This is a genomic window from Streptomyces sp. NPDC047453 (assembly GCF_040643155.1).
Lineage (GTDB): Bacteria > Actinomycetota > Actinomycetes > Streptomycetales > Streptomycetaceae > Streptomyces.
The window spans coordinates 113,172-170,617 of record NZ_JBEYTS010000011.1; the positions used below are offsets into that span (position 1 = coordinate 113,172).

52 protein-coding genes, 3 tRNA genes and 2 pseudogenes (2 of these 57 cut by a window edge) are annotated in these 57,446 nt (G+C 69.7%); 23 read left to right on the forward strand and 34 right to left on the reverse strand.

The features are described from left to right. Positions 1 to 886: the 3' portion of a phenylacetic acid degradation protein PaaN gene (paaN, locus tag ABZ818_RS13305; protein WP_361413442.1), read on the forward strand. 806 nt of this gene lie to the left of the window's left edge; 886 of the gene's 1,692 nt are visible here — the last part of the coding sequence; its start codon lies beyond the left edge, outside the window; its stop codon occupies positions 884 to 886. Between the two features lie 5 nt (positions 887 to 891). Here paaN and ABZ818_RS13310 read toward each other — a convergent pair whose 3' ends face one another. The 5 genes from ABZ818_RS13310 to ABZ818_RS13330 form a co-directional block, all read right to left on the reverse strand. Continuing rightward, complete coding sequence (locus ABZ818_RS13310; RefSeq protein ID WP_361413445.1) at positions 892 to 1,644, reverse strand: TrmH family RNA methyltransferase; 753 nt, start codon at positions 1,642 to 1,644, stop codon at positions 892 to 894. After that, positions 1,641 to 2,852, reverse strand: coding sequence for an HTTM domain-containing protein (locus ABZ818_RS13315; RefSeq protein ID WP_361413448.1), 1,212 nt, complete (start codon positions 2,850 to 2,852; stop codon positions 1,641 to 1,643). The genes ABZ818_RS13310 and ABZ818_RS13315 overlap by 4 nt, the downstream gene beginning before the upstream one ends. After that, positions 2,849 to 3,919, reverse strand: a complete 1,071-nt coding sequence (locus tag ABZ818_RS13320) for a DUF5819 family protein (protein WP_361413451.1) — start codon at positions 3,917 to 3,919, stop codon at positions 2,849 to 2,851. Before ABZ818_RS13320 ends, ABZ818_RS13315 begins: the two co-directional genes overlap by 4 nt. 333 nt (positions 3,920 to 4,252) lie before the next feature. Continuing rightward, complete coding sequence (locus ABZ818_RS13325; protein ID WP_361413615.1) at positions 4,253 to 4,582, reverse strand: rhodanese-like domain-containing protein; 330 nt, start codon at positions 4,580 to 4,582, stop codon at positions 4,253 to 4,255. A 150-nt stretch (positions 4,583 to 4,732) separates the two neighbouring features. Next, positions 4,733 to 5,581 (reverse strand): hypothetical protein, encoded by an 849-nt coding sequence (locus ABZ818_RS13330; RefSeq protein ID WP_361413453.1) that lies wholly within the window; start codon positions 5,579 to 5,581, stop codon positions 4,733 to 4,735. A gap of 303 nt (positions 5,582 to 5,884) precedes the next feature. Between ABZ818_RS13330 and ABZ818_RS13335 the strand changes: the two genes are divergently transcribed. Then, positions 5,885 to 6,721 carry a carbohydrate-binding protein gene (locus ABZ818_RS13335; RefSeq protein WP_361413456.1) on the forward strand — a complete coding sequence of 279 codons (837 nt, stop codon included), beginning with the start codon at positions 5,885 to 5,887 and terminating at the stop codon, positions 6,719 to 6,721. Positions 6,722 to 6,892: 171 nt separating this feature from the next. Here ABZ818_RS13335 and ABZ818_RS13340 read toward each other — a convergent pair. After that, positions 6,893 to 6,979 (reverse strand) — tRNA-Leu (locus tag ABZ818_RS13340). Positions 6,980 to 7,467: 488 nt separating this feature from the next. On the opposite strand from ABZ818_RS13340, the gene ABZ818_RS13345 reads away from it, so the two are divergent. From ABZ818_RS13345 to pknB, 6 genes are all read left to right on the forward strand, one after another. Further along, the gene (locus ABZ818_RS13345; RefSeq protein WP_361413460.1) at positions 7,468 to 8,328 is read left to right on the forward strand and encodes a DUF3662 and FHA domain-containing protein; all 861 of its coding nucleotides are present in this window, start codon (positions 7,468 to 7,470) and stop codon (positions 8,326 to 8,328) included. A gap of 10 nt (positions 8,329 to 8,338) precedes the next feature. Then, entirely contained in the window at positions 8,339 to 8,851 is a 513-nt protein-coding gene (locus tag ABZ818_RS13350; protein ID WP_361413463.1) for an FHA domain-containing protein, read from the forward strand. Between the two features lie 121 nt (positions 8,852 to 8,972). Further along, entirely contained in the window at positions 8,973 to 10,526 is a 1,554-nt protein-coding gene (locus ABZ818_RS13355; protein WP_361413465.1) for a Stp1/IreP family PP2C-type Ser/Thr phosphatase, read from the forward strand. Positions 10,527 to 10,553: 27 nt separating this feature from the next. Next, a complete protein-coding gene (locus ABZ818_RS13360; protein ID WP_361413468.1) occupies positions 10,554 to 11,990 on the forward strand; it encodes an FtsW/RodA/SpoVE family cell cycle protein in 1,437 nt (478 codons plus the stop codon). Then, positions 11,987 to 13,471 carry a penicillin-binding protein 2 gene (locus ABZ818_RS13365; RefSeq protein ID WP_361413470.1) on the forward strand — a complete coding sequence of 495 codons (1,485 nt, stop codon included), beginning with the start codon at positions 11,987 to 11,989 and terminating at the stop codon, positions 13,469 to 13,471. Before ABZ818_RS13360 ends, ABZ818_RS13365 begins: the two co-directional genes overlap by 4 nt. A 170-nt stretch (positions 13,472 to 13,641) precedes the next feature. Continuing rightward, complete coding sequence (gene pknB, locus ABZ818_RS13370) at positions 13,642 to 15,630, forward strand: Stk1 family PASTA domain-containing Ser/Thr kinase (protein ID WP_361413473.1); 1,989 nt, start codon at positions 13,642 to 13,644, stop codon at positions 15,628 to 15,630. A gap of 86 nt (positions 15,631 to 15,716) precedes the next feature. Here pknB and ABZ818_RS13375 read toward each other — a convergent pair whose 3' ends face one another. From ABZ818_RS13375 to ABZ818_RS13400, 6 genes and pseudogenes are all read right to left on the reverse strand, one after another. After that, positions 15,717 to 16,493 carry a class E sortase gene (locus ABZ818_RS13375; RefSeq protein WP_361413476.1) on the reverse strand — a complete coding sequence of 259 codons (777 nt, stop codon included), beginning with the start codon at positions 16,491 to 16,493 and terminating at the stop codon, positions 15,717 to 15,719. Between the two features lie 14 nt (positions 16,494 to 16,507). Then, entirely contained in the window at positions 16,508 to 17,668 is a 1,161-nt protein-coding gene (locus ABZ818_RS13380; protein WP_361413479.1) for a class E sortase, read from the reverse strand. Continuing rightward, complete coding sequence (locus ABZ818_RS13385) at positions 17,665 to 18,303, reverse strand: aminodeoxychorismate/anthranilate synthase component II (protein WP_361413482.1); 639 nt, start codon at positions 18,301 to 18,303, stop codon at positions 17,665 to 17,667. The genes ABZ818_RS13380 and ABZ818_RS13385 overlap by 4 nt, the downstream gene beginning before the upstream one ends. Then, positions 18,300 to 18,508: pseudogene (locus tag ABZ818_RS13390) on the reverse strand (hypothetical protein). The gene ABZ818_RS13385 and the pseudogene ABZ818_RS13390 overlap by 4 nt, the downstream one beginning before the upstream one ends. A 57-nt stretch (positions 18,509 to 18,565) precedes the next feature. Next, positions 18,566 to 18,685: pseudogene (locus ABZ818_RS13395) on the reverse strand (class E sortase); the annotation flags it as partial. A 42-nt stretch (positions 18,686 to 18,727) separates the two neighbouring features. Beyond that, positions 18,728 to 19,504, reverse strand: a complete 777-nt coding sequence (locus tag ABZ818_RS13400; RefSeq protein WP_361413485.1) for a DUF881 domain-containing protein — start codon at positions 19,502 to 19,504, stop codon at positions 18,728 to 18,730. Between the two features lie 140 nt (positions 19,505 to 19,644). Here ABZ818_RS13400 and crgA point away from each other — a divergent pair, with 140 nt between their 5' ends. After that, complete coding sequence (gene crgA, locus ABZ818_RS13405) at positions 19,645 to 19,899, forward strand: cell division protein CrgA (protein ID WP_225076462.1); 255 nt, start codon at positions 19,645 to 19,647, stop codon at positions 19,897 to 19,899. 269 nt (positions 19,900 to 20,168) lie between these two features. Here the strand turns inward: crgA and ABZ818_RS13410 are convergent, their stop codons facing one another. Both ABZ818_RS13410 and ABZ818_RS13415 read right to left on the reverse strand, forming a co-directional pair. Then, on the reverse strand, positions 20,169 to 21,092 hold the full coding sequence (locus ABZ818_RS13410) for a rhomboid family intramembrane serine protease (RefSeq protein WP_361413488.1): 924 nt from the start codon (positions 21,090 to 21,092) through the stop codon (positions 20,169 to 20,171). A 131-nt stretch (positions 21,093 to 21,223) separates the two neighbouring features. Continuing rightward, entirely contained in the window at positions 21,224 to 21,757 is a 534-nt protein-coding gene (locus ABZ818_RS13415) for a peptidylprolyl isomerase (protein WP_361413491.1), read from the reverse strand. Positions 21,758 to 22,128: 371 nt separating this feature from the next. Between ABZ818_RS13415 and ABZ818_RS13420 the strand changes: the two genes are divergently transcribed. Then, complete coding sequence (locus tag ABZ818_RS13420; RefSeq protein ID WP_361413493.1) at positions 22,129 to 22,839, forward strand: DUF5324 family protein; 711 nt, start codon at positions 22,129 to 22,131, stop codon at positions 22,837 to 22,839. Between the two features lie 138 nt (positions 22,840 to 22,977). Next, positions 22,978 to 23,244, forward strand: a complete 267-nt coding sequence (locus ABZ818_RS13425; RefSeq protein ID WP_361413496.1) for a hypothetical protein — start codon at positions 22,978 to 22,980, stop codon at positions 23,242 to 23,244. A 150-nt stretch (positions 23,245 to 23,394) separates the two neighbouring features. Here the strand turns inward: ABZ818_RS13425 and ABZ818_RS13430 are convergent. Next, a tRNA-Ala gene (locus ABZ818_RS13430) sits at positions 23,395 to 23,467 on the reverse strand. Positions 23,468 to 23,648: 181 nt separating this feature from the next. On the opposite strand from ABZ818_RS13430, the gene ABZ818_RS13435 reads away from it, so the two are divergent. Both ABZ818_RS13435 and ABZ818_RS13440 read left to right on the forward strand, forming a co-directional pair. Continuing rightward, complete coding sequence (locus ABZ818_RS13435; protein WP_361413499.1) at positions 23,649 to 24,197, forward strand: DNA-binding protein; 549 nt, start codon at positions 23,649 to 23,651, stop codon at positions 24,195 to 24,197. A gap of 73 nt (positions 24,198 to 24,270) precedes the next feature. Continuing rightward, positions 24,271 to 25,923: a serine/threonine-protein kinase gene (locus ABZ818_RS13440; protein ID WP_361413502.1), complete on the forward strand. Its 1,653-nt coding sequence runs from the start codon at positions 24,271 to 24,273 to the stop codon at positions 25,921 to 25,923. A gap of 55 nt (positions 25,924 to 25,978) precedes the next feature. On the opposite strand, the gene ABZ818_RS13445 is transcribed toward ABZ818_RS13440, so the two are convergent. Beyond that, complete coding sequence (locus ABZ818_RS13445) at positions 25,979 to 27,325, reverse strand: hypothetical protein (RefSeq protein ID WP_361413505.1); 1,347 nt, start codon at positions 27,323 to 27,325, stop codon at positions 25,979 to 25,981. Positions 27,326 to 27,559: 234 nt separating this feature from the next. Continuing rightward, positions 27,560 to 27,688 (reverse strand): DLW-39 family protein, encoded by a 129-nt coding sequence (locus ABZ818_RS13450; protein WP_003999697.1) that lies wholly within the window; start codon positions 27,686 to 27,688, stop codon positions 27,560 to 27,562. Between the two features lie 337 nt (positions 27,689 to 28,025). Here ABZ818_RS13450 and ABZ818_RS13455 point away from each other — a divergent pair, with 337 nt between their 5' ends. Beyond that, on the forward strand, positions 28,026 to 28,379 hold the full coding sequence (locus ABZ818_RS13455) for a DUF6344 domain-containing protein (RefSeq protein WP_361413508.1): 354 nt from the start codon (positions 28,026 to 28,028) through the stop codon (positions 28,377 to 28,379). Positions 28,380 to 28,531: 152 nt separating this feature from the next. Here ABZ818_RS13455 and ABZ818_RS13460 read toward each other — a convergent pair whose 3' ends face one another. From ABZ818_RS13460 to dnaA, 10 genes are all read right to left on the reverse strand, one after another. Next, entirely contained in the window at positions 28,532 to 28,756 is a 225-nt protein-coding gene (locus ABZ818_RS13460) for a GNAT family N-acetyltransferase (RefSeq protein WP_361413511.1), read from the reverse strand. An 83-nt stretch (positions 28,757 to 28,839) separates the two neighbouring features. After that, positions 28,840 to 28,913 (reverse strand) — tRNA-Ile (locus ABZ818_RS13465). A gap of 133 nt (positions 28,914 to 29,046) precedes the next feature. Then, positions 29,047 to 29,790 carry a DUF3566 domain-containing protein gene (locus ABZ818_RS13470; protein WP_361413513.1) on the reverse strand — a complete coding sequence of 248 codons (744 nt, stop codon included), beginning with the start codon at positions 29,788 to 29,790 and terminating at the stop codon, positions 29,047 to 29,049. 18 nt (positions 29,791 to 29,808) lie between these two features. Next, the gene (gene gyrA / locus ABZ818_RS13475) at positions 29,809 to 32,403 is read right to left on the reverse strand and encodes a DNA gyrase subunit A (RefSeq protein WP_361413515.1); all 2,595 of its coding nucleotides are present in this window, start codon (positions 32,401 to 32,403) and stop codon (positions 29,809 to 29,811) included. Between the two features lie 42 nt (positions 32,404 to 32,445). Then, positions 32,446 to 34,527, reverse strand: coding sequence for a DNA topoisomerase (ATP-hydrolyzing) subunit B (gene gyrB / locus ABZ818_RS13480; RefSeq protein WP_361413517.1), 2,082 nt, complete (start codon positions 34,525 to 34,527; stop codon positions 32,446 to 32,448). Between the two features lie 374 nt (positions 34,528 to 34,901). Then, a complete protein-coding gene (locus tag ABZ818_RS13485) occupies positions 34,902 to 35,438 on the reverse strand; it encodes a DUF721 domain-containing protein (RefSeq protein WP_361413520.1) in 537 nt (178 codons plus the stop codon). Further along, positions 35,435 to 36,556, reverse strand: coding sequence for a DNA replication/repair protein RecF (recF, locus tag ABZ818_RS13490; protein ID WP_361413523.1), 1,122 nt, complete (start codon positions 36,554 to 36,556; stop codon positions 35,435 to 35,437). The genes ABZ818_RS13485 and recF overlap by 4 nt, the downstream gene beginning before the upstream one ends. A gap of 53 nt (positions 36,557 to 36,609) precedes the next feature. Next, a complete protein-coding gene (gene gnd / locus ABZ818_RS13495; protein WP_361413526.1) occupies positions 36,610 to 37,485 on the reverse strand; it encodes a phosphogluconate dehydrogenase (NAD(+)-dependent, decarboxylating) in 876 nt (291 codons plus the stop codon). Positions 37,486 to 37,663: 178 nt separating this feature from the next. Further along, a complete protein-coding gene (dnaN, locus tag ABZ818_RS13500; protein WP_141359853.1) occupies positions 37,664 to 38,794 on the reverse strand; it encodes a DNA polymerase III subunit beta in 1,131 nt (376 codons plus the stop codon). Positions 38,795 to 39,632: 838 nt separating this feature from the next. Continuing rightward, complete coding sequence (gene dnaA, locus ABZ818_RS13505; RefSeq protein ID WP_361413529.1) at positions 39,633 to 41,624, reverse strand: chromosomal replication initiator protein DnaA; 1,992 nt, start codon at positions 41,622 to 41,624, stop codon at positions 39,633 to 39,635. 376 nt (positions 41,625 to 42,000) lie between these two features. On the opposite strand from dnaA, the gene rpmH reads away from it, so the two are divergent. The 9 genes from rpmH to ABZ818_RS13550 all read left to right on the forward strand — a co-directional run bounded on the left by rpmH (position 42,001) and on the right by ABZ818_RS13550 (position 48,906). Further along, the gene (gene rpmH / locus ABZ818_RS13510) at positions 42,001 to 42,138 is read left to right on the forward strand and encodes a 50S ribosomal protein L34 (protein ID WP_003956500.1); all 138 of its coding nucleotides are present in this window, start codon (positions 42,001 to 42,003) and stop codon (positions 42,136 to 42,138) included. Positions 42,139 to 42,159: 21 nt separating this feature from the next. Continuing rightward, a complete protein-coding gene (rnpA, locus tag ABZ818_RS13515; protein WP_361413532.1) occupies positions 42,160 to 42,531 on the forward strand; it encodes a ribonuclease P protein component in 372 nt (123 codons plus the stop codon). Next, on the forward strand, positions 42,528 to 42,881 hold the full coding sequence (gene yidD / locus ABZ818_RS13520; RefSeq protein ID WP_361413536.1) for a membrane protein insertion efficiency factor YidD: 354 nt from the start codon (positions 42,528 to 42,530) through the stop codon (positions 42,879 to 42,881). Before rnpA ends, yidD begins: the two co-directional genes overlap by 4 nt. A gap of 3 nt (positions 42,882 to 42,884) precedes the next feature. Further along, the gene (yidC, locus tag ABZ818_RS13525; RefSeq protein ID WP_361413539.1) at positions 42,885 to 44,165 is read left to right on the forward strand and encodes a membrane protein insertase YidC; all 1,281 of its coding nucleotides are present in this window, start codon (positions 42,885 to 42,887) and stop codon (positions 44,163 to 44,165) included. A gap of 15 nt (positions 44,166 to 44,180) precedes the next feature. Continuing rightward, a complete protein-coding gene (locus ABZ818_RS13530) occupies positions 44,181 to 44,693 on the forward strand; it encodes a R3H domain-containing nucleic acid-binding protein (RefSeq protein ID WP_361413541.1) in 513 nt (170 codons plus the stop codon). Between the two features lie 116 nt (positions 44,694 to 44,809). After that, positions 44,810 to 45,526 carry a 16S rRNA (guanine(527)-N(7))-methyltransferase RsmG gene (rsmG, locus tag ABZ818_RS13535; RefSeq protein ID WP_361413544.1) on the forward strand — a complete coding sequence of 239 codons (717 nt, stop codon included), beginning with the start codon at positions 44,810 to 44,812 and terminating at the stop codon, positions 45,524 to 45,526. Positions 45,527 to 45,778: 252 nt separating this feature from the next. Further along, a complete protein-coding gene (locus tag ABZ818_RS13540) occupies positions 45,779 to 46,852 on the forward strand; it encodes a ParA family protein (protein WP_361413617.1) in 1,074 nt (357 codons plus the stop codon). Next, entirely contained in the window at positions 46,849 to 47,967 is a 1,119-nt protein-coding gene (locus ABZ818_RS13545; protein ID WP_361413547.1) for a ParB/RepB/Spo0J family partition protein, read from the forward strand. The genes ABZ818_RS13540 and ABZ818_RS13545 overlap by 4 nt, the downstream gene beginning before the upstream one ends. Positions 47,968 to 48,288: 321 nt before the next feature. After that, positions 48,289 to 48,906: a GNAT family N-acetyltransferase gene (locus ABZ818_RS13550; protein WP_361413549.1), complete on the forward strand. Its 618-nt coding sequence runs from the start codon at positions 48,289 to 48,291 to the stop codon at positions 48,904 to 48,906. 94 nt (positions 48,907 to 49,000) lie between these two features. On the opposite strand, the gene trxA is transcribed toward ABZ818_RS13550, so the two are convergent. The 7 genes from trxA to ABZ818_RS13585 form a co-directional block, all read right to left on the reverse strand. After that, a complete protein-coding gene (gene trxA / locus ABZ818_RS13555) occupies positions 49,001 to 49,333 on the reverse strand; it encodes a thioredoxin (protein ID WP_141359862.1) in 333 nt (110 codons plus the stop codon). A gap of 43 nt (positions 49,334 to 49,376) precedes the next feature. Next, positions 49,377 to 50,348 carry a thioredoxin-disulfide reductase gene (trxB, locus tag ABZ818_RS13560; protein ID WP_361413551.1) on the reverse strand — a complete coding sequence of 324 codons (972 nt, stop codon included), beginning with the start codon at positions 50,346 to 50,348 and terminating at the stop codon, positions 49,377 to 49,379. A 169-nt stretch (positions 50,349 to 50,517) separates the two neighbouring features. Then, positions 50,518 to 51,393: a hypothetical protein gene (locus tag ABZ818_RS13565; RefSeq protein WP_361413554.1), complete on the reverse strand. Its 876-nt coding sequence runs from the start codon at positions 51,391 to 51,393 to the stop codon at positions 50,518 to 50,520. Then, positions 51,390 to 52,130 (reverse strand): RNA polymerase sigma factor SigM, encoded by a 741-nt coding sequence (gene sigM / locus ABZ818_RS13570; protein ID WP_361413557.1) that lies wholly within the window; start codon positions 52,128 to 52,130, stop codon positions 51,390 to 51,392. Before sigM ends, ABZ818_RS13565 begins: the two co-directional genes overlap by 4 nt. A gap of 25 nt (positions 52,131 to 52,155) precedes the next feature. Beyond that, complete coding sequence (locus tag ABZ818_RS13575; RefSeq protein WP_361413560.1) at positions 52,156 to 53,877, reverse strand: protein kinase family protein; 1,722 nt, start codon at positions 53,875 to 53,877, stop codon at positions 52,156 to 52,158. 118 nt (positions 53,878 to 53,995) lie between these two features. Continuing rightward, the gene (gene murJ, locus ABZ818_RS13580; protein WP_361413562.1) at positions 53,996 to 56,326 is read right to left on the reverse strand and encodes a murein biosynthesis integral membrane protein MurJ; all 2,331 of its coding nucleotides are present in this window, start codon (positions 56,324 to 56,326) and stop codon (positions 53,996 to 53,998) included. Positions 56,327 to 56,372: 46 nt separating this feature from the next. Beyond that, positions 56,373 to 57,446 carry the 3' portion of a DUF6049 family protein gene (locus ABZ818_RS13585; protein ID WP_361413565.1) on the reverse strand. It continues 1,377 nt past the right edge of the window, so only the last 1,074 of its 2,451 coding nucleotides appear in the window; the start codon falls outside the window, past its right edge; it ends in the stop codon at positions 56,373 to 56,375.

Sequence of the window (57,446 nt, forward strand, 5' to 3'; positions counted from 1 at the left end):
CGCCGAGCGTCCCGGCGAGGGCATCGCCAAGGCGCTCGCCACCCGCCCCGAGATCAGGATCATCGACTACACGGGCTCGACGTCCTTCGGCGACTGGCTGGAGGCCAACGCCCGCCAGGCGCAGGTCTACACGGAGAAGGCCGGCGTCAACACGGTGCTCGTGGAGTCCACCGGCGACTACAAGGGGATGCTCGCCAACCTGGCCTTCTCGCTGTCCCTCTACAGCGGCCAGATGTGCACCACCCCGCAGAACCTGCTGATCCCCCGCGACGGCATCCGCACCGACGAGGGCCCCAAGTCCTTCGACGAGGTGACCGCCGACCTCGCCAAGGCGGTGGACGGGCTCCTCGGCGACGACGCGCGCGCCAACGCGCTGCTCGGCGCGATCGTCAACCCGGACGTCAAGGCCCGTCTGGAGGCCGCCGCGGGCCTCGGCGAGGTCGCCCTCGCCTCCCGCGAGATCGCCAACCCGGACTTCCCCGGCGCGGTCGTCCGCTCGCCGGTGATCGTGAAGCTGGACGGCGCCAAGCCTGACGCCGAGGCCGCCTACATGAACGAGTGCTTCGGCCCCGTCTCCTTCGCCGTCGCCGTCGACTCGGCCGCCGACGCGGTGGAGCTGCTGCGCCGCACGATCCGCGACAAGGGCGCGATGACGGTGGGCGCGTACACGACCGACGAGGAGGTCGAGGAGGCGGTGCAGGAGGTGTGCCTGGAGGAGCCCGCCCAGCTGTCGCTGAACCTCACCGGCGGGGTGTACGTCAACCAGACCGCCGCCTTCTCCGACTTCCACGGCTCCGGCGGCAACCCGGCGGCCAACGCGGCCCTCACCGACGGCGCGTTCGTCGCCAACCGCTTCCGCGTGGTGGAGGTCCGCCGGGAGGCGTAGGCCTCTCAGGACGCGGGTGCGCCCCCGGTGGCGCTCCAGTGGTACAGCGTCATCGCCACACTGGTGGCGAGGTTGTAACTGGAGACCTGGGGGCGCATCGGCAGCGCCAGCAGATGATCGGTGCGCGCGCGCAGCTCGGCCGACAGGCCGCTGCGCTCGGAGCCGAAGGCGAGCACGGCGTCGTCGGGCAGCTTCACCCCGCGGATGTCCTCGCCTTCCGGGTCGAGCGCGAACAGCGGCCCACCGGGCAGCTCGTCGACGTCCAGCCGCTCCACGGCGGTCGCGAAGTGCAGCCCCGCCCCGCCGCGCACCACCGTCGGGTGCCAGGGGTCCAGGGTGCCCGTGGTGACCACTCCGGTCGCCCCGAAACCGGCGGCCAGGCGGATCACCGCCCCCGCGTTGCCCAGGTTGCGCGGCTGGTCCAGGACGACGACCGGCGCGCTGCGGGGCGAGTGCGCCAGCGCCCTCAGATTGGCCTGGCGGGAGGGCCGCACGGCGAGGGCCGCCACGGCGGTGGGATGCGGGCGCGGCACGAGGGAGGCGTACGTCTCCCGCGGCACCTCGCTCAGCAGGGCGTCCAGCGCGTCCCGTACATCGGGGGCCAGCTCGTCGGCGAGGGCGAGCGCGGCGTGCCGGTCGGCAGTGACGGCCACCGGCACCTCGGCCCCGAAGCGCAGAGCGTGCTTGAGGGCGTGGAAGCCGTCGAGCAGCACGGAGCCGTCGGCCAGCCGGTGCCAGGCGCGTACGGGGTCGCTCATGCCGGGAAGCCTACGCGGGCGGGCCCGGCGTCCTCCGGGGAGCGCGGGTCCTTCGCCGGGGATCGGTCCCCGCCCCGCCGCAGTCGCGCACGCGCGCGTGCCGCGAAGCCGCCCAGGCGGCGCAGGAAGGGCGTCGGCAGGAACACCGAGTCCGCCGCGATCATCGCCAGCGAGAAGAACGGCAGCCCCAGCACGACCGCGATCACGGCGTGCTCGGCCATCATGACCGCCAGCAGGACGTTCTTCACCCGCCGGTTGAGCAGCGTGAACGGGAAGGCGACCTGCGCCATCACCGTCCCGTAGGTCACCAGCATCACCAGCGTGCCGCTGGCGGACAGCAGACCGGCCAGGGCCGGCCAGGGCGAGAAGTAGTCCAGGTGGAGCGGGTAGTAGACGGCGGTGCCGTCCTGCCAGCGCGAGCCCTGGACCTTGTACCAGCCGGCCGTGGCGTAGATCAGGCAGGCCTCGGCCATGATCACGAGCAGGGCGCCGTTGTGGACGATGTCGGCGACGACGTTCAGCAGCATCCGCGGCTGCGCCGAGCACGCCCATCGCCCGACCGCCCACCACAGGGCCTGGCCCAGCCAGACCGTCCACAGGAGGACGGGCACGAACACCTCACCCTGCATCCGGCCCGCCGCGGTGACCACGGCCAGGAACAGCCCCAGCACGCTCCACAGGACGGGACCTGCCTGGTCGGGTACCCACTCCCCGCGCGCGTGTGCCGCCCGTACCCGCGCGGCCCGGCGCGCGTCGAGCGACCAGACCTGGCCGCAGCGGGTGAACACCAGGTAGAGCGACATCAGGTGCAGCACGTTGTCGCCGCCGTCGCCCACGAAGACGCTGCGGTTCTGCAGGGAGAGCACGCCGACCATGAAGAGCACGGACGTGGTGCGGGTGCGCCACCCCAGCGCGAGCAGCAGGCTCGCCAGCACGGCCAGCGCGTAGCACGTCTCGAACCAGAGGTCGCCGCGGAACCACAGCAGGGCCGTGAAGGCTCCGTTGTCCGAGGCCAGCTGCTGGGCCAGGTTCCAGCTCCACGGGCCGTCGGGGCCGTAGAGCTCATGGCGGTGGGGGAACTCGCGCAGCAGGAACAGCAGCCAGGTCAGCGAGAGGCCGATGCGTATGACGGCGGTCTGGTAGGGGCCGAGGGCCGCCTCGGTGACCCGGGCGATCCCGCGCGAGACCGCGAGCGCGAGGCGGTTCACCGGACGCCTCCCCGGGTCTCACCGGCAGGCACCGTCCACCAGGGCAGGAAGCGGTAGGCCGGCTTGCCTGTCGCCTTCTCGTTGCTCCACGGGGGCGGGGGCACGTTGCTGGTGCGGCTGCGGATCTGGACGCGTTCGAGAACGCCGCCCGCGCCGGCCGCGTCCCCGCGTTCCAGACGCAGCACCGCGATGCGGCGCAGGTACTGCTCGGCCAGGGTGCCGCGCAGGCCCACCGACCGGTTGTCGGCGTCGTGGGCGGCCCCGTAGAAGTCCCAGGCGCGGCGCAGTTCGTTCTGCTGGGTGTGGCTCGGCAGCAGATTGCCGTCGATGGCCCGGCCGTCCTCGGCGGACAGGTCGTACCAGCCGGTGGTACGGGTGCCGCCGTCCGCCGTGCCGACCTCCGCGCGCACCTGGACGGAGACGTTCTGCTGGAGCGGGTTCGGCGCGAACAGCTTCCAGTTCTGCTCGAACTCCGGGTAGATCCAGCCGTCGATGGCCTCGGAGTGCTCCCTGTTCACCGTGTTCGACGGCGTGACGTGCAGGAACACCATCCCGAGATGCACACACACCACGACGGCGACCACCGCGAGCACCAGCACCGCACCCACCTGATACGGCAGGGACAACGCAGCGACACCACCACGAGACGCCGGCTCACCCGGGGCGGGGGCACGGGCGGGCGCAGATATGGGGGCGGGAGCCGCGAGCGCGGCGGGGCCAGGGCCCGTGCCAGGAGCGGAACCGGGGCCAGGACCGGGGTCCGGGTCGGGACCGGGGTCGGGAACGGGATCGGGGCCGGGAGCAGGAGCAGGACCGGGGCCGGAAGCGGGACCGGTGCCAGCACCCGGAGCGGTGCCAGGCGCTGAGCGAGGAGCAGGAACGGAGACGGGCGTGGGGGTCGGGGCCTCCTCGTCCGGCCCGGCTGCGGCCCCGGCGTTCTCGTCCGGGCCGTCAGCGGCCGGCGGCCCGTCAGCGGACCCGACAGCGGTCCGGGAGTCCTCGTCCGGCCGGGCGCCCGGGCGGCTGCGGGCGCGTGAGGCGGTCGAGTCGTCGTCGTGCGCGTTCATCCCGCCCCGTTTCCGATCCCGGTCCGTCCTCCGGCCGCCACCCGGCCGCGGGGCGCCGTACCGCCCGCGCGCACCGCTTCCCGGTGCCGCACCGGAACGGTACTCAGGGCCGCCCTCCGGGCACACCCCGGGGCGTACCGGGCACCGCGCCGGACCGAACCGGCAGTCGTCCGCGGCGGGGGCCACCCTACGGCGGCCCACCGCACCATGGAATCGGACGGGCACACGGGATCGGTTGGTCGTCCGACCGTGCCCACCATCCCAAGCCCGCAACACTTCTGACGCACCGTCAGATACATGACGGTGCGGGGAAGTACAGGGCCCGCCCCGGTGTCACACCACCTGGCCGGGCCGCCCCTCGTCGGTCACGACGGGACGGCCCGAGGCGGCCCACACCTGCATGCCGCCGTCGACGTTCACCGCGTCGACGCCCTGCTGGACCAGGTACATCGCGACCTGCGCCGACCGCCCGCCGGAGCGGCAGATCACATGGACCCGCCCGTCCTCGGGCGCCGTCCCGGTCAGTTCGCCGTACCGGGCCACGAACTCGCTGAGGGGGATGTGCAGCGCCCCCTCGGCGTGGCCCGCCCGCCACTCGTCGTCCTCGCGGACGTCCAGCAGGAAGTCGCCGTCCTCGAGGTTCTGGACCCCGACCGTGGGCACACCAGCTCCGAAATGCATGAGTCGACGCTACCCGAAGCGCACCGGAGGGTTCCGGCTCGGACCGGCACGGATCCGGCACCCGGTCGGTCACGGGTGACGCAGGTCACGCGGGTGCAGGCAGGTCACGCAGGGGCCCGCGAGTCACGCTCGTCACTCCTGGCTCAGCAGCTCGGCCAGTTCCGCCTCGCGCTCCGCGACCTCCTTGCGCAGCTGCTCGGCGATCTCGTCGAGGAGGCCGTCGGGATCGTCGGGGGCCAGCCGGAGCATCCCGGCGATCGCGCCGTCCTCCAGCCCCTTGGCGACCACCGTGAGCAGCTCCTTGCGCCGGGCGAGCCATTCGAGGCGGGCGTAGAGCTCCTCGCTGCGGCTCGGCCGCTGCTCCTTGGGCTTGGGGCCGGCCGTCCACTCCGCGCCCAGCTCCCGCAGCTCGTCCTCGTCGCCGCGCGCGTAGGCGGCGTTGACCCGGGTGAGGAACTCCTCGCGCCGCTGGCGCTCGTCGTCCTCCTGCGCCAGGTCGGGGTGGGCCTTGCGGGCCAGCTCGCGGTAGAGGCGGCGGGCCTCCTCGCTGGGTCGCACCCGCTGCGGGGGCCGCACGGGCTCGTCGGTGAGCATCGCGACGGCCTCCGGGTACAGGCCGTCGGAGTCCATCCAGCCGTTCAGCAGCTCCTCGACCCCGGGGATCGGCTGCAGATCGGCCCGCGCCTCCCGCGCCTTGCGCAGGTCCTCGGGGTCACCGGTGCGCGCGGCCCTGGCCTCGGCCGTCAGCGCCTTCAACTCCTCCAGCCGGGCGTAGAGCGGTCCGAGTCTCTGCTCGTGCAGCCGGGCGAAATTCTCGACCTCCACCCGGAAGGTCTCCACCGCGATCTCGTACTCGATGAGCGCCTGTTCGGCGGCCCGTACGGCCCGCTCCAACCGCTCCTCGGGCCGCGCAGAGGCGCCCTCGGACGTCGCCCGGTCCGCCCCGGCGACGTCACCCTGTTCAGCTTCCGGGGTCGTCACCCGACCAGACTAGCGCCGCACGGGCCGGGCCCCGGCCCACCACCGCGACGGCCGGGCCCCGCTCCAACGCCCCCTGGCCGCCGGGCCGCCCATAACGCCGGACAGGGGGACACAACGACATCTCCTCGGGCGCGACCGGCGCGATTACCGTCGTCGGTGGCCCCACCGGAGCGCGCCCGCGCGCCCAGCGCACCGCCCGCGCTCCGTGTCATGCACGCCCCGTCGCCTTCCCCCGCTTCCCCCGCTTTCCTCACTTTCCCCGCTTTCCCCACTCCCCCCACTCGAGGAGAACGAGGAACCGCCATGACACCCACAGACCCCGACGGCTCCGCGTCCGAGCACCGGATCAGCCGCAAGAACCTGCTCAAGGCGGCCGTCGCCGCCGGTGCCGCCCTCTCGCTGGCCACCGGCGCTGCGGCGCTCGCCCGGGCCTCCGCCGCCCCGAACCGGCCCCTTCCGCCTACGCCCATGTGCGACGACGGGGACGGCCCGACCCGCGACCAGATCGAGGGCCCCTACTTCAAGCCGAACTCACCGCTGCGCACCGCCCTGGTGACGCCGGGCACCCCCGGCACCCGGCTGACCGTCAGCGGCCATGTCTTCGGCCGCAACTGCGTCCCGCTGTCCGGCGTCCTGCTCGACTTCTGGCAGGCCGACGACGCCGGCGCCTACGACATGGGCGGATACGCCTTGCGGGGCCACCAGTTCACGGACTCCACCGGCGCGTACTCGCTGAGCACGATCGTGCCGGGCCTCTACCCCGGCCGCACCCGGCACCTCCACGTCAAGGCGCAGGCGCCCGGCCGTCCGGTGCTCACCACCCAGCTGTACTTCCCCGGCGAGCCGCGCAACGGCACCGACGCCCTCTTCGACCCGGCCCTGCTGATGAACGTCCGCGGGGCCGGCAACGCCAAGGAGGGCACCTTCGACTTCGTCCTGAACGTCGACGGCACACCGGGCCCGAGCGATCCGGGCACCCCGCCCACCGACCCGCCGGACGGCGCCTGGGCCGCCGGCCGCTCCTACGCCGCGGGCGACCGCGTCGCGTACGCCGGCGCCGCCTACCGCTGCCTCCAGGCCCACACGTCCATGACCGGCTGGGAACCGCCGAACGCCCCCGCCCTCTGGCGGCGCGAGTGACGAACGGTCCCGACGGCACACAACGGGCCCTGGTACGTGAGATACCTCACGCGCCTGGGCCCCTTGTCCGTCGGTCGAGTTGTGCGATGACCCACACCTGCCGACACAACGAGAAACGGACCCCCACCGTGACTTCCGTCACTGGCGGAGACCCGTTCCATCGGTATCTCATGGTGCGCGAGGGGGGAGTTGAACCCCCACGCCCTTGCGGGCACTGGAACCTGAATCCAGCGCGTCTGCCTATTCCGCCACCCGCGCATTGGGTGTGTCCTCCGGCTCCGTCCCCCTGGGGGCTGGCGCCTTCCGACATGCAGAACATTAGCACGCCCCGAAGGGTGGATTCACATCGCTTTCCCGGGGCAGACGCCCAGCCCCGGCCGCATCGCGTCCACCCGCCGCGCCGGGCCGCCGGCCCCGGGCCGCGCCGCCCGGACAGATTCTCTTTCCGTATCGGAGCGCGCCCGTTCACGTATCAACCTCGTACCGGTCACGCCCTTCTGCCCAGGAGCCGGACGAGGACCGCAGTCGGGTGCGGGACACTGGTCTGCGACCCCCTCTACGATCCTGGGCAGAAGTACCGAGCGACACCCGGGCACGCAGAAGGCGTCGACACCCGTCGACAGGGCCGACAGGGGGAACCAGCCGATTCACCCGCGCGTGGATACGATCAGTAAGCAGTACCAGGCAAGCAATACGCAGCACGACGGCACGACCCGCAGCGACGGCAACGATGGAGGAGGTGCCCCATGGGAGTCCTGAAGAAGTTCGAGCAGCGTCTCGAAGGTCTGGTCAACGGCACCTTCGCCAAGGTCTTCAAGTCCGAGGTCCAGCCCGTGGAGATCGCGGGTGCGCTCCAGCGCGAGTGCGACAACAACGCGACGATCTGGAACCGCGACCGCACCGTCGTACCCAACGACTTCATCGTGGAGCTCAGCGCGCCGGACTACGAGCGTCTGAGCCCCTACTCCGGCCAGCTCGGCGACGAGCTCGCCGGCATGGTGCGTGACTACGCGAAGCAGCAGCGCTACACCTTCATGGGGCCGATCAAGGTCCACCTGGAGAAGGCGGAGGACCTGGACACCGGCCTGTACCGGGTGCGCAGCCGTACGCTCGCCTCCACCAGCAGCCAGCAGGCGCCTCAGGCCCCCTCGGCCGGTCCGGGCGGCCGCCCCGCCGCCCCGGGCGGGTACGGCTACCCGCCCGCGGCCGGCCCCTCGGCAGCGCCCCCCATGCCGTCCGCGCCGCCGCCCGGCGCCCGCCCCGGCGGCTACGGCTACCCGCCGCCCGCCGCCCAGCAGCCCGCGCCCGCCCCGGCGAGCGGCGGCCGCACCCGCTACTGGATCGAGATCAACGGCACCCGCCACCAGATCTCCCGCCCGACACTCGTGCTCGGCCGCAGCACCGAGGCCGACGTGCGGATCGACGACCCCGGCGTCTCCCGCCGGCACTGCGAGATCCGGACCGGAACGCCCTCGACGATCCAGGATCTCGGGTCCACCAACGGCATCGTGGTGGACGGGCAGCACACCACCCGCGCTACGCTCCGCGACGGCTCGCGGATCGTCGTGGGCAGCACCACCATCATTTACCGGCAAGCCGAAGGGTGAAGCGGGGGCAATGTCAGAGCTGACCCTCACGGTCATGCGGCTGGGTTTCCTGGCCGTACTGTGGCTGTTCGTGATCGTGGCCGTGCAGGTCATCCGCAGCGACCTGTTCGGTACGCGCGTCACCCAGCGGGGGGCCCGCAGAGAGACGGCCCGGCCGCAGCAGGCCGCGCGCCAGGCGGCGCCGCCGCAGCAGCGCGGTCAGCAGGGCGGTGGCCGCCAGCGCCGCAACGCCCCCACCAAACTCGTGGTGACCGAGGGCATCCTCACCGGCACCACCGTCGCGCTGCAGGGCCAGACCATCACCCTGGGCCGTGCGCACGACTCCACGATCGTGCTGGACGACGACTACGCCTCCAGCCGCCATGCCAGGATCTACCCGGACCGCGACGGCCAGTGGATCGTCGAGGACCTCGGATCCACCAACGGCACATACCTGGACCGGACCCGGCTGACGACCCCCACACCGATGCCGCTGGGCGCGCCGATCCGCATCGGCAAGACCGTCATCGAGCTGCGGAAGTAGTACGACTAATGAGCGAGCGGAGCGAGCACGCAGCGGCGGCCGGCACCCCGGGCCCCGGCGCGCTCCCGACCGGAGGGTGGGCACCGTGCGGATGTACCCGGAGCCGACGGGCGAGGTGCGCATGAGTCTGTCACTGCGCTTCGCCGCCGGATCGCACAAAGGCATGATCCGCGAGGGCAACGAGGATTCCGGGTACGCCGGTCCCCGCCTGCTCGCGATCGCCGACGGAATGGGCGGCCAGGCCGCCGGCGAGGTCGCCTCCTCCGAGGTGATCTCCACCATCGTCGCCCTCGACGACGACATCCCCGGCTCCGACATCCTCACCTCGCTCGGCACCGCCGTACGGCGCGCCAACGACCAGTTGCGCGCCATGGTCGAGGAGGATCCGCAGCTGGAGGGCATGGGCACCACGCTCACCGCCCTGCTGTGGACCGGCCAGCGACTCGGCCTGGTGCATGTCGGCGACTCGCGCGCCTACCTGCTGCGCGACGGCGTGCTGACGCAGATCACCCAGGACCACACCTGGGTGCAGCGCCTCGTCGACGAGGGACGCATCACCGAGGAAGAGGCCACCACCCACCCTCAGCGCGCCCTGCTCATGCGCGCCCTCGGCAGCGGCGAACACGTCGAGCCCGACCTGTCCATCCGCGAGGTGCGCGCCGGCGACCGCTACCTGATCTGCTCCGACGGCCTCAGCGGCGTCGTCTCCCACCAGACGATGGAGGAGACCCTCGCCGGCTACCAGGGCCCGCAGGAGACGGTGCAGGAGCTGATCCAGTTCGCGCTGCGCGGCGGCGGCCCGGACAACATCACCGTCATCGTCGCCGACGTCCTGGACCTGGACACCGGCGACACCCTCGCCGGACAGCTGTCCGACACCCCGGTCGTGGTCGGCGCGGTCGCCGAGAACCAGAACCACCTGCACGACAACGGCATCATGCAGACCCCCGCCGGACGCGCCTCGGGCCTCGGCCGCCAGGTGCCCGGACAGGGCGGCGGTGGCGGCGAGTTCGGCCCGCCAGGATCCGGCGACACCGACGGTTACGCCCCCGCGGCCGGCTTCGGCGACTACGGCGACGAGGACTTCGTCAAGCCCCGCAAGAACCGCAGGTGGCTCAAGCGCTCCTTCTACAGCGTGCTCGCGCTCGCCGTGCTCGGCGGCGGCCTGTACGGCGGCTACCGCTGGACGCAGACGCAGTACTTCGTCGGCGCCAACGAGGAGCACGTCGCGCTGTACCGGGGCATCAGCCAGGACCTGGCCTGGCTGAAGCTGTCGAAGCTCCACACGGACCACCCCGAGATCGAACTCAAGTACCTGCCGCCCTATCAGCAGCAGCAGGTCAAGGCGACGATCACCGAGGGCGGTCTGACCAACGCCCAGAAGAAGATCGACGAGCTGTCCGTGCAGGCCTCCGCGTGCAAGAAGGAGACCCAGCGCCGCGCCGCCGAGGACAGGAACGGCGCCAAGACGCAAGAAGGCCAGGCGGGCGGTACCACCGGCACCACGGGAACCACCCGCGCCTCCTTCACGTCCAAGGCGACGCCGACGCCGAACCCGTCGACGACCACGTCCCCGTCCTCCCCGTCCACGTCCGCCACCGCGTCCACTCCCAGCCCCGGCCCCACTCTCTCGGAGGAAGAGCAGAAGGTCGTCTCGCTGTGCGGTAAGCAGTAGGCAAGCCGTGAGAGGCCCTGTCACACGATGAGCAGCACTACCAACCCGTCGACGCACCACACGTCCACGATCGGCGCGATCGGCGCGCCCAGCCGCCGCAACACCGAGCTGGCGCTGCTGGTCTTCGCCGTCGTCATCCCGGTGTTCGCCTACGCCAACGTGGGCCTGGCCATCAACAGCCAGGTGCCCGCGGGCCTGCTGAGCTACGGCCTGGGCCTCGGTCTGCTGGCCGGCGTCGCGCACCTCGTCGTCCGCAAGTTCGCCCCGTACGCGGACCCGCTGCTGCTGCCGCTGGCCACGCTGCTGAACGGGCTCGGACTGGTCGTCATCTGGCGGCTGGACCAGTCGAAACTGCTCCAGGCCATCAACCAGGCGGGAACGGCCGCGCCACGGCAGCTGCTGTACACGGCCCTGGGCATCGCCCTGTTCGTGGTGGTGCTGATCTTCCTCAAGGACCACCGCGCCCTTCAGCGCTACACCTACATCTCCATGGTCGGCGCGCTGATCCTGCTGCTGCTGCCGCTCGTGCCGGGCCTCGGCGCCAACATCTACGGCGCCAAGATCTGGATCTCGGTCGCCGGATTCTCCATCCAGCCCGGTGAGTTCGCCAAGATCGTGCTCGCCATCTTCTTCGCCGGCTACCTCATGGTGAAGCGGGACGCGCTCGCCCTGGCCAGCCGCCGCTTCATGGGCCTGTACCTGCCCCGCGGCCGCGACCTCGGACCGATCCTGGTCGTCTGGGTGATCTCGATCCTCATCCTGGTCTTCGAGACCGACCTCGGCACCTCGCTGCTGTTCTTCGGCATGTTCGTCGTCATGCTGTACGTCGCCACCGAGCGGACCAGCTGGATCGTCTTCGGTCTGCTGATGTCCGCCGCCGGCGCCGTCGGCGTGGCCAGCTTCGAGCCGCACGTCCAGCAGCGCGTCCAGGCCTGGCTCGACCCGATGAAGGAGTACAAGCTCAGCCAGGCGGGCTCCGTCGGCCACTCCGAGCAGTCCATGGAAGCGCTGTGGGCGTTCGGCTCCGGCGGCACCCTCGGCTCCGGCCTCGGCCAGGGCCACTCCGACCTCATCAAGTTCGCCGCCAACTCCGACTTCATCCTCGCCACCTTCGGCGAGGAGCTGGGCCTGGCCGGTCTCATGGCCATCCTGCTGGTCTACGGCCTGATCGTGGAACGCGGCGTGCGCACCGCGCTGGCCGCCCGCGACCCGTTCGGCAAGCTGCTCGCCATCGGCCTGTCCGGCGCCTTCGCACTGCAGGTCTTCGTCGTGTCCGGCGGCGTGATGGGCCTCATCCCGCTCACCGGTATGACGATGCCGTTCCTGGCGTACGGCGGCTCCTCCGTCATCGCCAACTGGGCCCTGATCGGCATCCTGATCCGGATCAGCGACACCGCCCGCAGACCCGCGCCCGCGCCCGCCTCCAACCCCGACGCCGAGATGACCCAGGTGGTCCGCCCGTGAACAAGCCCCTGCGCCGAATCGCGATCTTCTGCGGCCTCCTCATCCTCACACTGCTCGTCCGCGACAACTGGATCCAGTACGTCAAGGCCGACACCCTCAAGGACGACAAGCACAACCGCCGCGTCACCATCGCGCGTTACGCCACCCCGCGCGGCGACATCATCGTCGGCGGAAACCCGATCACCGGGTCGGTCGAGACCAAGAGCAACGGACTCAACGACCTCAAGTACAAGCGCACGTACAAGAACGGCCCGATGTGGGCGCCCGTCACCGGGTTCACCTCCCAGGCCTTCGGCGCCACCCAGTTGGAGAGCATCGAGGACGGCATCCTCACCGGAAACGACGACCGGCTCTTCTTCCGGAACACCCTGGACATGATCACGGGCAAGCCCAAGCAGGGCGGCAACGTGGTCACCACGCTCAACGAGGCGGCGCAGAAGGCGGCCTTCAACGGCCTGAAGAAGGTCGGCGGCAAGGGCGCCGCGGTGGCCCTGGACCCCTCCACGGGCAAGATCCTCGCCCTGGCGTCCTACCCGTCCTACGACCCGTCGTCGTTCGCCGGCAACTCCGACAAGGACGCCAAGGCCTGGAAGGACCTCCAGAAGACGTCCGACGCCAACGACCCGATGCTGAACCGGGCACTGCGCGAGACCTACCCGCCGGGCTCCACCTTCAAGGTGGTCACCGCGGCCGCCGCGCTGGAGAACGGCCTGTACAAGTCGGCGGACCAACCCACCGACTCGCCGCTGCCGTGGACCATGCCCGGCACCCACACCGAGCTGCCGAACGAGGGCAACATCCCCTGTAAGAACGCCACGATGCGCGAGGCGCTGCGGTGGTCCTGCAACACCGTCTTCGGCAAGATCGGCGCGGACCTCGGCAACGACAAGATGCTCGAGGAGGCGAAGAAGTTCGGCTTCGACAGCGAGCAGTTCACGCCGGTCCGCGCCAACGCCTCGGTGTTCTCCAACGACATGAACAAGTCGCAGACCGCGCTGTCCTCCATCGGCCAGTTCAACACCGCGGCCACCCCGCTCCAGATGGCCATGGTCGCCTCCGCCGTCGCCAACGACGGCAAGCTGATGAAGCCGTACATGGTCGACAAGCTCCAGTCGCCCAACGTGGACACCCTGGAGCAGACCCAGCCGCAGGAACTGAGCCGGCCGCTCAGCTCGCAGAACGCCCAGATCCTGCAGTCCATGATGGAGACCGTCGTCAAGGACGGCACGGGCAAGAACGCGCAGATCAACAACGTCACCGTGGGCGGCAAGACCGGTACCGCCCAGCACGGCGTCGACAACAGCGAGAAGCCGTACGCCTGGTTCCTCTCCTACGCCAAGCTCGCCGACGGCAGCTCGCCGGTCGCCGTGGCCGTGGTGGTCGAGGACAACAACGCCAACCGCGACGACATCTCCGGTGGCGGCCTCGCGGCGCCCATCGCGAAGAACGTCATGGAGGCGGTCATCAACTCCAGGCAGTGACCCCTGTCACGCCCCCTTCACATCGGTGCACGTTGCGATACCGGTCCTGTATCGGGTGACGGGCTTGGCCAGGTCACACAGAGCGAGCCGGGTACGGTAGGCCCGGACAGCAGCCTCCGGCGGCACAAGCGGTGCCGGTCGGGACCGACGGAGAGGGCTGGTAGGTAGCTATGGAAGAGCCGCGTCGCCTCGGCGGCCGGTACGAGCTGGGCCATGTGCTCGGCCGTGGTGGCATGGCGGAGGTGTACCTCGCGCATGACACCCGGCTGGGACGCACCGTGGCGGTGAAGACGCTGCGCGCCGACCTGGCGCGCGACCCTTCCTTCCAGGCCCGGTTCCGCCGGGAGGCCCAGTCGGCCGCCTCGCTCAACCATCCCGCGATCGTCGCGGTCTACGACACGGGCGAGGACTACATCGACGGGGTCTCGATCCCGTACATCGTGATGGAGTACGTCGACGGCTCCACGCTCCGTGAACTGCTGCACAGCGGCCGCAAGCTGCTGCCCGAGCGGTCCATGGAGATGACCATCGGCATCCTCCAGGGCCTGGAGTACGCCCACCGCAGCGGCATCGTCCACCGCGACATCAAGCCGGCCAACGTCATGCTGACCCGCAACGGCCAGGTCAAGGTCATGGACTTCGGCATCGCCCGCGCCATGGGCGACTCCGGCATGACCATGACCCAGACCTCGGCCGTCATCGGCACCGCCCAGTACCTGTCTCCCGAGCAGGCCAAAGGCGAGCAGGTCGACGCGCGCTCGGACCTGTACTCGACGGGTTGCCTGCTCTACGAGCTGCTGACGGTCCGCCCGCCCTTCGTGGGCGACTCCCCGGTCGCGGTGGCCTACCAGCACGTCCGCGAGGAGCCGCAGCCGCCGAGCGTCTTCGACCCCGAGATCACGCCCGAGATGGACGCGATCGTGATGCGGGCGCTGGTCAAGGACCCCGACTACCGCTACCAGTCCGCCGACGAGATGCGCGCCGACATCGAGGCCTGCCTCGACGGCCAGCCGGTCGCGGCCACGGCGGCCCTGGGCTCCGTCGGCTACGGCGGCTACCCCGACGACCAGCCGACCACCGCGCTGCGCCCCGACGCCGGCCCCGCGGGCGCGACGACGATGCTGCCGCCCATGAACCCGGACGACGGCGGCTTCGGCTACGACGACCGCCCCGACCGGCGCCGTCAGAAGAAGTCCAACACCTCGACGATCCTGCTGGCCGTCGCCGGCGTCCTGGTCCTCATCGGCGCGATCTTCATCGGCATGTACGCCTTCGGCGGGAAGGGCGCCAACAACGACATGGTGCCCGTGCCCAACTTCGTCGGCCACACGAGGGCCGAAGCCGTGGATATGGCCCGGAACGGCAGCGTCGAAGTGGCCTTCACCCAGGACACCTGCGAGGACCAGCCCAAGGGCAAGGTCTGCTCACAGGACCCCAAGAACGGCAAGATCAAGAAGGGCGACACGGTCGACGTGGTGCTGTCCACGGGGGCGCCGAAGGAGACGGTTCCCGACGTCCGCGGCGTGTCCTTCGACAAGGCGAAGTCCCAGCTGGTGGAGAAGGGCTTCAAGGTCGATAAGCAGACCCAGGAGTCCGACCAGACCCCGGACGTGGTCATCAGCCAGGACCCCGCAGGCGACACGGAGAAGGAGAAGGGCTCCGTCATCACCCTCACGGTCGCCAAGGCCCCCGAGAAGGTCACCGTGCCGGACGTCTCGAACAAGACCTGTGACGAGGCCTTGGCGCTGTTGCAGCAGAGCAACCTCAAGGGCAACTGCACCGACATGGACACCACCGACCCCAACCAGGACGGCAAGGTCATCCAGACCGTCCCGAACATCGGCCAGCCGGTCGACAAGGGGTCCAGTGTGAACCTCCAGGTCGGCAAGCTCAAGCAGCAGGAGAAGAAGCGGGTGCCGAGGGTCCAGGGCCTGCCTCTGGGGCAGGCCAAGCAGGTCCTGGCGCAGAACGGCTTCACCAACATCCAGTTCGCCGAGGGAAGCAGCCAGGACGACAACGCACTGGTCGTCAAGCAGGAACCGAACCCGGACGACGAGGTCGACGACCCCAACACGCCGATCACGCTGACGGCCTTCGGCGGTGGCGGCAACAACGGCAACGGGAACGGGAACGGCAACGGCGGCTTCTTCGGCGGCTGACCCCACCCCTGACGCTCGGAGCCCCGGTTCCCCTCCGAGGGGGACCGGGGCTCCGTCGTACCGGACGTGTCTCCGGAGGGTGTCCGTCAACCGGTCAGTTCCTTCGGCGGTGTGCGCTTGGCGTCCACCTTTTCCGTGCGGACCAGTTCGCCCCAGACCACGTACCGGTAGCGGGAGGTGTACACCGGTGTGCAGGTCGTCAGGGTGATGTAGTGGCCGGCCTTCTTGACGCCCGACTCCTTGGGGACCGAGGACAGGACCTGGACGTTGTACTTCGACGTCTCGGGGAGGATGTCGTAGACCTTGTAGACGTACCACTTGTCCTTGGTCTCGAAGACGACCGGATCGCCCACCCGCACCTTGTCGATGTTGTGGAACTTCGCGCCGTGACCGTCCCGGTGGGCGGCGAGGGTGAAGTTGCCGGCCTTGCCGGACGTCGGCAGGGTCGCCTTGGCGGGGTCCACGTAGTAGCCGGCCACGCCGTCGTTCAGCACCTCCGCCGACGTGCCCTTCTTGATCAGGACCTCGCCGTTGTGCATGGACGGCACGTGCAGGAAGCCGATGCCGTCCTTGGTGTCCAGCGCTCCGGGACCGCCGGCCACGGACTGGGACCACTCGTCGCGGACCTTGCCGCCCTCCTGGTCGGCCTTGCGGTCCGCCAGGACGTTCGTCCACCACAGGGAGTAGACGACGAACAGGCCGAGGACCAGACCCGCCGTGATGAGGAGTTCGCCGAAGACGCTGACGGCGAGGGCCAGCGGGCGGGTACCCCGGCGGCGCCGCGCCCGGCCGGGGCCCGACGCGTCACCGTGCCCTTCGCGGCCCTCGGTGTGCCCTGCCGTGTCGTCCGTGGTCGCTGCCACTGTTCATCCGCCCTTTAACTGACGAGCGCATCCGGCTTGCCCTTGCTGCGCGGCCGTTCCTCGACCATCTTGCCCCAGACGATCATCCGGTACTTGCTGGTGAACTCCGGTGTGCAGGTGGTCAGCGTGATGTAGCGGCCGGGCCCGGTGAAGCCCGACCCCTTCGGGACGGGATCGAGGACACTGATGTTGGCCGGCGAGGTCACCGGCAGTATCGACGCCATCTTGTAGACGAAGTACGTGTCCTGCGTCTCCACGACGATCGCGTCGCCCGGCGAGAGCTTGTTGATGTACCGGAACGGCTCACCGTGCGTGTTGCGGTGGCCCGCGAGCCCGAAGTTGCCCGTCTTCGCGTCCGGCATCGCGGTGTTGAGGTCGCCCTGCCCGTAGTGCCCGACCATGCCCTTGTCCAGCACCTTCGGCTTGCTGATGCCCTCCGCGATGGGCACCACCACGTCCAGCTTCGGGATGTGCAGGAGGGCGAATCCCTGCCCCGGCTCGAACGTCCCGGGATTGCGCTTGCCGCTCGCCCAGTCGTCCTGCAACTGGTGCGCCTCGCTGCCCGCCTGCGCGTGCGCCCGGACGTTCGTCCACCACAACTGGTAGGTGACGAAGAGCAGCATCACCACACCGGTGGTGATGAACATCTCACCGATGACCCGGCTGGCGATCACGGCCGGGCTCGCCTTGCGTGCCCGCGCCTGCCGGCGCGCCTCCACGCGGGACAGCGGCGCGGACGCCCGGTCGGCCGGGCTGTCCTCCCCCGACGGCGCGCCCACCGCCGCCCCACGACGGCCGTGACGGCGCCTGGCGGCCTTTCTGCGGGCCGCGCGTCCACCCGGTGGGGGTGCAGGGGTCCGCGCGGCGGAAGACGCGCCAGGCGGCGGATCCGGGATCCGCAGCGCCATCGTCTCGTCGTCCACGGGAGGCAGATACGCCGTGGCTTCACCCGCGGGCCCGTACGGCACCCCCGCCGCGCTCTGCTGAGGCGTCGCGTGCTGCTGGGGCGCGTTCTGCTGGGGCGCCGCCCCCGGAGACCCGTAGGACGCCGGGTAGGGGTCCTGGCGTGCGTCCTGGGCCCCGCCGCCGTACCACCCCTCGAACGCGTCCGGCCCCCCGTACGACTGCTCCCCGTACGAGGTGTCGGTCTCGCGCTCGGGGCGCAGCGCGGTCACGCCGTGGCCCTGCCCACCACCGGGGCGAGCCCCGCAGACCTCGCCACGGCCTCCTTGTCGCCGCACTCCGCCAGCCAGTTGGCCAGCATCCGGTGCCCGTGCTCGGTCAGTACCGACTCGGGATGGAACTGCACGCCCTCGACGGGAAGTTCACGGTGCCGCAGACCCATGATGATGCCGTCGTGCGTGCGCGCCGTGACCACCAGCTCGTCGGGCACGGTCGCCGGCTCGGCGGCCAGGGAGTGGTAGCGGGTCGCCGTGAAGGGGGAGGGCAGTCCCGCGAAGACGCCCGTGCCCTCGTGCTCCACCAGCGAGGTCTTGCCGTGCAGCAGCTCGGGCGCGCGGTCCACCACCCCGCCGTAGGCCACCTGCATCGACTGCATGCCCAGGCACACACCGAAGACGGGGACACCGGTCGCGGCGCAGTGCCGGACCATCTCCACGCAGACACCGGCCTGCTCGGGCGCGCCCGGGCCCGGCGAGAGCAACACGCCGTCGAAACCGTCCTGCGCGTGCGCCGTCGACACCTCGTCGTTGCGCAGCACCTCGCACTCGGCCCCCAGCTGGTACAGGTACTGGACCAGGTTGAAGACGAAGCTGTCGTAGTTGTCGACGACGAGAATCCGCGCACTCACTGGTTGTCCACCGTCACATCGTTGAAGGGAAGCAGCGGTTCGGCCCACGGGAAGACGTACTGGAACAGGGCGTAGACCGCGGCCAGGACCAGCACCAGTGAGATCAGCGCCTTCACCCACGCGTTCCCCGGCAGATGCCGCCAGATCCAGCCGTACATGCCGTCCCTTCCGTCTCCCACGGCACCAGACTCACGCCGTACGCCACCAGACTAACGGCGCGGCGCCCGAGGTTTCCCGGCCTCCGCGAGCTGTGCGAAAACCGCGTGCGACCGGACGTACGTGGCACAGCGTCGATCACCTCAACGATCGCGGACACGGTTTTGTACGGCCCTTTGTCGATCCGATACGCGAACCAGGCCGTTCCGTTCACCAGTACGACAGCGGCGGTCGCCCGCACCGGCGGCGCGAGGCCCGGCACCCGCGTCTACTGCACGGGCTTCGCGTGCTGCAGGTCCACCGTGCCGGAGTAGCCGGGCAGCGTCGCCGTTCCGTCGTCGGTGACCTTCCAGCCGAGGCCGTAGACGTTGACGTACACCATGTAGTTCTGGATCGCCGGGGAGTCCGCGAGGGCCTTCTGGAGCTTCCCCGGATCACCGACCGCCGTGATCTTGTACGGCGGCGAGTAGACGCGGCCCTGGAGGATCAGCGTGTTGCCCACGCAGCGCACCGCACTGGTGGAGATCAGCCGCTGGTCCATCACCTTGATGCCCTGGGCGCCGCCCTTCCACAGCGCGTTGACCACGGCCTGGAGGTCCTGCTGGTGGATCACCAGGTAGTCGGGCTGAGGCTCGGGGTAGCCGGGGAGCTTCGCGGTGGCGTCGGGCGGGGCGTCGTTGAGCGTGACCGTGATCGCCTTGCCCGTGATCTTCCGGGTGCCCGCGCTCTGCTCCAGGCCGGACAGCCTGCCGTCCTGGGGCTTGCCGCCGTCGTCGCGCGCGGCGAGGGACTCGATGTCGTCGCGCAGGGCGGCGTTGGACTCGTCCAGCTCCTTGTTCTTCCGGCTGCGCTCCTGGACGAGGTCGGACAGCTTCAGAAGGGACGTGTCCGTGCGGATGTTGGTGCCCTTGGCCGTGTTGAAACTGGTGAAGAAGAGCAACCCGGCGAGGGCGAAGACGGCCACGGTCATGATCCGCACGGGCCTCGGGCGGCGCGTGCGGTCCGGGCCGGCACCCGTCCCCGGGAAGTCGGCAGAATTGCTCAACGTACCCTTATCTCCTTCGGCGCCGCGGAAGCACTACGCTAACGGACGTCCGGGGGAGTGCTCAGTGTGCCCTTGTACGCTGCCCCGGAGCCAGCCCAGTTCCCTGCGCGGCCACCAGCGCATCGACAGGAGAGACCCTCGTGCCGAAGTCACGTATCCGCAAGAAGGCCGACTACACGCCGCCGCCCGCCAAGCAGGCCGCGAGTATCAAGCTGGAGGGCCGCGGCTGGGTGGCGCCCGTCATGCTGGCGCTCTTCCTCATCGGCTTGGCCTGGATCGTCGTCTTCTATGTGACCGACGGATCCTTGCCCATCGACGCCCTGGGCAACGCGAACATCGTTGTGGGCTTCGGCTTCATCGCGGCCGGATTCGCCGTCTCCACGCAGTGGAAGTGACGTCGGCCTCCCGGTGAACACAGCTCTGCCCACGGGTATCCGCTGAGTTATCCACAGGCCGGAGGAATTTCCACATGCGGCCTGGGGAAAACGTCGATGATCTGTGGATAACCAGTGCCCCGTTGACACCGGTACGACTGTCACACCGCTCGTCCAGAGTGCGCACGCCCCCTGCCTGACCTGCGACAACACAGGTCGGCGACAGGGGGCACACGCGTTCCCGCACGCTATGCACAAGATCGGACACCAACTGTGGACAACGGACGCTCTCAGATGAGCTGAACCGTTCTGATCAGCGTCAACACGACGACGACCACCAGCACCAGCGCACAGGTGCCGTACTGCACCAGGTCCCGTCGCTCACGCGGGGCGTGCACCATCGCGTACCCCACCACCACACCGGCGACCAGACCCCCGATGTGCGCCTGCCAGGCGATGCCGCTCCAGCTGAAGGTGAAGATCAGGTTGATCACCAGCAGGACGATGATCGGCCGCATGTCGTAGTTGAGCCGGCGCATCAGCACCGCGGTGGCGCCGAACAGTCCGAAGATGGCACCCGAGGCGCCGAGCGTGGCCTGGCTGGGCGAGGCGAGCAGGTACGTCAGCGCGCCGCCCGCGAGCCCGGAGACGAAGTAGAGCGACAGATAGCGCAACCGGCCCAGGGCCGCCTCCAGGGGGCCGCCCAGCCACCACAGGCTCAGCATGTTGAAGCCGATGTGCCAGATCTCCTGGTGCGTGAACATCGAGGTCACCAGGCGGTACCACTCGCCGTCCGCGACACCCGAGGTGGGAGTGAAGGGAGCCGGCGGCCAGGCGCCGATCAGGACCAGGTCCCCGAGGAGCGAGGAGTCGGCGCTGACCGCGATGAACACCGCGATGTTGATCCCGATGAGGATCTTGGTGAGCAGGCGGGGGTCGGCGGTCATGGTGCCGCCGGCCAGCGTGCGGGGCCGCGACGCGGCGGGCGGGTGGCCGGTGCCGGAACCACCGCGGACGCAGTCCGGGCACTGGAAGCCCACGGAGGCGTCGACCATGCACTCGGGGCAGATCGCCCGGTCGCAGCGGGCGCAGCGGATACCGGTCTCGCGGCCCGGATGGCGATAGCACGTGGGCAGGCGGTGGGCGTCCGGCGGGCCCTGGTCCGCCGGGTCCTGGCCCGCCGGGCCCTGCGGGCTGCCTGGTGCCTGGTCCATGGGGTTCCCCTCGATTCGTCCTGCGCGGAGCACGGCTGCGGCTGCCCGTGGGCAATGCACCGCCCCGCCCATCCTTACGGACAAGCGGGGCGTTTGGTTCCCTAGGGGAGCTGTCGGGACGGGCCCTTCACTCAGCCTTCGCGGGTCTCGACGACGACCGACTCGATGACGACGTCGTTGAGCGGGCGGTCGGTGCGCGGGTTGGTCTGCGCGGTCGCGATGGAGTCCACGACCTTCTGGCTGGCCGCGTCGGTGACCTCGCCGAAGATGGTGTGCTTGCGGTTCAGCCAGGCCGTCGGGCCGACGGTGATGAAGAACTGCGAGCCGTTGGTGCCCGGGCCCGCGTTGGCCATCGCCAGCAGGTAGGGCTTGTCGAAGGAGAGGTCCGGGTGGAACTCGTCCTTGAACTGGTAGCCGGGACCGCCGGTGCCGTTGCCCAGCGGGTCGCCGCCCTGGATCATGAAACCGCTGATCACCCGGTGGAAGACCGTGCCGTCGTAGAGCTTCGCCGTGGACTTCTCGCCGGTGGCGGGGTGGGTCCACTCGCGCTCACCCTTGGCGAGTTCGACAAAGTTCCGAACCGTCTCGGGGGCGTGGTTCGGCAGGAGCCGGACCTCGATGTCGCCGTGGTTGGTCTTCAGGGTGGCGTAGAGCTGCTCAGCCACGATCTGCCTTCCGTTGTCTTCCTGTGACTCCCCGATCCTCGCACGGCCCGCGCCGTGCGTCGCCCAGCGGTCGCTTCCTGGGGGAGATCCGCCGGATTCGGTTGCGGAAAACCGGGCGAGTCCTCCCGGACGGGAGCGCGGCGCGACGATCCGTGGCATTGTCGACGACAAGCTCCTGTTGCTCCGTATTCATCCCTATCGCACGTGATCGTCTCCCGGCGGACTCCCGATCGGCAGGGCCACCGCGGTGACTGCGGTCGTCACCCGTGACCCGGATGCCCGTTCGCACATGCCGCCGGGCCCGTTGGCAGGCATGATCCGTAAAAGGGTGGAAAGTCGAATTACCGTACGCCACCGAGGAGGAGGAACCCGTGACCCGCATCGACAGCGTGCGCGCCGCGACCGGCTCGGCGAAGGACAGCGTGCTGCACGCCGCGGAAGTGGTGGCGCCCTACGCCGACACGGCCAGGGAAAGGGCCGCGCAATACGCACACGAGGCACGCGTACGGCTCGCGCCGAAGGTGACGCTGGCCGCCGACCAGGCCCGCGTCCAGTACGGCGCCCATGTCGCACCCCGGCTGGAGCAGGCCCGTACGCAGGCCATGGCCCATGTGCCGCCCAAGATCGACCAGGCCGCCCAGGAGGCCGCCGAGCGGACGCGCCGGGCCGCGCGGCAGGCCGCCGAGTACTCCCGGCCACGGATCGAGCAGGCGATGGCCGCGGCGGGGCCGGTCGCGGACGAGGCCGCCGCGCGCGGTGCCGCCGCGCTGGTGGCGCTGCGCGGTCAGGTCCCGGCCCGGAAGATCCAGAAGCTGGCCCGCACACACGAGCGGCGGGCGCGGGCCGGGCGCGTCGTGAAACTGCTCGCGCTGGCGGGCGCGCTCGCCGGCGGTGCCTTCGCCGCCTGGAAGTGGTGGGACAAGCAGGCCAACCCCGACTGGCTGGTGGAACCGCCGGCCGCGACCGAGGTGCCCGATTCTGGTCGGTTGGCGTCCGTGGACGGCACCGGCCAGTCCGTGCTTGACCCCGAGGTCCAGGCGAAGGAGGCCGAGGAGGCGGCGGACCGCGACGAACAGGGCTGACCGCCAGCGACGAAAGAGCCCGTCTGACCGGTGTTTCCACAGGTCAGGCGGGCTTTTGTCGCGTGCACGTGGCTACGGGTCCGCGAGCGGGTAGGTTGAGGTTGCCTGGGGCACCGACAGGGATGGAAGGGGGAACCCATGCTCGACGGAATCACGGGAACCATTGCCATCGGCGTCATGGTGGCGTCAGCAGTCGTCGGCGACCGTGCCTCGAAAAAGCGCAAGAAGGCTTTCTGGGAGCGCTATGGATCCTTCGAGGGGTTCCGGGGCCAGGTCGACGAGGAGAAGATCCAGCGGGTGCGCAGGGAACAGGGCGACGTCGCCGCCATCAAGCTGGTACGGCAGACCTACCCGTACGTCTCGCTCCTCCTCGCGAAGCGCTACGTGGAGGAACTCCCGGCGTAGCCGAAGGATCCCTGCCCGAAGGCGTCGGGGCGCGCTCCGATGCCGGACGGACAGGCGCGCATACACCGACGACCTGCCCGGGCGCACCGCGTGCGCACGAAAAACGCCCCCTGACACCGCGTTTCCGCAGGTCAGAGGGCATTTCACCAGTGGAGCCTAGGGGAGTCGAACCCCTGACATCTGCCATGCAAAGACAGCGCTCTACCAACTGAGCTAAGGCCCCGAACGAGAGCATCCGGCCGGAAGATCCGCTCACCGGTCGGTGCCGCAGACCAGAGTACCGGGTCACCCCCCGGATCTCGCAAAAAGATGGGGGCTCCCCGCGGCCGACCACTCTCCGTAAGATGCTCCGCGTGGTTCGCTACAGCGAACCACGGTACTTGGGGAAGCGATGGGGAGACGCAATGGACGCCGCACAGCAGGAAGCCACCGCAAGAGCGCGGGAACTGCAGCGGAACTGGTACGGGGAGCCGTTGGGGGCGCTCTTCCGCAAGCTCATAGATGACCTCGGGCTCAACCAGGCCCGGCTGGCGGGGGTACTGGGACTGTCCGCCCCGATGCTGTCGCAGCTGATGAGCGGCCAGCGCGCGAAGATCGGCAACCCTGCGGTGGTCCAGCGGGTGCAGCTGCTCCAAGAGCTGGCGGCCCAGGTGGCGGACGGCAGCGTCAGCGCGGCCGAGGCGACCGAGCGCATGGACGAGATCAAGCGGTCGCAGGGCGGCTCGGTGCTCAGCAACACCACGCAGACGACGAGCACTTCGGGGGCGCCGACGGTCAAGCGGGTGGTCCGCGAGATCCAGTCGCTGCTTCGCTCGGTCGCGGCGGCCGGTGACATCATCGAGGCCGCGAACACCCTCGCCCCGACCCACCCCGAACTGGCGGAATTCCTCCGGGTGTACGGCGCCGGCCGTACCTCGGACGCGGTAGCGCACTACCAGTCCCACCAGAACTGACGCCGCGGGGGTCGTATCGCGCGTCGGGGGGATGCGAGGGGGACAACCGCAGGGGGAGGAGCGACGCACAGCCATGGGTGAGGTCTTCGCCGGCCGGTACGAGCTGGCCGACCCAATCGGACGCGGGGGAGTCGGCGCGGTCTGGCGGGCATGGGACCACCGCCGTCGCCGGTATGTGGCCGCCAAGGTCCTTCAGCAGCGCGACGCGCACTCCCTGCTGCGCTTCGTGCGGGAGCAGGCGCTGCGGATCGATCACCCCCATGTGCTCGCACCGGCCAGTTGGGCCGCTGACGACGACAAGGTCCTGTTCACCATGGACCTGGTGGCCGGCGGCTCGCTCGTCCACCTGGTCGGGGACTACGGTCCGCTGCCCCCGGTGTTCGTCTGCACCCTGCTCGACCAGTTGCTGTCCGGGCTCGCCGCGGTGCACGCGGAGGGTGTCGTGCACCGCGACATCAAGCCCGCGAACATCCTGCTGGAGGCCACCGGGACCGGCCGGCCCAGGCTGCGGCTGTCGGACTTCGGCATCGCGATGCGGTTGGGCGAACCGCGGCTGACGGAGACCAACCTGGTGGTGGGGACGCCGGGTTACCTCGCTCCCGAGCAGATGATGGGCGCCGAACCGGACTTCCCCGCCGACCTGTTCGCCACCGGTCTGGTCGCCCTCTATCTGCTCCAGGGCGCCAAGCCAGACGCCAGAGCACTCGTGGAGTACTTCGCGGAGCACGGAACTCCCGGTGCGCCCAAGGGTGTTCCCGATCCCCTGTGGCAGGTCGTGGCCACCCTGCTGCAACCCGATCCGCAGGCCAGGTTCCGTACCGCGACGGGTGCGCGCAAGGCCCTCGTCACGTGCGCCGAGCTGCTGCCGGAGCCGGGCCCCGACGACGAGCTGATCGAGATCTTCGACCAACTCGGCCCGCTGCCACCGGGGTTCGGACCCGAGGGACCGCTCACCCGGAGCCCTGGGGTGACGGACGGGCGTACGACGGCGTCCGCCTCCGCCGGTTCGGCCACCGGGTCTGTGGTTCCCGGTACCGGTACCGGTACCGCCGCTTCCGGTGCCGGCTCCGCCACTTCCGGTTCTGGTACCGCTTCCGGTGCCGGCGGTGTGCCGGACCCGCGGCTCGATCCACGGGAGGGGACCGGGGCGACGCCTGGGACGGACGGCAGCGGCTTGTCGCCCGGACCAGCCCAGCCCTCCACCATGTCGGACACCGGCAGCTTCCACCTGCCGCCGCCCGAGACCGCCGCCCCGGAGTGGGAAGTCCCACGGCACCGGGCCGCTCCCCCGCAGGCTGTTCCACCCCCCGCCGCGCCCCCGCAGGCCGTCCCCCCGGCACCGGCCGCCCCGCCCTCCGGCGGCGTGCCGCTCGAACCCGCGGTCCAGCCCGCGACCCAACCCCCAGTCCAGCCCCCAGTCCAGCCCCCAGTCCAACCTCCAGTCCAACCCCCGGTCCAGCCCGCGGCCGCCCAGCCCGTGGTCCACGTCTCCGCCCACGACCCCACCCATGTGCTGTCCTCCCCCGATCCGCGGCAGCCTGCTGATGTCTCTACTGCTTCGTACACCGCTCAGTCCCCGCGGGTTCCCGTTCCGGCGCGAGGAATCTCACGCCACCGCGCCAGGCGCCCGCGCCGCCCCGGCCCGCCCGCGACGGCGGCGATCCCGCTGCTGCTCCTCGCCCTGGCCTGCTACGCCGTCGGTTTCTGGGCACTGAGCCGCCTGTGAGGACCGCAGGGGCCGATCCTGGCCGGGTCCCGGCTCCCCTGCCCCTCCCGCCGCCCTACTGGGCTTCGGCCCTGCGCCGGGCGAGCACGGTCCACACCCCGAGGACGGCCAGCAGGACCGTTCCCGCGCCGATCCCGCCGACGGCGAGCGCCCGGAGTGCCGCGGAGCCGTCCGCCGCCCCGGCCGGGGTCGCCGCGGCCCGGTCGTGGGCGGTGACCTCGAAGAGCCGGCCGGGCTCGGACCGGCCGGCGTAGTCCGGTCCCGGCTGTGCCGTGCCGTCCACCCGCACACGCAGGATCAGTCCGTAGGGCCCCTCGCCGAAGGAGTCGGCGGTCTGCGCGGCGAGGTGCACGACCAGGTAGTGGAGGCCGGCGAACCGCATCCCCTTGACCTGGTCGGCGAAGCCGTGGCGGTTGGCGTGGGCGACCGGCGGCAGGGGAGCGAGGGTGGCGGACGTCTGCCGGCCGGTGTAACCGGCGTACGCCTCCTCGACGTATCCGCGTACCGGGTTGTAGAGCGACAGGGTGAGCGCGCCGCTCACATAGCCGCTGCCGCCGCTGGAACTGCCCAGCTCGACGGTGGCGCTCGGCTGCTGTCCCCAGTCGACCGGGACCTGGTAGAAGACCGTCTGGCCAGGCCGGATCCGGGTCCGCCACACGCCTTGCCCCACCGCGCTCGCCGCGGCGAACCCGGCACCGCCGGCCCGTTCTGCCGCCTGGCCGGTGACCGGTTCGGGCGAGGCGGAGTTCCAGGACTCGGGCGCGCTGGTGGCCCCGGTGCGTTTCAGCGGCGGTTCCGAGACGGCGGCGAGTTCCAGGGGCCAGGCGTCGGACGAGGAGCCCTCGGCGCCGACGCGTTCGACGAGCACGTAGTACGCCCCGGCGCCCTGGCACAGGCTGCGGCCGGAGGAGACCTCGCGCGCGCCCCACGCTGCGATGGGGTGCGGACTGCGGCTCGGGCCGAAGTGAGCGGCCTGCGAGGAGCAGGAGGTGCCTCGGGCGTCCTGCACCGAGATCCTGAGGCCGTCGGTGGCGGCGACCGTGGTGCCGGGTCCGGGCACCGCCGTGACGGAGACGTAGGCGGTGGAGGTGGCGTCCAGGTCGAGGCGGTAGTAGAGCTTGCCGCTGCCCGGCAGGGAACTCCTATAGGTGTGGCCGGGCTCGAGGCGTGCGGCGTCCGTGCTGCTCGGGGCTCCGGTGACGGACCGGGCGCCGTCGGTGAAGGCGTACGGTTCCGGTTCGCCGGCCGCGAACGCGCTCGGGCCGGGGACGGCCGCCGCGAGGCACAGCGCCGCCGCGGCCGCGCCCAGGCGCACAGTGAGCTTGTGCGAGAGGTACCGGCCGCGCCGGTCACGCCGGGGGCTCCCTGCCCTCGCCTGTCGTTCCGCCCCACGCCCCACCATGCCGCGCCACCCCTCGCGTTCCGTCGCTCCGGACCGTCGCCCATCCTGCCCCGAGGGCCGCTACGCCATCCGCGCATTCCCCAGGCGCGTGCGCAACACCGGCCTCGGAAGCGACGCCTACCCCACCCTCCGCGACCCCGCAACACGAGACCCGGCCGGCCCGGCCGGGGGACCACAACACAAAACCCCGACCGCTACGGCGGTCGGGGCCTGCTCAGTTCGGGATGTCAGTGCTCACGAACCCGTGGGCACGGAGTCAGTCGCCTCCGTCCACAGATCCTGCTCGGCGCGATCCGCCTGGATCTGGCGGTACACGAGGAGCCCGCCGATGGCGGCCAGTGCGACCAGGAGAAGCTTCTTCACCGCGCGACCTCGTCTTTCCTTGACGTAGGGGACCTCTGGCGCCCGACTATACACACCGGCCGATACCGATCGGTGACCTGCGTCGGCCGTCAACTGCCGTGCGCGTGAGCACATTAGATGCTGACGAATCCGCTCCGATCGGAGCGTGATCACGTCCGCACGGACGGTGCCTTTGGCCACCCTCCTCCCGCCTTCACACCTTTTCACCGCTCATGCGCCCATCCGAGTGGTGTTCATCCGAAGATCGCCGCGCCACGGGCGTCGGTCCGCCACTTCGCGACGCTCATACACATGATGAGCAATGTACGCAAATCGCCCAACCCGAAAGTGAGGGGCCATGGACCAGCACAAGGTCATGAAGCTGTGGACCGCCATCGTCACCGCCTTCCTCGCGCTCTGCACGGCGCTCGGACTCATCACCACGACCGCCTCCACGGCCGCGGCCGCACCGCAGCCCGAGACGGCGCCCAAGAGCACCGCACCGGTGCCGGCACAGACGACGTCGTCCTTGTCCAGTCCCCACACCCCGTCCCTGCCTCCCACGATGAAACAGCGCATCCGCGCCGAGGCCCACGGAAGGACCCCCGGCTGCCGCCACCGCCCGCCGACCGACGCCTTCTCCCTCGCCGCCGAACCCCGAGGCCTCCCGGACGAACCGCCGGCCCGCCCGACCATCCCCCTCCAGCGCTGACAGTGCCGCACCGGCCCGGCCGGTGCCACCACCAGCACCCTTGACGTAACGGCGATTCGCGTACAGCACCAGCCGTAGAACGCGAAGCTCCCCGGGCACCACGACCGGGGAGCTTCGCCTGCGTGGAAACCGGAGCCGACCGTCGTCACCTGTCAACGCCGGTTCGCCTCGGACGCCCCGGAGACGGCCCGGCGCATCGCGCCTGCCATCAGCGCACGGCCGACGCCCTTGCCCCGCGCCTGCTCCGGGATGACGAGCCAGTCGACGTGATGGGTCGGCTCCTTCACTCCGAACAACAGCCCGCCGAGAAGATCCGGGCCCGAGGAGCCCTCGGAGGCGGCGACGAGCGCCGTGGACCGACGAATGTGCTCGTGCACCGTGCCGTGGGAGCCGGCACCCTCGACGATGCAAGCCCTTGAACGCCAAAGACCCCCAACCATCGGCTGGGGGTCTTTCACTGTGGGGCTAACAGGATTTGAACCTGTGGCCTCATCCTTATCAGGGATGCGCTCTAACCAACTGAGCTATAGCCCCGCCGCGCTCTGCGGTGTGTGTCCCGCGCGCTGACTCCTGAAGATTAGCGCACGAGGGGGGCAGTCCCAAAATCGGTTGTCACAGGACCGTCAGCGGACGTTTCGCGACACCGGCGCAGGCGCGGTCGGTCGGTCTACTCGTCCTCGGCCAGCGTCAGCTCGACGCCGCCGACGAAGCCCGCGGAGAGGTTGTAGATGAACGCTCCGAGGGTCGCGAGGGCCGTCGCCAGCACTACGTCGATCACGGCGATGATCGACGTGAACATCAGCACATGGGGAAGGGACAGGAAGGACTGGAGGTCGAAGCCGTTCGACTCGTTGGAGCCGGTGGCCTCCGAGATCGTCCCGCCGACCGTGGTGAACACACCCATCGCGTTCATGACCATCCACAGCACGGCGGCCGCCACGATCGTGCAGATGCCCAGGGCGATGGAGAGCAGGAAGCTGACCTTCATCACCGACCACGGGTCGGCCTTGGCCACACGCAGCCGGGCCTTGCGGGTGCGCGGTGTGGTACGCGCGCCCGTGCGCGGTCGGCGCACCGCCTGGGAGGCGGGCTCGGCCGACGGGTAGGCCTGCGGCGGGTGGTACGGCCCGGAGGGCTGCTGTGCCTGCCGCTCCCCCGGCAGCGGTGAGCCCGCCGCCTGCTGACCGGCCGCGGCGTTCGCCTGCTGGGCCTGCGGGCCTCGGGTGTTCGTCACCGTTCCCCCCTGGGATCCGTGAGTGTGGGGCGTGTGTGCATCGGTCGCGGGCGACTTGATCGCTTGCAGATTGGTCGTACGCGTGTCCGTCGCGGGCGCGGCGGAGCCACGGCCGCCGCCGTCCGCTCCCGTACCAGTGGAGGTACCGGCCGATCCGGCGCCCGTGGCTCCGCTCACGATGACTCTCTCCTCGTGCTACTCGGCCGAGGGCACCTCGCCCTCGTCCGTGCCGCTGGTCGCGGCCCCCTCGGCGGTCTCGTCCACGGCCACGTCGCCGTCGACTTCCTCCGCCTCGCGCCCCGCCTCGGCGTTACGTGCGATACCGACGACGGCATCGCGCTTCCCCAGGTTGATCAGTTGGACGCCCATGGTGTCACGGCCCGTCTCCCTGACCTCGTTGACTCGCGTACGAATCACGCCGCCCGAGAGCGTGATGGCGAGGATCTCGTCGGTCTCCTCGACAATCAGCGCCCCCACGAGCGAGCCGCGGTCCTCCACGATCTTGGCGGCCTTGATGCCGAGGCCGCCGCGACCCTGGACGCGGTACTCGTCGACTCGGGTCCGCTTGGCGTACCCGCCATCGGTGGCAGTGAACACGAACGTACCGGGTCGAACAACATTCATCGAGAGCAGTTCGTCGCCCCCGCGGAAACTCATGCCCTTGACACCCGAGGTGGCACGGCCCATCGGACGCAGAGTGTCGTCGGAGGCGGTGAACCTGATCGATTGCGCCTTCTTGCTGATCAGAAGCAGATCGTCATCGGCGGAGACCAGCTCGGCCCCGATCAGTTCGTCATCGGAACCGTCCTCCTGCTCGCGCAGGTTGATCGCGATGACGCCGCCGGAGCGAGGTGAATCGTAATCCTTCAGAGGCGTCTTCTTGACCAGGCCCGCCTTGGTGCCGAGCACTAGGTACGGCGTCGCCTCGTAGTCGCGGATCGCGAGGATCTGGGCGATGGCCTCGTCCGGCTGGAAGGCCAGCAGGTTCGCCACGTGCTGGCCGCGCGCGTCCCGGCCGGCGTCCGGCAGCTCGTAGGCCTTCGCCCGGTACACCCGGCCCTTGTTGGTGAAGAACAGCAGCCAGTGGTGCGTGGTGGAGACGAAGAAGTGGTCGACGATGTCGTCTTCCTTCAGCTTCGTGCCGCGCACGCCCTTGCCGCCGCGCTTCTGGGCGCGGTAGTCGTCGGTCTTGGTCCGCTTGATGTAGCCGCCGCGGCTGACCGTGACGACGATGTCCTCTTCGGCGATCAGGTCCTCGATGGACATGTCGCCCTCGTAGGGGATCAGCATCGTCTTGCGGTCGTCGCCGAACTTCTCGACGATCGCGGCCAGCTCCGCGCTGACGATCCCGCGCTGGCGGACCGGCGAGGCGAGGATCTCGTTGTACTCGTTGATCTTCGCCTGGAGCTCGTCGTGCTCCTGGACGATCTTCTGGCGCTCCAGGGCGGCCAGACGGCGCAGCTGCATCTCCAGGATGGCGTTGGCCTGGATCTCGTCGATCTCCAGCAGGCCCATCAGGCCCTCGCGCGCGACCTCGACGGTCGCGCTGCGCCGGATCAGCGCGATGACCTCGTCGATGGCGTCCAGGGCCTTGAGCAGGCCGCGCAGGATGTGGGCGCGCTCCTCGGCCTTGCGCAGCCGGAAGCGGGTCCGGCGGACGATGACCTCGATCTGGTGCGTCACCCAGTGGCGGATGAACGCGTCCAGCGACAGGGTGCGCGGCACGCCGTCGACCAGCGCCAGCATGTTGGCGCCGAAGTTGGTCTGCAGGTCGGTGTGCTTGTAGAGGTTGTTCAGGACGACCTTGGCGACCGCGTCCCGCTTGAGGACGATCACCAGGCGCTGGCCGGTGCGCGAGCTGGTCTCGTCGCGGACGTCCGCGATGCCGCCGATCTTGCCGTCCTTCACCAGGTCGGCGATCTTCTGCGCGAGGTTGTCCGGGTTGACCTGGTACGGCAGCTCCGTGACCACCAGGCACTGGCGGTTCTGGATCTCCTCGACCTCGACCACGGCGCGCATGGTGATCGAGCCGCGACCGGTGCGGTACGCCTCCTCGATGCCCTTGCGGCCGACGACGAGCGCTCCGGTGGGGAAGTCCGGGCCCTTGATCCGCTCGATCAGCGCGTCGAGGAGCTCCTCGTGGGAGGCCTCCGGGTTCTCGAGGTACCACTGGGCACCGGAGGCGACCTCGCGCAGGTTGTGCGGCGGGATGTTGGTCGCCATACCGACCGCGATGCCGGCCGAGCCGTTGATCAGCAGGTTCGGGAAGCGGGACGGCAGGACGGTCGGCTCCTGGGAGCGGCCGTCGTAGTTGTCCGTGAAGTCGACGGTCCCCTCGTCGATGTCGCGGACCATCTCCATCGACAGCGGCGCCATCTTGCACTCGGTGTAGCGCATGGCCGCCGCCGGGTCGTTGCCCGGTGAGCCGAAGTTGCCGTTGGAGTCCACCAGCGGCATCCGCATCGCCCACGGCTGCGCCAGGCGGACCAGCGCGTCGTAGATCGAGGAGTCGCCGTGCGGGTGGTAGTTGCCCATGACGTCGCCGACGACGCGGGCGCACTTGTAGAAGCCGCGCTCGGGGCGGTAGCCGCCGTCGTACATGGCGTACAGGACGCGGCGGTGGACGGGCTTGAGACCGTCCCGGACGTCGGGCAGCGCACGCGAGACGATGACGGACATCGCGTAGTCGAGGTAGGAGCGCTGCATCTCCGTCTCGAGCCCGACGGGCTCGACGCGCATGGCGAGGTCGCCGCCCTCTTCGGGGGTGACGGGAGTGTTCTCGTCGGCCATTGCTGGTGAGGATCCTTCCTGGTGCGGTCAGCTGAGACCGACTCAGATGTCGAGGAAGCGGACGTCCTTGGCGTTGCGCTGGATGAACTGGCGGCGGGCCTCGACGTCCTCGCCCATCAGGACCGAGAACAGGTCGTCGGCCTGGGCCGCGTCGTCGAGGGTGACCTGGCCGAGCACGCGGTGCTCCTGGTCCATGGTGGTCACGCGCAGCTCCTCGGCGTTCATCTCGCCGAGTCCCTTGAAGCGCTGGATCGAGTCCTCCCGCACCCGCTTGCCGCGCTGGCGGCCCAGCTCCAGGAGCGCGTCGCGCTCGCGGTCGGAGTACGCGTACTCGACGTCCTCCCGGCCCCACTTGATCTTGTACAGCGGGGGGCGGGACAGGAACACGTGCCCGGCCTCGACCAGGGGTCGCATGAAGCGGAACAGGAAGGTCAGCAGCAGGGTGTTGATGTGCTGGCCGTCGACGTCGGCGTCCGCCATCAGGATGATCTTGTGATAGCGGAGCTTCTCGATGTCGAAGTCCTCGTGCACACCCGTGCCGAACGCGGAGATCAGCGCCTGGATCTCCTGGTTCTGGAGGATCTTGTCGATCCGCGCCTTCTCGACGTTGAGGATCTTGCCGCGGATCGGCAGGATCGCCTGGTACTCCGGGTTGCGGCCGGACTTGGCCGAGCCGCCGGCGGAGTCGCCCTCGACGATGAAGATCTCGCACTTGGTGGGGTCGTTCGACTGGCAGTCGGAGAGCTTGCCCGGCAGGGAGGCGGACTCCAGCAGACCCTTGCGGCGGGTGAGGTCGCGGGCCTTGCGGGCCGCCACGCGCGCGGTGGCCGCCTGGATGCCCTTGCGGATGATGTCCGCCGCCTCGACCGGGTTGCGGTCCAGCCAGTCGTTCAGGTGTTCGTAGACGGCCTTCTGGACGAAGGTCTTCGCCTCCGTGTTGCCCAGCTTGGTCTTGGTCTGGCCCTCGAACTGCGGCTCGCTCAGCTTGACCGAGATGATCGCGGTCAGACCCTCGCGGATGTCGTCGCCCGTGAGGTTGTCGTCCTTGTCGCGCAGCAGCTTCTTGTCGCGCGCGTACTTGTTGATCAGGCTGGTGAGGGCCGCGCGGAAGCCCTCCTCGTGCGTACCGCCCTCGTGCGTGTGGATGATGTTCGCGAAGGAGTACACACCCTCGCTGTAGCCGCCGTTCCACTGCATGGCGACCTCGAGGGACAGGCTCTTGTCCTTGTCCTCGGCCTCCAGGTCGATGACCGTGGGGTGCACCACCTCTCCCTTGCGGGAGTTGAGGTACTTCACGAAGTCGACGATGCCGCCCTCGTAGTGGTACGTGACGGACTTGACCTCGTCCTTCTCGTCGGCGCCCGCCTCGTCCGCCCCCGAGGTGGCCTTCGCCGACTCGCGCTCGTCGGTGAGCCGGATGGTCAGGCCCTTGTTGAGGAACGCCATCTCCTGGAAGCGCCGCGAGAGCGTCTCGAAGGAGTAGTCGGTGGTCTCGAAGATGTCCGGGTCGGCCCAGAAGGTGACCGAGGTGCCGGTCTCGCTGATCTCCTCGTGCTGGGCGAGCGGGGCCGTCGGCACGCCCATCTTGTAGTCCTGCGTCCAGCGGTGGCCGTCGGTCCTGACCTCGACCGACACCTTGCTCGACAGGGCGTTGACGACGGAGACGCCGACGCCGTGCAGACCGCCGGAGACCGCGTAGCCGCCGCCTCCGAACTTGCCGCCCGCGTGCAGCACGGTCAGCACGACCTCGAGGGCGGGCTTGCCCTCGGACGGGACGATGCCCACGGGGATGCCACGGCCGTTGTCGACGACGCGGACGCCGCCGTCGGCGAGGATCGTCACGTCGATCGTGTCCGCGTGCCCGGCAAGCGCCTCGTCGACCGAGTTGTCGACGACCTCGTACACGAGGTGGTGCAGACCGCGCTCACCGGTTGAGCCGATGTACATACCGGGGCGCTTGCGAACCGCGTCCAGGCCCTCGAGCACGGTGATCGCGCTGGCGTCGTACGAGGCGGCAACCTCGCCGTTCGAGGATGCTGCCCCGTTCACGCCGACTTCGGTGGACGGGATGTTCTCGTTGGGGTTGCCGGAATCGGCCACGAAGCGCCCTTTCTGGCACAGCACGAGCCAGGCTCGTCGGCGGGTTGCCGGAGCGGCTGCGGCATGTTGCGTTGGTAAGCCTTGATCAGCGTTGCTCAGCTTTTCCCGGACGGTCCCCACGATTGGGGGCGGGATTGCCTTCCAGTCTACCGGTAGCGCCGACAGTGATGGGGGTTTGCCGGTACCTGAGTACGCATGTGGCGTCCTCAACCGGTCTTGGCCGGGTCCCGATATGCACAAGGGGGCTCCAAGAGGCTCACAGCGGCACTCAGCGCTTCCGGACGTCAACACTTCGCTACTCCCGGGTCAGGTCGGGATTCGCAAGGGCGTGCGGTTGCACGAAGGACGGCCCTCACACGCCCGGAGATGACCACCACAAACCCGTTGTGTGACGTCTGTCACCCATAGGTGTCGCCGGGGCCCGTGCTGCCCGGCACCCGCAGCGGACCGTACCGGCGGCCGCCGCCGCCCGGCCCGAAGACCTTGATCGTCCGCACCGCGCCGTGCCCCAGGTCCTCGTTGAGCCTGGCCACCAACGTCGGAGCGAGCAGACGCAGGTTCGTCGCCCACGCCGTCGAGTCGCAGCGCACCGTCAGCACCCGCTCGTCCTCGTCGTACCGATCCGGCACGCAGTGCTTGGCCACATCCGCCCCGACGATCTGCGGCCAGCGCCCCATCACGCCGCCCACCGCGGCCGGCGCCTCCCAGCCGCGCTCGGTGATCAGCCGGTTGATCGCGGCGCCGAGAGCCATGGGATCGCGGCCGTCGGCCCGCGCGCCGGAACGCAGACCACCGCGCCGCACCTGCCTGCGCTGCTGTGCCGCGTCCCCACGCGCGCGCGCCGCCTCCTTCGCCGCGCGCAGCGCCACGCGCGCGAGGTCGACGCCCGACGGCTCGGGCGCCTTCCCCCGGCCCGGGTCCCGTTCGCCGCTCATACGCGCTCCACCGTCCCGTCCGACACGGCGAACCGCGTACCCGTCAGCACGTGTGGCACGTCGTCGTCGACCGCGGCGGTCACCAGGACCTGCTCGCCGGGCGCCACCAGCTCCGCCAGCCGCTCACGGCGACGGGTGTCCAGCTCCGCGAAGACGTCGTCGAGGATCAGCACCGGCTCATTGCCCTCCGCGCGCAGCAGGTCGTACGACGCCAGACGCAGCGCCAGCGCGAACGACCAGGACTCCCCGTGCGAGGCGTACCCCTTCGCCGGCAGCTGACCGAGCCTGAACACCACGTCGTCCCGGTGCGGCCCCACCAGCGTCACGCCCCGCTCGATCTCCTGCTTGCGGACGTCCGCGAGCGCGGCCATCAGCTGCGCGAAGAGATCCTCACGCGTGTGTGCCTCGCCGGGCGCCGACGGCTTGTACTCCAGCACGACGGGACCGCCGCCGGGGGCCAGTTGCTCGTACGCCTTGTCCGCCAGCGGCTCCAGCGCGCCGACCAGGTCCAGGCGCTGGGCGAGCAGTTCGGCACCCGCCCGCGCCAGATGCTGGTCCCACACGTCCAGCGTGGACAGGTCCATCGAACGGCCACCGTGCCGGCGCGCCAGCGCGGCCGACTTCAGCAGAGTGTTGCGCTGCTTGAGCACCCGCTCGTAGTCGGAGCGCACCCCCGCCATGCGCGGAGAGCGCGCCGTCACCAGCTCGTCGAGGAAACGCCGCCGCTCCCCGGGATCGCCCTTGACCAGGGCCAGGTCCTCGGGCGCGAACAGCACGGTGCGCACGATGCCCAGCACATCCCGCGGCCTGACCTGCGAGGACCGGTTGATACGGGCGCGATTGGCCCGGCCGGGGTTCAGCTCCAGCTCGACCAGCTGCTGCCGCTCGCCCTGCCGCACCTGCGCTCGGATCACCGCACGCGCGGCGCCCATGCGGACCAGCGGAGCGTCGGAGGTGACTCGGTGGCTGCCGAGCGTGGCCAGGTAGCCGATCGCCTCGACGAGGTTCGTCTTGCCCTGGCCGTTGGGGCCGACGAACGCCGTGACACCCCGGTCGAGCGGAACCTCGGCCCGGCCGTACGAGCGGAAGTCGGCCAGCGACAGATGCGTGACGTGCATGGTCGTTCGCCGACCTCCCCCGGCGTTGCGGACCGCCGAGGCGGTCCGGTGGACTACTTCTTCTCCACGGCGTGACCGCCGAACTGGTTGCGCAGCGCGGCGATCATCTTCATCTGCGGCGAGTCCTCCTGGCGCGAGGAGAACCGCGCGAACAGCGAGGCCGTTATCGCGGGCAGCGGCACGGCGTTGTCGATGGCGGCCTCCACGGTCCACCGGCCCTCGCCGGAGTCCTGCGCGTAGCCCCTCAGCTGCTCCAGGTGCTCGTCCTCGTCGAGGGAGTTCACCGCCAGATCGAGCAGCCAGGAGCGGATGACGGTGCCCTCCTGCCAGGAGCGGAAGACCTCGCGGACGTTCTCCACGGAGTCGACCTTCTCCAGCAGCTCCCAGCCCTCGGCGTAGGCCTGCATCATCGCGTACTCGATGCCGTTGTGGACCATCTTGGCGAAGTGGCCCGCCCCGACCTTGCCGGCGTGCACCGCACCGAGGTCGCCATCCGGCTTGAGCGCGTCGAAGACCGGCTGCACCTTGGCGACGTTCTCCGCGTCGCCGCCGTACATCAGCGCGTAGCCGTTCTCCAGGCCCCAGACTCCGCCGGAGACGCCGCAGTCGACGAAGCCGATGCCCTTGGCGGCCAGCTCCTCGGCGTGCCTCTCGTCGTCCGTCCAGCGGGAGTTCCCGCCGTCCACGACCACGTCGCCGGGCTCCAGCAGCTCGGCGAGGGCGTCGATCGTGCCCTGGGTGGGCTCGCCGGCCGGGACCATCACCCAGACCACGCGCGGGCCGTGAAGTTTGCCCACAAGCTCTTCCAGGCTGTGGACATCGGCGAGGTCCGGGTTGCGGTCGTATCCGATGACGGTGTGGCCGGCGCGGCGGATCCGCTCGCGCATGTTGCCGCCCATCTTGCCGAGGCCGACGAGACCGAGCTCCATCAGTTGCGTTCCTTAGGTTTCACGACGTGACGTTCCGGCACTTTCGTACCTGCGTCCGAGCCTAGACCCGGACGCTCGCGCACATCCGTGGGCATAAGCGCTCATACGTATGCCCGAACCTGGGGTCGCCACCTGCGGAAACGCGCCCAGCCGTCAGCCCGCTCAGCCGCTCAGCCGCTCAGCCGCTCAGCCGCACCGGCATGATCAGGTACTTGTAGGCCTCGTCCGCCTCGGCGTCCACCGCGGGCTTGCCGCTGAGCAGAGCCGGCTTGGTGGACGTCGTGAAGGACAGCTGGGCCACCGGGGAGTCGATCGCGCTGAGGCCGTCCAGCAGGAACGTCGGGTTGAAGGCGATCGAGATGTCGTCGCCCTCCAGTTGCGCGTCGACCCTCTCCACAGCCTGTGCGTCGTCGCTGGAGCCGGCCTCCAGGATCAGCACGCCCTGCTCGAAGCTCAGGCGCACCGGGGTGTTGCGCTCGGCGACCAGCGCCACGCGCTTGACGGCCTCCACGAAGGGGGCGGTCTCGATGACGGCCACGGAGTTGAACTCCGTCGGGAACAGGGTGCGGTACTTCGGGAGGTCGCCCTCCAGCAGGCGCGTGGTCGTACGCCGCCCGGCGCCCTCGAAGCCGATCAGGCCCTCACCGGCACCCGAGCCGGACAGCGCCAGGATCACGCTGTCGCCGCTGGTCAGCGCCTTGGCAGTGTCCAGCAGGGTCTTTGCGGGCACCAGGGCGACCGCGGAGGCGTCCGGGTTCTCCGGCTTCCACAGGAACTCGCGGACCGCGAAGCGGTAGCGGTCGGTGGAGGCCAGCGTGACGGTGTCGCCCTCGATCTCGATGCGGACACCGGTCAGCACGGGCAGCGTGTCGTCGCGGCCGGCCGCGATCGCCACCTGCTGCACGGCGGAGGCGAAGACCTCGCCGGGGACCGTACCCGTCGCGTTCGGCATCTGCGGGAGCGCCGGGTACTCCTCCACAGGCAGGGTGTGGAGGGTGAACCGCGAGGAGCCGCAGACCACCGTCGCCCGTACACCGTCTGTGGAGATCTCCACCGGGCGGTTGGGCAGGGCGCGCGAGATGTCGGCGAGCAGGCGGCCGGAGACGAGGACCGTGCCCTCCTCGTCGACCTCGGCCTCCACGGACACGCGCGCGGAGACCTCGTAGTCGAAGCTGGACAGGCTCAGCTGGCCGTCCTCCGCCTTGAGCAGCAGGCCGGCGAGAACAGGCGCCGGCGGACGGGCCGGGAGGCTGCGTGCCGCCCAGGCCACTGCCTCCGCGAGTACGTCGCGTTCCACCCGGATCTTCACCGTAAGCCGCCTCCTGCTGTTGCTACTGAGTCCTCCGACTCGGTGTCACCGCCCACTGGGACGGGAAGGACACCGGGGACCAGTCTGACGCACGGCACTGACAGTAGGCGCCTGTCGGGGTCAAGTCGCTCCGAGGGACGGTCGGGCTCGACAGCTCGAGTTGTGCACAGGCCCCGCTTCGAAACGGATTCCGCACTCTCTCTAGTCGGGAGTAGTAGTAGGTCCTGTGGATACCGTGGATAACCACGTTTGCCCAGCTCAGCGCGGAAATTTTGTCCACTGGCCCTGTGGGCGGGACCGGTGGACAACCGGGCGTCTCTGTGGAGAACCGGAAGTTCTGCACACCCTGCCCACAGCCCGAGGGCAGTTCTCCCCAGCTGCGTCCCCAGGTTTACCCACGTTTCCCACACGCCAATCGCGCACCTTGGTGTGACGGCTTTCACTCGACGCGGTGACCGGGGGCGTCGCGTTGCCGAACAGTGGACAGGGGTGTGGAGAAGCAGCCGATCATTGGGGACAACGGCCCCCAGCCTGTGGGTCGCCGGTGGACAACTTTGGCCACGGTCTGTGGATCATCGCTTCGTCCACAGACTGTGGAGAGCGTTCGTCCACGATTCCACAGGCCCCTGAACTGGTGTGATGGTGTTCCGACCACACAGCCTGTGGAAGCGATCTGGACAACTTCCCGGTCCCCAGGATGTGGACGGAAAAAAGTCGCGGAATCTGTGGAGGACGGCCGTAACCCGGTGCGGATTCGAACAGCGCCGGACGCCGCAACGACTCAGGGCGCCCCCGGGATCCGCTCCCGGAGGCGCCCTGAGCGCCGCTCTGCGTGTTCTCAGCCGTTCTTGATGCGGTTGGTCAGCTCCGTGACCTGGTTGTAGATGGAGCGCCGCTCGGCCATCAGCGCGCGGATCTTGCGGTCGGCGTGCATGACGGTCGTGTGGTCGCGGCCGCCGAACTGGGCGCCGATCTTCGGCAGCGACAGATCGGTCAGTTCACGGCACAGGTACATGGCGATCTGGCGTGCGGTGACCAGGGCCCGGCCGCGCGAGGTGCCGCACAGGTCCTCGACGGTGAGGCCGAAGTAGTCGGCCGTGGCCGCCATGATGGCCGGCGCCGTGATCTCCGGGGCCGTGTCCTCGCCGCCGGGGATCAGGTCCTTCAGGACGATCTCCGTCAGGCCCAGGTCCACCGGCTGCCGGTTGAGCGAGGCGAACGCCGTCACCCGGATCAGCGCGCCCTCCAGCTCGCGGATGTTGCGCGAGATCCGGGAGGCGATGAACTCCAGGACCTCCGGCGGGGCGTTCAGCTGCTCCTGCACCGCCTTCTTGCGCAGGATCGCGATACGGGTCTCCAGCTCGGGCGGCTGGACGTCGGTGATCAGGCCCCACTCGAACCGGTTGCGCAGACGGTCCTCCAGGGTCACCAGCTGCTTGGGCGGCCGGTCGCTGGAGAGCACGATCTGCTTGTTGGCGTTGTGGAGGGTGTTGAAGGTGTGGAAGAACTCCTCCTGCGTCGACTCCTTGTCCGCGAGGAACTGGATGTCGTCGACGAGCAGGATGTCCATCTCGCGGTAGCGCTTGCGGAAGCTGTCGCCCTTGCCGTCGCGGATGGAGTTGATGAACTCGTTGGTGAACTCCTCGGAGCTCACGTAGCGCACGCGCGTACCCGGGTACAGGCTGCGCGCGTAGTGGCCGATCGCGTGCAGCAGGTGGGTCTTGCCGAGTCCGGACTCCCCATAGATGAACAGGGGGTTGTACGCCTTGGCGGGTGCCTCGGCGACGGCGACCGCGGCCGCGTGCGCGAAGCGGTTGGACGCGCCGATGACGAACGTGTCGAAGAGGTACTTGGGGTTCAGGCGCGCGGTCGGCTCGCCGGGGCCGGCCGCCGGTGCGGGCTGCGCGGCCAGCGGGCCGGGAGCGCCGGTGGCGGGCAGGTTCGGGCCCACCGGGCCGCCGCGGTGCACCTGGCCGGAGCCGGCCGGCGGCTCGGGCGGCTCGCGGTGGCCGACGTCGCGCTGGTCGTAGTCGCGGGCGTCGTACTCGCCGCGGGACGGGTCGTAGTCGGAGCGCGGCTGGTCGTAGGGCGGCCGCTCCATCGACGGGGACCGGTAGTCCTGTGCGTAGGAGTCCTTGGCCGGCGGATACGCGTCCTGGTGGCCGTACCCGGTGTCCTGCGGACTGTAGGCGTCCTGGGACGGCGAGGCGTAGGGGTCGCGCTCCGGGAAGCCGAGCCGCTGCTGCTGCCATCCGTAGTCGTCCTGGTGGTGGCGCGGCCAGGCGCCGGGCTCGGGACGCTGGTACTCGGCGTACTCCGACGGATAGGCGGGGCGGGCGGTCGGGAGGTGGTCGCCGCCGTCCGCCGGCTGCGGGCCCGTGCGCGGGGGCGTCAGATGGTCGCCCAGGGCGCCCGGGAACTGGTCGGGGCGGCCGGGACGGTGGACGTCCGCCCGGCGCCGGCCGTAGCCCTCGTAGCCGCCGCCATGGCCCGTGGGCAGCTCCTGGTCCTCGTAGCGCGGCGCCGGTGCGGGCGCGGGGGCCTGGGACTCGCCGACGGAGCTGTCGACGGTGATCGCGATCCGGATCGGGCGGCCGCACTCACGGCTCAGCGTCTCGCTGACGACCGGTGCGAGGCGCCCTTCGAGTACGCCCTTGGCGAACTCGTTCGGTACGGCGAGCAGTGCGGTGTCCGCGACCAGCGCGAGCGGCTGGCAGCGCCGGATCCAGTGCTCGTCCTTCGTCTCGACGCCCTGTCCGCGTCCCTCGCCGAGAAGCTGCTCCAGAACTCGTGGCCACACTGCGGCAAGATCGGCAGGTACGTCAGCCACAGGGCACGCTCTCTCACAGGTCCCGCGAACGTGTGGTGCGGGACGGGTCGGTATCTAAAACGGGTGGGGCGGGGGACATGGGAACGAATCGGAGTCCAGTCACGGTAGTCAGGGCCACGGGTGCGGTTCAAGTCGTTGTCCCCAGGCTGTGGACAGTGTCTCTCGGGGGCGGCTGGTTTGACCGGACGGCGCAGCCGCGCGTACCGTGACCAGGTCGAGTTGTCGATGGCTGCTGCCGCCTGCCTCCGAAGGGCACAGATCGCGTCAAGGGTGATCGGAAAGCGGTGCACTCGGGCGTTACTGCGAGCTGATCGTGGGCGCACGGTGACAGCCAGGACGGCACCCCGCCACTACTGATTCTTTCTGGAGCCCCCGAGTGAGCAAGCGCACCTTCCAGCCGAACAACCGTCGTCGCGCGAAGACCCACGGCTTCCGGCTGCGTATGCGCACCCGTGCCGGCCGCGCGATTCTCGCGTCCCGCCGCAGCAAGGGTCGCGCCCGTCTGTCCGCCTGATTCCGGTCAGGTCATGACATCGTGCTGCCCACCGAGAACCGGCTGAGGCGGCGCGAGGACTTCGCGACCGCGGTACGGCGAGGGCGTCGAGCCGGACGCCCGCTTCTCGTCGTCCATCTACGTAGCGGTGCCACGGACCCGCACGTGCCAGGGGAGAGCGCTCCCCCGTCACGTGCGGGTTTCGTCGTGAGCAAGGCGGTGGGTGGCGCGGTCGTCCGCAACATGGTGAAGCGCAGACTTCGCCATCTGATGCGTGACCGAGTCGCCTTGCTGCCCCCCGGTAGCCTGGTAGTCGTACGAGCGCTGCCCGGTGCGGGCGACGCCGATCACGCACAGCTGGCCCGAGACCTGGATGCCGCCCTTCGACGGCTGCTGGGAGGGGGCGCGCGATGAAGTACCCGCTGCTGGCTCTGATCAAGCTGTACCAGTGGACCATCAGCCCGTTGCTCGGGCCGGTGTGCAAGTACTACCCGTCGTGTTCCCGCTACGGCTACACGGCCATCGACCGGCATGGTGCGATCAAGGGAACCGCGCTCACCGCGTGGCGCATCCTGCGGTGCAATCCGTGGTCGCTCGGCGGTGTGGACCATGTCCCGCCGCGCAAGCGTCCGCGGTGGCACGAAATGCTGCGTGACGCCTGGCGTGCGCGCAGGGGCGGGTCCTCCGCCGCCGAAACGGCCACCGACGGGAAGATGCCGGCGGTCCCGGCCGCAGAGACTTCGTCCCATGCCCAAGGAGCATGATTAGTGGACACGATTGCCAGCCTCTTCAGCTTCATCACGACACCCGTTTCCTGGGTCATCGTCCAGTTCCACACGGTGTACGGCACGATCTTCGGCCCTGACACCGGGTGGGCCTGGGGCCTGTCCATCGTGTCCTTGGTGATCCTGATCCGCATCTGCCTGATTCCGCTCTTCGTGAAGCAGATCAAGGCGACCCGGGCCATGCAGACGCTCCAGCCCGAGATGAAGAAGATCCAGGAGCGCTACAAGAACGACAAGCAGCGTCAGTCCGAAGAGATGATGAAGCTGTACAAGGAGTCGGGTACCAACCCGCTCTCCTCGTGCCTTCCCATCCTGGCGCAGTCCCCGTTCTTCTTCGCCCTGTATCACGTGCTGAACGGCATCGCGACGGGCAAGACGATCGGCGTCATCGACGATCAGCTGCTGGCCAGTGCCCGTAAGGCGCACATCGTGGGGGCGCCGCTCGCCGCGAAGTTCATGGACAGCACCGACAAGGTCGCCGCGCTCGGCGCCACGCTGACCGACGTCCGCGTGGTGACCGCGGTCATGATCATCCTGATGTCGGCGTCGCAGTTCTACACGCAGCGCCAGCTGATGACGAAGAACGTCGACACGACGGTGAAGACGCCGTTCATGCAGCAGCAGAAGATGCTGATGTACGTCTTCCCGGTCATGTTCGCCATCTTCGGTATCAACTTCCCCGTCGGTGTCCTCGTCTACTGGCTCACCACCAACGTGTGGACCATGGGCCAGCAGATGTACGTCATCCACAACAACCCGACCCCGGGTTCCAAGGCCCAGGCCGCCTACCTGGAGCGGCTCTTCAAGCACGTCTCGCACCACGGCAAGACCCGCAACCGGCGTGAGAAGGCCATCGTCAAGGCGATCGTCGTCAAGGGCCGTGACCGCAACGACTTCGAGCGCAAGTTCATCAACGGTCTGAACAAGGCGGGTCTCGCGGCCCAGCCCGACGGCTCCGTGATGAAGAGCGACGGCGCCGCCGTCGTACAGGCCGAGGACGGTACGACCACCACGGCCACCGCCACTGCTCCCCGGCGCCAGCAGCCCAAGCGGCAGACCAAGTCGCAGCGTCAGTCGGGCGGTACGAAGCCGGCCGATGAGGCGACGGAGTCTCCGTCGCTGACCAAGTCCGACGAGCCGGAGGACGCTCCGGCCGCAGCCGGCAAGAAACCCGCCTCGAAGCCTGGCAACGGCGCCCGCAGCAAGGCCCAGTCCGGACAGCGCAAGGGTCCGCAGCGGCCCAAGTCCCCGTCCAAGAAGTAAGAAGGAGCCCATCCCGTGACGGAAGGCACCACCTCCGCCGCTGCCGAGGGCGCGGACGCCCTGACCCGCCTGGAGCAGGAGGGCGAGATCGCGGCGGACTACCTCGAAGGTCTACTGGACATCGCCGACCTCGACGGTGACATCGACATGGATGTCGAGGCCGACCGCGCCTCTGTCTCGATCATCAGTGACACCGGCGGTCGCGACCTGCAGAAGCTGGTCGGCCGTGACGGTGAGGTGCTGGAGGCACTGCAGGAGCTCACGCGCCTGGCCGTGCACCGGGAGACCGGCGACCGCAGCCGTCTGATGCTGGACATCGCGGGCTACCGCGCCAAGAAGCGGACCGAGCTGTCCGAGCTGGGTGCGAAGGCCGCCGCCGAGGCCAAGAGCAGCGGCGAGCCCGTGAAGCTGGAGCCGATGACTCCGTTCGAGCGCAAGGTCGTCCACGACGCGGTCAAGGCCGCCGGCCTGCGCAGTGAGTCGGAGGGCGAGGAGCCGCAGCGCTTCGTCGTCGTGCTTCCCGCCTGAGCGGTCCCACGTTCCACCGGCCCCGTCTGTTGCGCAGGCGGGGCCGTACTTTGTCAGCCTGGTAGTTCTGGTGGTCGGCGCCGAGAGTGCCGATGCGGTACGGAAGGACGGTCCCCGTGACGGCGGAAGCGGAGCTCCCCCCTGCGCCCGAGCAGGCACGTGACGTATTTGGTGATCGCTTCACGGATGCGGTCCGGTACGCCGAGCTGCTGGCCGAGGCCGGAGTGCAGCGAGGGCTCATCGGCCCGCGTGAGGTACCCCGCCTGTGGGAGCGGCATCTGCTGAACTGTGCGGTGCTCTCGGAGGTGGTTCCCGAGGGGGTGACGGTGTGCGACGTCGGCTCGGGCGCCGGTCTGCCGGGCATCCCCCTGGCCCTGGTACGGGAGGACCTGAAGATCACGCTGTTGGAGCCGCTGCTGCGGCGTACCAACTTCCTCACCGAGGTTGTGGAGCTGCTGGGGCTCGAGCACGTCACCGTTGTCCGGGGCCGTGCCGAGGAAGTGATGGGCAAGCTCCCGCCGGTGCATGTGGTGACCGCCCGCGCGGTTGCGCCGCTGGACCGCCTGGCCACGTGGGGCATCCCGTTGCTGCGTCCCTACGGGGAGATGCTCGCCCTCAAGGGGGACACTGCCGAGGAAGAGCTGAAGAGCGCGGCCGCCGCCCTGAGCAAGCTCGGTGCGGTGGAGACCTCCATCCTGCATGTGGGTGAGGGCATCGTGGATCCGAGCTCCACCGTCGTACGGGTCGAAGTCGGGGAAAGCCCTGGCGGCGTACGCTTCGCGGCCAAGCGGGCGAAGGCGGCGCGGACAGGACGGACGCGACGGCGTCGATAGCCGCCCGTACTCCACACAAGCTGCCAAACCTCCGCATGCCGGAGTGTCGCGACAGTCCGGCCACGGCCGCTGTGCATCGTGTTTCACGTGAAACGTCGCTCACTGCTGCACGGCATCATCAACCGTGGCCGCGCCGCGGCCCAACCCCGCGACCGCAGGCCTCTCAGTTCACTCGGACAGGGAACGGAGTTGTCCACAGAGGTGGATTTCTCCACAGAACGTCAGGCCTCACTGGTTCACGACCCCGAAGGCATGGGAGGCTCTGTTCATTGCGAGCCTGAAGTCGAGGAGAGTGAATCCTTGCGGTCCGACGCCAACATTGCGGGACCGATGACCGATCCGGTCCCCGGTCCCCGTACCGAATCGATGGGGGAGGATGTTTCACGTGAAACGCCGCCCCCGATGGACGACACTCCCATCGGTCGTGCTGCCCAACTGGCGGTCGAGGCTCTGGGTCGCGCCGGCGAGGGTCTGCCCCAGCCCGAACAGACCCGCGTCATGGTGGTCGCCAACCAGAAGGGTGGCGTGGGCAAGACGACGACGACCGTCAATCTTGCTGCTTCGCTGGCTCTGCACGGTGCCCGCGTCCTGGTGGTCGACCTGGACCCACAGGGCAATGCCTCCACGGCGCTGGGCATCGACCATCACGCCGAAGTCCCCTCCATCTACGACGTCCTGGTGGAGAGCAGGCCGCTGGCCGAGGTCGTCCAGCCCGTCCCCGATGTCGAGGGTCTCTTCTGTGCCCCCGCCACGATCGATCTCGCCGGTGCGGAGATCGAGCTGGTGTCCCTGGTGGCGCGGGAGAGCCGGTTGCAGCGGGCGATCCAGGCCTACGAGCAGCCGCTGGACTACATCCTCATCGACTGCCCGCCCTCGCTCGGCCTGCTGACGGTCAATGCGCTCGTCGCCGGCCAGGAGGTCCTCATCCCGATCCAGTGCGAGTACTACGCGCTGGAAGGCCTGGGCCAGTTGCTCCGCAATGTCGACCTCGTCCGGGGGCACCTCAACCCCGACCTGCATGTGTCGACCATCCTGCTCACCATGTACGACGGCCGGACGCGCCTTGCGTCCCAGGTCGCGGAAGAGGTGCGCAGCCACTTCGGTGACGAGGTGCTGCGGACGAGCATTCCCCGCTCCGTCCGTATCTCCGAGGCGCCGAGCTACGGGCAGACGGTGCTGACTTACGATCCAGGGTCAAGCGGTGCCCTCTCCTATCTTGAGGCGGCACGAGAAATCGCGCTGAGAGGCGTCGGTGTCAGCTACGACGCCACGCACGCCCATCTCGGCGCACAGGGTGATCCGAACATGGTGGAGGGGATTCAGTGAGTGAGCGACGGAGGGGGTTGGGCCGTGGTCTCGGCGCGCTGATCCCCGCTGCCCCGACCGGGGAGAAACCGCCGGCTCCGGCGACGGCGGGGGGCGCGGGCTCCGCATCGTCCACGGCTGCCCCGATGCTGACCGGTGACCGCGGTGACCGGGGGGTGGCAGCGGCGAAGGTGACCACGCTGCCGCCTGTTTCACGTGAAACATCGCAGCCGCTGGCGAGCAGCCCGGCTGAGATGAACACGTCGGTGATGGGCGCCCACTTCGCAGAGATCCCCCTCGACTCCATCACGCCGAATCCGCGCCAGCCGCGTGACGTCTTCGACGAGGACGCGCTGGCCGAGCTCGTCACCTCCATCAAGGAAGTCGGACTCCTCCAGCCCGTCGTTGTCCGGCAACTCGGTCCCGGGCGCTATGAGCTCATCATGGGTGAGCGGCGCTGGCGGGCCTGCCGCGAGGCGGGGCTCGGGGCCATCCCGGCGATCGTGCGGGCCACGGATGACGAGAAGCTGCTCCTGGACGCCCTGCTGGAGAACCTGCACCGGGCCCAGCTGAACCCGCTGGAAGAGGCGGCCGCCTACGACCAGCTACTGAAGGACTTCAACTGCACGCACGACCAGCTGGCGGACCGGATCGGCCGTTCCCGCCCGCAGGTCTCCAACACTCTGCGTCTGCTGAAGCTCTCCCCGGCGGTGCAGCGTCGGGTCGCCGCCGGAGTCCTCTCGGCCGGTCATGCTCGGGCGCTGCTCTCCGTCGAGGACTCGGAGGAGCAGGACCGGCTGGCCCATCGGATCGTCGCCGAGGGTCTGTCGGTGCGGGCGGTCGAGGAGATCGTGACCTTGATGGGGTCGCGGCCGACGGCGGCTCCTCGCTCCAAGGGTCCGCGTGCCGGCGGGCGGGTCTCGCCGGCTCTGTCCGACCTCGCGACGCGTCTGTCCGACCGCTTTGAGACGCGGGTGAAGGTCGACCTGGGACAGAAGAAGGGCAAGATCACCGTCGAGTTCGCTTCCATGGAGGACCTGGAGCGCATCCTCGGCACGCTGGCTCCGGGCGAGGGCCCGGTCATGCAGAAGAGTCTTCTGGACAGCGAAGAGCCGGAGGAGGAGACGGAGGGCTGAGCCCGTCGAGGGACGGTTTCGGCTCGATTGAGCGACACAGGCGGGTCGTGTCCGGTGTGTACCGGAACACGGCCCGCTCTTTGCTTTCAGGCGGTATCGATGCAATCGCATCGTCGATACGATGCGTTTGGGTATGACGCATCCACCAGCGGTACCTCTAGAGGGAGGCAGGGGCATGCGAACGGTGAGCCGCACCGGAATGCTCGGCGCGGTCTTGGGGCTGGGTGCGGTCGGCGGATTCGTCGGCAGCCTCCTCAAGGAACGCAGCGCTCTGACAGCCGCGCGTGGCGCCGCGGGCGAAGGAAGCGAGGAACAGCCTTCATGGGCCGTAGGCTCGTACCGCTCACGCTGGACAACCTTCAAGACCTTCCCCAGCGCTGCCGGGCGTGTGTCTTCTGGGAGCTGGACCCCGTCAGTGGTGAAGCCGCGCTGAAGGCCGGCAGATCCGTGGCGGAAAAGGAAGCGTGGATCTCCGCCGTCCTGCTGGACTGGGGCTCCTGTGGCCGCGTCGTCTACGTCGATGACGCACCCGTGGGCTTCGTGCTCTACGCTCCCCCCGCCTACGTCCCCCGTTCCACGGCGTTTCCCACGAGCCCCGTTTCTCCGGACGCGGTGCAGCTGATGACCGGCTTCCTCATGCCGGGCTACCAGGGGCAGGGGCTGGGTCGTGTGATGGTCCAGACGGTCGCGAAGGACCTGCTGCGGCGGGGCTTCAAGGCCATCGAGGCATTCGGGGACGCCCGCTGGAAGGAACCCGCCTGCGTGCTCCCCGCCGACCATCTGCTGGCCGTGGGGTTCAAGACGGTCCGGCATCACCCGGCCCACCCGCGGCTTCGGCTGGAGCTGCGTTCGACGCTGTCCTGGAAAGAGGACGTGGAGATGGCTATCGACCGGCTGCTGGGCGCTGTGCAGAAGGAACCGGCGCTGAGGCCGCTGTAGGCGAGCTGCCACATGCGAATGGGCCAACCCTTCAGGGTTGGCCCATTCGTGTTTCACGTGAAACATCGCCGCCCTCTCGGCGGCCCTGCCGTGATTACTCGGCGACGAAGTCCTCGAGGTCGCGAACGATCGCAGCCTTCGGCTTCGCGCCCACGATGGTCTTGGCGACCTCGCCGTTCTGGTAGACGTTCAGCGTCGGGATGGACATGACCCCGTACTTGGCGGCGGTGTTCGGGTTTTCGTCGATGTTGAGCTTGACGACCTCGATCTTGTCGCCGTACTCGGCGGCGATTGCCTCGAGGGACGGAGCGATCTGGCGGCAGGGACCGCACCAAGCGGCCCAGAAGTCCACCAGGACGGGCTTGTCGCTCTTCAGGACGTCCTGCTCGAAGGAGTCGTCGGTCACGTTCTTCAGGGTGCCGGCCACAGCGGGCTCCTTAACTGGTCGTGCGGTGGGGTGGTTGGGGGTCTCAGACGGTGGACTTCTCGGGCTCGGCCTTCTGCTCGTTGTCCGCGAGAGCCGCGAGGAAGCGCTCGGCGTCGAGGGCGGCGGAGCAGCCGGTGCCAGCCGCGGTGATCGCCTGGCGGTAGGTGTGGTCGACCACGTCGCCGGCGGCGAAGACACCGGTCAGGTTGGTGCGGGTGGACGGCGAGTCGACCTTCAGATAACCCTCCTCGTCCAGGTCCAGCTGGCCCTTGAAGAGCTCCGTACGCGGGTCGTGGCCGATCGCGATGAACAGGCCCGTCACCGGCAGGTCCGACAGCTCGCCGGTCTTGACGTTGCGCAGCTTCAGGCCGGAGAGCTTCTGGTCGCCCTGGATCTCGGCGATCTCGCTGTCCCAAACGAACTTGATCTTCGGGTCGGCGAAGGCGCGCTCCTGCATCGCCTTGGAGGCACGCAGGGTGTCCCGGCGGTGGACGACCGTGACGGACTTGGCGAACCGGGAGAGGAAGGTGGCCTCCTCCATGGCGGTGTCACCGCCACCGATCACGGCGATGTCCTGCTCCCGGAAGAAGAAGCCGTCACAGGTGGCGCACCAGGAGACACCCCGGCCGGAGAGCGTGTCCTCGTTCGGCAGACCGAGCTTGCGGTGCTGCGAGCCGGTGGTGACGATGACGGCCTTGGCCTGGTGCACCGTGCCCGCGGTGTCCGTGACGGTCTTGATCTCACCGCTCAGGTCGACGGAGACCACGTCGTCCGGGATGAGCTCGGCGCCAAAACGCTCGGCCTGCGCACGCATGTTGTCCATGAGCTCGGGACCCATGATTCCGTCGCGGAAGCCGGGGAAGTTCTCCACGTCGGTGGTGTTCATCAGGGCACCACCCGCGGTGACCGCACCCTCGAAAACCAGCGGCTTCAGCGACGCGCGCGCGGTGTAGAGCGCCGCCGTGTAACCGGCGGGCCCGGAGCCGATGATGATCACGTTACGGACATCGCTCACGGCTTGATTCCTCGTCTCTGGACTGTGTCGTACGGCCGGTGGGAGCCTCTCTCACAGCTCTCACCCCACCCAACGGATCCTAAGGGGCATGCATTCCCGGTGTGCCAGGGCACACGGGGGCGCGACAGCGCACGGGATGCCATGCAGCGCGAGGACCGAGCGTGCGAGCTCAGGAACGCGCGTAGGAGTGCGACAACAGCACCTTGGCCGTGACGTCCGGGTGGCGGACGCAGGTCGCGTCGACCAGGTAGGCCGTGACACGGGTGCTGTCGCCGGAGGCATCGGGCAGCACGACGAGATAGGCCTCCTTGCCGTCATAGGTGCCCGCCCGGGCGGCGAGCGGGGTGCCGCTGTCGTTGATGCCCTGCCGTACGCATGAGGGGACGGTCGGGGGCTGGCTCTTCAGTAGCTTGGGCTTGTCGGTACCGGCAGCGGATTCCACGCCGAAGTCGTGCGGCGTGTGGGTGTCCCTGCGCGGCCGCTGCTCCTGGGCGAGGAGATCGGCGACCTCGCTCTTGAGGGTGCCCGCGGAGAAGGTGTCTGCGGACGCGCTCGGACGATCGTGTGCCGTGGTATCGGACCGCTTGTCGTCGTGGAGCGACGTCAGAACCACGGTTGTCACCCCAAGGGCGGCGAGGGCGACGACGGAGCCCAGAACGGCGACCCTGCGGTGTCCCCGCCGGGTGCCTGTCTTGCGACCCGGTCCGGTGCTGGAGGCGCGAGGGTGACCGGAGGGACGATCCGCGGCCGATGTTTCACGTGAAACACGCGCGCCACCGTTGACCGGGGGTCCAGTGACTGAGGCCTCGGCGGCGAGAGCCGCATCGATGCGGTCCGCCACGTCGGCCGGCATGGCAGGCACATCCGGCAGGGTGCCAAGCAGATCACGGATCTCCGTCAGCGACGTGTGGATGTCGGCGCACAGCTCGCACTCGTCCAGATGCCGCTGGAGGTCCTCGGCCCGGGAGGGATCGAGGTGGCCCTCGGTGAGGTCGGAGATCTCGGTGACGTCCGGGTGCCCGGCCGTGTCTGTCGTGGATGTCACGCTCGCCCACCTCCGCCCTTCACAGCAGCTGAATCGCTTGATCCCGTGTCCTGCGTGTGTCTGCCCTCGGGGCGCGCGCCTTCAGGATCCGTCGTCGGTGGGACGGATGTCCCCTCCGCCCGGTTCCGTCCGGCGCCCGATTCCTTCTCCTCACGGGTGCGTCCCGGTCGCAGATGGGTGAGCAGCGGCAGAAGTCTCGCTCGGCCCCGGGCGCAACGGCTCTTCACCGTTCCGGTCGGAACATCGAGGATGCGGGCGGCTTCGGCGACCGGGTAGCCCTGCATATCCACCAGCACCAGGGCGGCCCGCTGGTCGGGCGGCAGGGTGCCCAGCGCCTCGATGAGCTGCCGCTGCACGTCGTTCCTCTCGGCGGGTGCCGAGGCCGACTCGTGCGGCTCCAGCAGCTGCTCCAGGCGCTCGGTGTCATTCGTGGGCGAGGTCTTGCGGGAGGCGGCCTTACGGGCCCGGTCCAGGCAGGCGTTCACCGTGATCCGGTGCAGCCAGGTTGTGACCGCCGACTGCCCCCGGAAGGTGTGGGCGGCCCGGTAGGCGGAGACGAACGCGTCCTGCACGGCGTCAGCGGCCTCCTCGCGGTCGCCCAGCGTGCGCAGGGCCACCGCCCAGAGACGATCACGATGGCGGCGTACGAGCTCACCGAAGGCGTCTGGGGCACCGGCGACATGGCGGGTCAGGAGGTCCTGGTCGCTCACGTCGCCGTAGGCGGTGTCGTCCGCCATCGGACCCCCTCCCGTCCGTGGGACCTCAGCCTGTGAACTTCACTTCGGTGATGCCTTGCTTGTAGCCGGCACCGGCGTACGTGCTCGGGTCGGCGCCCGAGTAGGGCACGGCGGTGAGCCACACGAGGACGTACCGCGTCTTCGCCGGCTTGGAGACCTTCACCGTGGCGTTGGTCCCATTGGTCGTGACCTCACCGAGCTGCTGCATCGAGTCCAGTGACGCCGGAGCCAGGGAGTCGGCCGCGTACAGCTCGACCGTCGTGTGGTTGCCGGGGTAGAGGAGGCTGGCGGATGCCGTGTTGAGGTCCCGCACCGAACCCAGGTCGTAGACGATTCCGACGCCCGGCTTGAACGGCGGGATGGACGGCCCCTCCAGGAAGGTGACGGTCCTCCAGGATGTCGAGGTGTTGCCGTCGTACGTCTTGGTGACATCTCCGGGGTGCTGGGCCTCCCCCTTGGCGACGAACTCCTGAGCGCCCTGGATCTGGATCGGCTGAGCCGGCTTCGGTTGCGTGTCCTTCTTGTCGTTGTCGTCCTGGGTCTGCGTCTGGGTGTCGTCGGACTTGCCGCCCTGGTCGAGCAGGGCGTCCGCGAGCTGCCAGCTGCCCAGGCCCAGGGCGGCGATGAGGAGGGCCGAGACGGCCCACTTCAGCGCCTTGCCGGTGCGGCTCTGCAGCGGAGGCGGCGGGGCCGGGACCGGCTGGGTGACGCCGGGGTGCGGTGCCGGACGGCCGTACGAGCCCTGCTGGTAGGAGGTGCCCTGGTACTCCGGCGGTGCGGTGAACGTCGGCTCCGGCGGCCGGACGCGCGGCATCTCACCGATCGCCTTGACCAGTTCCTCCGGGGTGGTGCACGCCGACTCGTGGCGGGAGGCGGTGGCGCCGTCGTTGACGAGGGCGCGCATGGCGAGTTCGGACAGACCCCGGTGGACGCCCGCGCGCACCTGGTCGGGGGCGATGAGGCCGATGTCCTTGGGCAGGCCGGACAGGCCGTAGGCGTCGCTCTCGTACGGCCAGCGCTGAGTGAGCGCCGCGTACAGCAGGGCGCCGATCGCCTCGGTGTCGGTTCGCTGCGGGGTGTCGGAACTGATGCCGCGCAGCGCGGCGTTCACGGCGAGGCCGCGGACCCGCCACTGACCGGTGGAGGTGCGCAGTACGGCATTGGGGTTCAGGCGCAGATGGGCGAGGCCCTCGCGGTGCGCGGCGGCCATGGCGGAGGCGATCTGACTGACCAACTGGTAGGCGTCGTGCGGCTCCAGAGGGCCCGAGGCCAGAAGCGTGGTCAGCTCCGTCGCGTCGGGCAGCCACTCGTGGACGACGTAGACGAGGTCGTTCTCCTCGACGGCGTCGAGCACCTGCACGAAGCGGGGATCGCCGAGCAGCGCGGAGGAGCGGGCCGCGGCCAGCACGGACCGGGCTCGCGTATGGTCCGCGGGCAGGATGTGCACCCCGACGGCGCGACGGAGCTTCTCGTCCACCGCTCGCCAACTGCTGAATCCGTCCAGACGGGTGACGCACTCCTCGAGGCGGTAGCGTCCGGCAAGTTTGTGGCCGCTGTGAAGTTCGGTCGGTGAGGCCATCTTTCCGGGACTCTCCGTCCCGCCGCTCCCCTGTGCCTCGTCGTTGTCCGTGCCCCGGTCCCGATTCTGGGCCACCCCGTCGGACGTGGACTGGTCCGCCTCGGCGGTCAGCGACTGCTCGCCGCTGTTGTCTGCCACGTCGACGGCAGCCGTGATTCGTTCCGCCACCGTCGCTCCTGCCTCCCCATCCATCGCGCGCTGTCCGACGCCGAATCCAATTGTGCCCACAGTCCGCCGCTATGCACGACACACGGCTGCGGACGATGGTTGTGCGCCTACCCCCGACTCAACGCCCCAGGCGCCCGCGGACCATGCCCACGAGACCGTTGACTTCCTCGATGCGCATCCGGCGGGCGGCGACGAAGAAGACTCCGAGCAGCAGTACGCCACCGGCCAGCAGTGCGACGAACGACCCGAAGACGCCCTGCCCCAGCGAGTGGCCGATGCCGTAGCAGGCCGCGCCGCTGAGCAGCGCCGCCGGCACCGAGGCGATGCACAGCCGCGCGTACGTCCGCAGCACACGGGAGCCGTCGAGGTCGCCGCCAAGCCGCTGGCGCAGCCGGCGCCAGGCGACCCCGACGCCGATCGCGTACGCGAGACCGTACACGGCCGCCATGCCGGCCACGGACCAGCGGGCCGGAAGCAGGAAGTAACACAGGAGTGAGGCAACCGCGTTGACCGTGGCCACGATGACCGTGTTGTAGAAGGGCGTGCGGGTGTCCTCGTAGGCGTAGAAGGCGCGCAGGACGACGTACTGCACGGAGTACGGGATCAGGCCGAGTCCGAAGGCCATCAGCATGTAGCCCATGTTGGTGGCGGCCGTGGTGCCCTGGGAGCCGAAGATCAGCGTGCACATGGGGATGCCGAGCGCGAGAAACCCGAAGGAGATCGGCACGATGGCGACCGCCGTCGTCCGCAGACCCTGCGAGATGTCGTCGCGGACCGCGCCGGCGTCGTTCTCGGCGGCCGAACGCGAGATACGGGGCAGCAGGGCCGCCATCAGCGAGACCGTGATGATGGCCTGGGGCAGGCCCCAGATCAGCTGGGCGTTGGCGTAGGCGCTGAAGCCGGTGCCGTCGATGTGCGTGCGGGCGACCGCGGAGGTGGCCAGCTGGGTGACCACCAGGGCGCCCGCCTGGTTGGCGAGGACGAAGAGGACCGTCCACTTGGCCAGCATGGCCGCCTTGCCGAGGCCGTGCCCCTTCCAGTCGAAGCGCAGACGGAGCTTGAACCCGGTCTCGCGCAGGTACGGGATCATCGCGAGTGCCTGCACGACGAGGCCGAGGAGCACGCCGACGCCGAGCAGCCGCTGGCCCTCCGGCGGGATGGTCGTGACGGTCATGTGGGAGTTCGCGGCCGTGCCGTAGACCCACAGGAACGTGCCGAGCGTGAAGATGATGACGATGTTGTTCAGGACCGGCGTCCACATCATCGCGCCGAACTTGCCCCGGGCGTTGAGGATCTGCCCCATCACCACGTGGACGCCCATGAAGAAGATCGAGGGCAGGAAGTACCGGGTGAAGGTGATGCCGACCTCGTTGGCCGCCGGATTGCCGGCGACCGAGTTGGAGAGCATCCGGACCAGAAGCGGCGCCGCGAACATCGTGAGGGCGGTGAGCGCGCCCAGTGCGACCATCACCAGGGTGAGCAGCCGGTTGGCGAACGCCTCGCCCCCGTCGTCGTCCTCCTTCATGGCGCGGACGAGTTGCGGGACGAACACGGAGTTCAGGCCACCGCCGACGGTCAGGATGTAGATCATCGTCGGCAGTTGGTAGGCCACCTGGAAGGTGTCGCCCAGCAGGGCCGTGCCCAGTGCGGCCACGATCATCGCCGAGCGGATGAACCCGGTGAGCCGGGAGACCATCGTGCCCGCCGCCATGACGGCGCTCGACTTCAGCAGCCCCGCGGCCTTCCCGCCCTTCTTCGCCGCCGGAGCGGAGGCGGGCTCGGCCGCCGGGGCAGGGGTCTCTGCGACGGCCGGTGCGGGGGCGTACGGTCCCATCGGCCCCTGACCGGCGGGCGGGGCCGGGGCGGGGCCGGGAACCGACGGGAGGGCCATCTGCGGGCGTCCGCTCATGTCCTGCGGTGGCTGGTAGCCGTGCTGTCCCGGGCCCTGGTGGCCGTAGCCGCCCTGGCGCATGTCCGGACGGCCGCCCTGCTGCTGGTCACGGAAGAGGTGGGCGAAGGCGTCCGGCTCGTGGTGCTCCTCGCCGGAGTTGCTGACCAGGTCGTCGACGCCGACGAACCGCGTGGTGCGGGGATCCTCGCCGTGCGGCAGGTACTGGGTGGGGCCCGAGGGCTCCGGCGGCGGGGTCTGCGCCCACACACGCGGGTCGGGGGCGTACGGAGCCTGCGCGGGGCGGCCGTACAGCGGCTGCTGCGGCCCGTTCGTGCCCGGGGGCGGCGGAGGGTGCGCGGCGCGGTCGTACAGCGCCTCGCCGACCGGGTCCTGGGCGGTCAGGTCCTGCGCCCGGTAGGGGTCGTCGTCGTAGGCGTCCTGGAGGTACGTGTCCGCGGGAGGCTGGGGCGGCGTCTGGCCGTGTCCGGGCGGCGGCGCGTCGGGGTGGCCCGAGCCGCCCACGGCCTGGCCGCGGTCACCGTCGTACGGCGCGTTCATGCTTTACCCCACCTCATCGTCCCGGGCCCTCCGGGCCACGACATCCTCAACGGTCCACTTTCTCACCCGTGCCGGACGGGTCTGCGTTTTCCGCTGCGGTGTCCGGTGTCGGGTCACTCGGCTGCTCCGGGTCGTCTGCCCGGGACCGGGTGCCGGACTCTTCTGTGAGACGACCGGCAGTGCCGTCGAGGCTCTCCGGCTCGCCGCCTTCCGGCTCGGCCGCGCTCTCACCGGCTTCTCCGGCGCCGTCCTCACCGTCCTGCGCCTCCTCGGCGCTCCCGGCGTCCTGCGGGTCCTGGGCGGCCTCCTTGGCCGTCGCCCGCTTGCGCTGGGTGTACATGCGAAAGCCGGCGAGGACGAGCAGCAGGACGCCGCCGCCGATGACCAGCATCACCGTGGCCGTGATCTCGGTGACCTTCACGTCGAAGGTGACAGGCGCACCGTATTCCTGGCCGTCCTGCGTGTAGAGCTGGGCGACCACCGTCACGGGGCCGTTGGCGTTGGCCGACGTGGGGAACTTCACGGACTGGCTGTGCCCGCCGGAGACCGCGATGGGCTGCTCCGCGTACGCCTTGCCGCGGATCTTGAGGCGGGTGGGGTTGGTCGAGGTGAGCCTCAGCATCAGGTGGTCGACACCCTGCACCAGGTTGTTCTGCACCGTCACCGGGATCGTGGCACTGCGGCCGGAGAGCTTCGTCTCCGACTTGTCGATCAGCTTGACCTGCTCGGAGAGGTCGTCGAGATACGCCTCCACGCCGTCCCGGAAGCTGGACGCCTCACCGGCCCGGCCGCGCCACGACGTGGCCATCTCGCGGTTCATGCCCCGTCCGAAGGGCGTGACGACCCGGGACGGGTCGGTGAGGACGACCTGGAAGTTGTCGAGCTTGCCCTGCGTCCTGGCGATCGCCCAGAAGGCGGCTCGCCCGAGTTCCTTCTTGCGCAGCGAGGAGGGGTAGTCCGCGGTGGACGGGATCTTCGTGGTGGCACTGGGGTCAGGCTTGGCCGCGGCGGCCGCGTTCAGGTCCTGCGATTGGGACCAGGTGCTCTGCTGGAGGGCCGTCAGCGCCTGCGCCATGGCCTGGGCCTGGGGGGCGGTGGGCATGCGCTGCGGGGCCACGAC

What these genes read in the sequence shown, in the direction of transcription:
- ABZ818_RS13310 (WP_361413445.1), bottom strand. Translation starts at nt 1,644, where the DNA reads ATGAGCGACCCCGTACGCGCCTGGCACCGGCTGGCCGACGGCTCCGTG.
- ABZ818_RS13320 (WP_361413451.1), bottom strand. Translation starts at nt 3,919, where the DNA reads ATGAACGCGCACGACGACGACTCGACCGCCTCACGCGCCCGCAGCCGC.
- ABZ818_RS13335 (WP_361413456.1), top strand. Translation starts at nt 5,885, where the DNA reads ATGACACCCACAGACCCCGACGGCTCCGCGTCCGAGCACCGGATCAGC.
- ABZ818_RS13345 (WP_361413460.1), top strand. Translation starts at nt 7,468, where the DNA reads ATGGGAGTCCTGAAGAAGTTCGAGCAGCGTCTCGAAGGTCTGGTCAAC.
- ABZ818_RS13350 (WP_361413463.1), top strand. Translation starts at nt 8,339, where the DNA reads ATGTCAGAGCTGACCCTCACGGTCATGCGGCTGGGTTTCCTGGCCGTA.
- ABZ818_RS13355 (WP_361413465.1), top strand. Translation starts at nt 8,973, where the DNA reads ATGAGTCTGTCACTGCGCTTCGCCGCCGGATCGCACAAAGGCATGATC.
- ABZ818_RS13360 (WP_361413468.1), top strand. Translation starts at nt 10,554, where the DNA reads ATGAGCAGCACTACCAACCCGTCGACGCACCACACGTCCACGATCGGC.
- pknB (WP_361413473.1), top strand. Translation starts at nt 13,642, where the DNA reads ATGGAAGAGCCGCGTCGCCTCGGCGGCCGGTACGAGCTGGGCCATGTG.
- ABZ818_RS13410 (WP_361413488.1), bottom strand. Translation starts at nt 21,092, where the DNA reads ATGGACCAGGCACCAGGCAGCCCGCAGGGCCCGGCGGGCCAGGACCCG.
- ABZ818_RS13425 (WP_361413496.1), top strand. Translation starts at nt 22,978, where the DNA reads ATGCTCGACGGAATCACGGGAACCATTGCCATCGGCGTCATGGTGGCG.
- ABZ818_RS13435 (WP_361413499.1), top strand. Translation starts at nt 23,649, where the DNA reads ATGGACGCCGCACAGCAGGAAGCCACCGCAAGAGCGCGGGAACTGCAG.
- ABZ818_RS13440 (WP_361413502.1), top strand. Translation starts at nt 24,271, where the DNA reads ATGGGTGAGGTCTTCGCCGGCCGGTACGAGCTGGCCGACCCAATCGGA.
- ABZ818_RS13445 (WP_361413505.1), bottom strand. Translation starts at nt 27,325, where the DNA reads ATGGTGGGGCGTGGGGCGGAACGACAGGCGAGGGCAGGGAGCCCCCGG.
- ABZ818_RS13455 (WP_361413508.1), top strand. Translation starts at nt 28,026, where the DNA reads ATGGACCAGCACAAGGTCATGAAGCTGTGGACCGCCATCGTCACCGCC.
- gyrA (WP_361413515.1), bottom strand. Translation starts at nt 32,403, where the DNA reads ATGGCCGACGAGAACACTCCCGTCACCCCCGAAGAGGGCGGCGACCTC.
- ABZ818_RS13485 (WP_361413520.1), bottom strand. Translation starts at nt 35,438, where the DNA reads ATGAGCGGCGAACGGGACCCGGGCCGGGGGAAGGCGCCCGAGCCGTCG.
- recF (WP_361413523.1), bottom strand. Translation starts at nt 36,556, where the DNA reads ATGCACGTCACGCATCTGTCGCTGGCCGACTTCCGCTCGTACGGCCGG.
- gnd (WP_361413526.1), bottom strand. Translation starts at nt 37,485, where the DNA reads ATGGAGCTCGGTCTCGTCGGCCTCGGCAAGATGGGCGGCAACATGCGC.
- yidD (WP_361413536.1), top strand. Translation starts at nt 42,528, where the DNA reads ATGAAGTACCCGCTGCTGGCTCTGATCAAGCTGTACCAGTGGACCATC.
- ABZ818_RS13540 (WP_361413617.1), top strand. Translation starts at nt 45,779, where the DNA reads ATGGGAGGCTCTGTTCATTGCGAGCCTGAAGTCGAGGAGAGTGAATCC.
- ABZ818_RS13550 (WP_361413549.1), top strand. Translation starts at nt 48,289, where the DNA reads ATGGGCCGTAGGCTCGTACCGCTCACGCTGGACAACCTTCAAGACCTT.
- sigM (WP_361413557.1), bottom strand. Translation starts at nt 52,130, where the DNA reads ATGGCGGACGACACCGCCTACGGCGACGTGAGCGACCAGGACCTCCTG.
- murJ (WP_361413562.1), bottom strand. Translation starts at nt 56,326, where the DNA reads ATGAACGCGCCGTACGACGGTGACCGCGGCCAGGCCGTGGGCGGCTCG.